General features: G+C 55.0%; 47 protein-coding genes, 1 tRNA gene and 2 pseudogenes (2 of these 50 cut by a window edge). 25 read left to right on the top strand and 25 right to left on the bottom strand.

Going from position 1 to position 57,671, the window contains the following annotated elements:
- Positions 1-571 carry the 3' end of a lipopolysaccharide biosynthesis protein gene (locus BC777_RS07505; protein WP_168769101.1) on the top strand. 950 nt of this gene lie to the left of the window's left edge, so the window shows 571 of its 1,521 coding nt (coding positions 951-1,521); its start codon lies off the left edge, out of view; the stop codon is at positions 569-571.
- A 2-nt stretch (positions 572-573) separates the two neighbouring features.
- Here BC777_RS07505 and BC777_RS07500 read toward each other — a convergent pair whose 3' ends face one another.
- Positions 574-1,449, bottom strand: coding sequence for a sulfotransferase family protein (locus BC777_RS07500; protein ID WP_100367466.1), 876 nt, complete (start codon positions 1,447-1,449; stop codon positions 574-576).
- A gap of 198 nt (positions 1,450-1,647) precedes the next feature.
- Between BC777_RS07500 and BC777_RS07495 the strand changes: the two genes are divergently transcribed.
- Entirely contained in the window at positions 1,648-2,268 is a 621-nt protein-coding gene (locus tag BC777_RS07495; protein WP_100367465.1) for a sulfotransferase family 2 domain-containing protein, read from the top strand.
- Positions 2,269-2,277: 9 nt separating this feature from the next.
- Here the strand turns inward: BC777_RS07495 and BC777_RS07490 are convergent, their stop codons facing one another.
- Both BC777_RS07490 and BC777_RS07485 read right to left on the bottom strand, forming a co-directional pair.
- The gene (locus BC777_RS07490) at positions 2,278-3,687 is read right to left on the bottom strand and encodes a right-handed parallel beta-helix repeat-containing protein (RefSeq protein ID WP_168769100.1); all 1,410 of its coding nucleotides are present in this window, start codon (positions 3,685-3,687) and stop codon (positions 2,278-2,280) included.
- Positions 3,668-4,780, bottom strand: coding sequence for a glycosyltransferase family 4 protein (locus BC777_RS07485; protein WP_100367463.1), 1,113 nt, complete (start codon positions 4,778-4,780; stop codon positions 3,668-3,670). Before BC777_RS07485 ends, BC777_RS07490 begins: the two co-directional genes overlap by 20 nt.
- A gap of 465 nt (positions 4,781-5,245) precedes the next feature.
- On the opposite strand from BC777_RS07485, the gene BC777_RS07480 reads away from it, so the two are divergent.
- The gene (locus BC777_RS07480) at positions 5,246-5,443 is read left to right on the top strand and encodes a hypothetical protein (RefSeq protein ID WP_100367462.1); all 198 of its coding nucleotides are present in this window, start codon (positions 5,246-5,248) and stop codon (positions 5,441-5,443) included.
- Positions 5,444-5,492: 49 nt separating this feature from the next.
- On the opposite strand, the gene BC777_RS07475 is transcribed toward BC777_RS07480, so the two are convergent.
- Complete coding sequence (locus BC777_RS07475) at positions 5,493-6,248, bottom strand: sugar transferase (RefSeq protein ID WP_100367461.1); 756 nt, start codon at positions 6,246-6,248, stop codon at positions 5,493-5,495.
- 403 nt (positions 6,249-6,651) lie between these two features.
- Here BC777_RS07475 and BC777_RS07470 point away from each other — a divergent pair, with 403 nt between their 5' ends.
- The 6 genes and pseudogenes from BC777_RS07470 to BC777_RS07445 all read left to right on the top strand — a co-directional run.
- Positions 6,652-7,233, top strand: coding sequence for a type VI secretion system-associated protein TagO (locus tag BC777_RS07470; RefSeq protein WP_168769099.1), 582 nt, complete (start codon positions 6,652-6,654; stop codon positions 7,231-7,233).
- 158 nt (positions 7,234-7,391) lie between these two features.
- Entirely contained in the window at positions 7,392-8,558 is a 1,167-nt protein-coding gene (locus tag BC777_RS07465) for a nucleotide sugar dehydrogenase (protein ID WP_100367459.1), read from the top strand.
- 12 nt (positions 8,559-8,570) lie between these two features.
- Complete coding sequence (locus tag BC777_RS07460) at positions 8,571-9,581, top strand: GDP-mannose 4,6-dehydratase (RefSeq protein WP_100367458.1); 1,011 nt, start codon at positions 8,571-8,573, stop codon at positions 9,579-9,581.
- Positions 9,582-9,983: 402 nt separating this feature from the next.
- Positions 9,984-11,045, top strand: a complete 1,062-nt coding sequence (locus tag BC777_RS07455) for a LacI family DNA-binding transcriptional regulator (RefSeq protein ID WP_100367457.1) — start codon at positions 9,984-9,986, stop codon at positions 11,043-11,045.
- Positions 11,042-12,337, top strand: a complete 1,296-nt coding sequence (gene xylA, locus BC777_RS07450; protein ID WP_100367456.1) for a xylose isomerase — start codon at positions 11,042-11,044, stop codon at positions 12,335-12,337. The genes BC777_RS07455 and xylA overlap by 4 nt, the downstream gene beginning before the upstream one ends.
- A 19-nt stretch (positions 12,338-12,356) precedes the next feature.
- Positions 12,357-12,602: pseudogene (locus BC777_RS07445) on the top strand (sugar phosphate isomerase/epimerase); the annotation flags it as partial.
- Between the two features lie 275 nt (positions 12,603-12,877).
- Here BC777_RS07445 and BC777_RS07440 read toward each other — a convergent pair.
- The 12 genes from BC777_RS07440 to BC777_RS07380 form a co-directional block, all read right to left on the bottom strand.
- On the bottom strand, positions 12,878-13,855 hold the full coding sequence (locus BC777_RS07440) for a hypothetical protein (protein WP_100367455.1): 978 nt from the start codon (positions 13,853-13,855) through the stop codon (positions 12,878-12,880).
- 597 nt (positions 13,856-14,452) lie between these two features.
- Entirely contained in the window at positions 14,453-15,307 is an 855-nt protein-coding gene (locus BC777_RS07430) for an ABC transporter permease (protein WP_100367453.1), read from the bottom strand.
- Entirely contained in the window at positions 15,304-16,170 is an 867-nt protein-coding gene (locus tag BC777_RS07425) for an ABC transporter permease (protein WP_100367452.1), read from the bottom strand. The genes BC777_RS07430 and BC777_RS07425 overlap by 4 nt, the downstream gene beginning before the upstream one ends.
- A gap of 3 nt (positions 16,171-16,173) precedes the next feature.
- Entirely contained in the window at positions 16,174-17,268 is a 1,095-nt protein-coding gene (locus tag BC777_RS07420; RefSeq protein WP_100368048.1) for an ABC transporter ATP-binding protein, read from the bottom strand.
- Between the two features lie 64 nt (positions 17,269-17,332).
- Positions 17,333-18,394 (bottom strand): extracellular solute-binding protein, encoded by a 1,062-nt coding sequence (locus tag BC777_RS07415; protein ID WP_100367451.1) that lies wholly within the window; start codon positions 18,392-18,394, stop codon positions 17,333-17,335.
- Between the two features lie 160 nt (positions 18,395-18,554).
- Positions 18,555-19,700: an iron-containing alcohol dehydrogenase gene (locus BC777_RS07410; RefSeq protein WP_100367450.1), complete on the bottom strand. Its 1,146-nt coding sequence runs from the start codon at positions 19,698-19,700 to the stop codon at positions 18,555-18,557.
- Between the two features lie 3 nt (positions 19,701-19,703).
- Complete coding sequence (locus BC777_RS07405) at positions 19,704-21,071, bottom strand: aldehyde dehydrogenase family protein (protein ID WP_211095335.1); 1,368 nt, start codon at positions 21,069-21,071, stop codon at positions 19,704-19,706.
- Between the two features lie 2 nt (positions 21,072-21,073).
- Positions 21,074-22,438: a glutamine synthetase family protein gene (locus tag BC777_RS07400; protein ID WP_100367448.1), complete on the bottom strand. Its 1,365-nt coding sequence runs from the start codon at positions 22,436-22,438 to the stop codon at positions 21,074-21,076.
- A 72-nt stretch (positions 22,439-22,510) separates the two neighbouring features.
- Positions 22,511-23,548, bottom strand: a complete 1,038-nt coding sequence (locus BC777_RS07395) for a TRAP transporter substrate-binding protein (RefSeq protein WP_100367447.1) — start codon at positions 23,546-23,548, stop codon at positions 22,511-22,513.
- A gap of 46 nt (positions 23,549-23,594) precedes the next feature.
- A complete protein-coding gene (locus BC777_RS07390; RefSeq protein ID WP_100367446.1) occupies positions 23,595-24,920 on the bottom strand; it encodes a TRAP transporter large permease in 1,326 nt (441 codons plus the stop codon).
- Positions 24,920-25,489, bottom strand: coding sequence for a TRAP transporter small permease subunit (locus BC777_RS07385; protein ID WP_100367445.1), 570 nt, complete (start codon positions 25,487-25,489; stop codon positions 24,920-24,922). Before BC777_RS07385 ends, BC777_RS07390 begins: the two co-directional genes overlap by 1 nt.
- Positions 25,477-26,232, bottom strand: a complete 756-nt coding sequence (locus BC777_RS07380; RefSeq protein ID WP_100367444.1) for an N-formylglutamate amidohydrolase — start codon at positions 26,230-26,232, stop codon at positions 25,477-25,479. The genes BC777_RS07385 and BC777_RS07380 overlap by 13 nt, the downstream gene beginning before the upstream one ends.
- 114 nt (positions 26,233-26,346) lie before the next feature.
- Here BC777_RS07380 and BC777_RS07375 point away from each other — a divergent pair, with 114 nt between their 5' ends.
- Positions 26,347-27,219 (top strand): MurR/RpiR family transcriptional regulator, encoded by an 873-nt coding sequence (locus BC777_RS07375; RefSeq protein WP_100367443.1) that lies wholly within the window; start codon positions 26,347-26,349, stop codon positions 27,217-27,219.
- Between the two features lie 878 nt (positions 27,220-28,097).
- Here BC777_RS07375 and BC777_RS07370 read toward each other — a convergent pair.
- A complete protein-coding gene (locus BC777_RS07370) occupies positions 28,098-28,985 on the bottom strand; it encodes a response regulator transcription factor (RefSeq protein ID WP_100367442.1) in 888 nt (295 codons plus the stop codon).
- Positions 28,978-32,316, bottom strand: a complete 3,339-nt coding sequence (locus tag BC777_RS07365; protein WP_100367441.1) for an ATP-binding protein — start codon at positions 32,314-32,316, stop codon at positions 28,978-28,980. The genes BC777_RS07370 and BC777_RS07365 overlap by 8 nt, the downstream gene beginning before the upstream one ends.
- 230 nt (positions 32,317-32,546) lie before the next feature.
- Here BC777_RS07365 and urtA point away from each other — a divergent pair, with 230 nt between their 5' ends.
- From urtA to BC777_RS07330, 7 genes are all read left to right on the top strand, one after another.
- Positions 32,547-33,815, top strand: coding sequence for an urea ABC transporter substrate-binding protein (urtA, locus tag BC777_RS07360; protein ID WP_100368047.1), 1,269 nt, complete (start codon positions 32,547-32,549; stop codon positions 33,813-33,815).
- An 80-nt stretch (positions 33,816-33,895) separates the two neighbouring features.
- Positions 33,896-34,822 (top strand): urea ABC transporter permease subunit UrtB, encoded by a 927-nt coding sequence (urtB, locus tag BC777_RS07355; RefSeq protein WP_100367440.1) that lies wholly within the window; start codon positions 33,896-33,898, stop codon positions 34,820-34,822.
- A gap of 11 nt (positions 34,823-34,833) precedes the next feature.
- The gene (gene urtC, locus BC777_RS07350) at positions 34,834-35,958 is read left to right on the top strand and encodes an urea ABC transporter permease subunit UrtC (protein ID WP_100367439.1); all 1,125 of its coding nucleotides are present in this window, start codon (positions 34,834-34,836) and stop codon (positions 35,956-35,958) included.
- Positions 35,955-36,701 carry an urea ABC transporter ATP-binding protein UrtD gene (gene urtD, locus BC777_RS07345; protein ID WP_100367438.1) on the top strand — a complete coding sequence of 249 codons (747 nt, stop codon included), beginning with the start codon at positions 35,955-35,957 and terminating at the stop codon, positions 36,699-36,701. The genes urtC and urtD overlap by 4 nt, the downstream gene beginning before the upstream one ends.
- Positions 36,702-36,713: 12 nt before the next feature.
- A complete protein-coding gene (gene urtE, locus BC777_RS07340; RefSeq protein WP_100367437.1) occupies positions 36,714-37,403 on the top strand; it encodes an urea ABC transporter ATP-binding subunit UrtE in 690 nt (229 codons plus the stop codon).
- Between the two features lie 18 nt (positions 37,404-37,421).
- Positions 37,422-38,651 (top strand): formamidase, encoded by a 1,230-nt coding sequence (gene fmdA / locus BC777_RS07335; RefSeq protein WP_100367436.1) that lies wholly within the window; start codon positions 37,422-37,424, stop codon positions 38,649-38,651.
- A 56-nt stretch (positions 38,652-38,707) separates the two neighbouring features.
- Positions 38,708-39,040 carry an FmdB family zinc ribbon protein gene (locus BC777_RS07330; RefSeq protein WP_100367435.1) on the top strand — a complete coding sequence of 111 codons (333 nt, stop codon included), beginning with the start codon at positions 38,708-38,710 and terminating at the stop codon, positions 39,038-39,040.
- 469 nt (positions 39,041-39,509) lie between these two features.
- Here the strand turns inward: BC777_RS07330 and BC777_RS07325 are convergent, their stop codons facing one another.
- Genes BC777_RS07325 through BC777_RS07315 form a run of 3 tightly spaced genes read right to left on the bottom strand, consistent with a single transcriptional unit; the run spans position 39,510 to position 41,396 of the window.
- Positions 39,510-40,226 (bottom strand): SDR family NAD(P)-dependent oxidoreductase, encoded by a 717-nt coding sequence (locus tag BC777_RS07325; protein WP_100367434.1) that lies wholly within the window; start codon positions 40,224-40,226, stop codon positions 39,510-39,512.
- Between the two features lie 10 nt (positions 40,227-40,236).
- Entirely contained in the window at positions 40,237-40,683 is a 447-nt protein-coding gene (locus BC777_RS07320; protein ID WP_100367433.1) for a DMT family transporter, read from the bottom strand.
- Positions 40,680-41,396, bottom strand: coding sequence for a type 1 glutamine amidotransferase domain-containing protein (locus BC777_RS07315; RefSeq protein WP_245834196.1), 717 nt, complete (start codon positions 41,394-41,396; stop codon positions 40,680-40,682). The genes BC777_RS07320 and BC777_RS07315 overlap by 4 nt, the downstream gene beginning before the upstream one ends.
- An 88-nt stretch (positions 41,397-41,484) precedes the next feature.
- Between BC777_RS07315 and BC777_RS07310 the strand changes: the two genes are divergently transcribed.
- Positions 41,485-42,405: a LysR family transcriptional regulator gene (locus tag BC777_RS07310; RefSeq protein WP_100367431.1), complete on the top strand. Its 921-nt coding sequence runs from the start codon at positions 41,485-41,487 to the stop codon at positions 42,403-42,405.
- A 252-nt stretch (positions 42,406-42,657) separates the two neighbouring features.
- Here BC777_RS07310 and BC777_RS07305 read toward each other — a convergent pair whose 3' ends face one another.
- On the bottom strand, positions 42,658-43,551 hold the full coding sequence (locus tag BC777_RS07305) for an AraC family transcriptional regulator (protein WP_100367430.1): 894 nt from the start codon (positions 43,549-43,551) through the stop codon (positions 42,658-42,660).
- Positions 43,552-43,720: 169 nt separating this feature from the next.
- On the opposite strand from BC777_RS07305, the gene BC777_RS07300 reads away from it, so the two are divergent.
- The 3 genes from BC777_RS07300 to BC777_RS07290 all read left to right on the top strand — a co-directional run bounded on the left by BC777_RS07300 (position 43,721) and on the right by BC777_RS07290 (position 50,348).
- Positions 43,721-44,668 carry an SDR family oxidoreductase gene (locus BC777_RS07300; protein WP_100367429.1) on the top strand — a complete coding sequence of 316 codons (948 nt, stop codon included), beginning with the start codon at positions 43,721-43,723 and terminating at the stop codon, positions 44,666-44,668.
- 644 nt (positions 44,669-45,312) lie between these two features.
- Positions 45,313-46,134: a HupA family protein gene (locus BC777_RS07295; RefSeq protein ID WP_100367428.1), complete on the top strand. Its 822-nt coding sequence runs from the start codon at positions 45,313-45,315 to the stop codon at positions 46,132-46,134.
- A 41-nt stretch (positions 46,135-46,175) separates the two neighbouring features.
- A complete protein-coding gene (locus BC777_RS07290; RefSeq protein ID WP_100367427.1) occupies positions 46,176-50,348 on the top strand; it encodes a beta strand repeat-containing protein in 4,173 nt (1,390 codons plus the stop codon).
- Positions 50,349-50,645: 297 nt separating this feature from the next.
- Here the strand turns inward: BC777_RS07290 and BC777_RS07285 are convergent, their stop codons facing one another.
- On the bottom strand, positions 50,646-52,688 hold the full coding sequence (locus BC777_RS07285) for a DUF3363 domain-containing protein (protein WP_100367426.1): 2,043 nt from the start codon (positions 52,686-52,688) through the stop codon (positions 50,646-50,648).
- 428 nt (positions 52,689-53,116) lie between these two features.
- Between BC777_RS07285 and BC777_RS19650 the strand changes: the two genes are divergently transcribed.
- Positions 53,117-53,524 (top strand): hypothetical protein, encoded by a 408-nt coding sequence (locus tag BC777_RS19650; protein ID WP_168769097.1) that lies wholly within the window; start codon positions 53,117-53,119, stop codon positions 53,522-53,524.
- Here the strand turns inward: BC777_RS19650 and BC777_RS19645 are convergent.
- Both BC777_RS19645 and BC777_RS07275 read right to left on the bottom strand, forming a co-directional pair.
- Positions 53,443-54,711, bottom strand: a pseudogene (locus BC777_RS19645) (tyrosine-type recombinase/integrase). The gene BC777_RS19650 and the pseudogene BC777_RS19645 sit on opposite strands and share 82 nt — an antisense overlap.
- Before the next feature lie 142 nt (positions 54,712-54,853).
- Positions 54,854-54,943 (bottom strand) — tRNA-Ser (locus BC777_RS07275).
- Positions 54,944-55,117: 174 nt separating this feature from the next.
- On the opposite strand from BC777_RS07275, the gene BC777_RS07270 reads away from it, so the two are divergent.
- The 3 genes from BC777_RS07270 to BC777_RS07260 form a co-directional block, all read left to right on the top strand.
- Positions 55,118-55,795 (top strand): ImuA family protein, encoded by a 678-nt coding sequence (locus tag BC777_RS07270; RefSeq protein WP_100367425.1) that lies wholly within the window; start codon positions 55,118-55,120, stop codon positions 55,793-55,795.
- Entirely contained in the window at positions 55,764-57,230 is a 1,467-nt protein-coding gene (locus BC777_RS07265) for a Y-family DNA polymerase (protein WP_211095361.1), read from the top strand. The genes BC777_RS07270 and BC777_RS07265 overlap by 32 nt, the downstream gene beginning before the upstream one ends.
- Positions 57,231-57,317: 87 nt before the next feature.
- Positions 57,318-57,671, top strand: partial view of an error-prone DNA polymerase gene (locus tag BC777_RS07260; protein WP_100368046.1) — the start only. It continues 2,952 nt past the right edge of the window; 354 of the gene's 3,306 nt are visible here — the first part of the coding sequence; its start codon is at positions 57,318-57,320; the stop codon falls past the right edge of the window.

Here is a 57,671-nt window from a genome sequence, read left to right as displayed (position 1 = left end):
TGCGGCACCAGAGATCATACTCGTGTTGATGGGCCCGCAATGGGGGCCTGCCATCCTGCCTTTCCAGATCCTTGTGGCAGTTCTGTTTTTCCGCACTGCATATCAATTCGTTGGCGCAATATTGCGTGCAGCAGGGCGGGTCTACATTGCCGCACTCTGGCAATGGAGCTATGCCGCCATGGTTGTCGTTGGGTCGTATCTGGGGCAGCCATTAGGCCTTTGGGGGGTCGCCGTCGGTGTGTCTGTTGCTACGGTCATATGTCATTTGATGGGTTTGCTTCTGGTCCGCCATTTCATCGGTCTGGGGACCGGAGCCAGCTTTAGCCGTATGCTGCACTATAGCGTCTTGGGTATGATGATCGGTGCCGCGCTCTTTGCTGCCAAAGCGTGGCTTTTGTCTGTTGGGGTGGGGGGTGCGCTGCTGCTGGTGACACTGGTCGCAGGCTTTGTGGCGACATATGCGGGGTTCTTCTTTGCAACGCCGCGTATTTTCGGGGAAGAGGGTACTGTCCTGTCAGAACAGGTGGTCAAGCGCCTGTTCAAAAGAAGCAGGCGCTCTGATAAATCATAGTCCTATGCCGTTGCTGCCTGTTGTGTTGCAACAGTGGTGTCTGGCTGCGTCCGCCACTCGCTTGTGTCGAACATGAAATCAGCATCCAGATGCGAGAAATCATCAAAGAATTCTTCGTAGAATTCCCTCGCTTCATGCCGCAGACGTTCCCGCTTGGTGTCATCAGGTGGCTTTCCATAGACCACGCGGCGGACCATTGGTTGGCGTACAGCGTTGACGAGCCAATGCATTCCGCTCATCCGAAGTGAGCGCGCACCGCGGCGGGCAGCGCGTGCCAAAAGACGGAACTTAGGATCGCCATCTTCATTGATACGGGCGAAGAGCACGTCATCTTCCGGTTTCTGATAGGGCAAGTCCAGCACGTCACAGATCTTGCGCACATAGCCATCGGGGCTTGTGTTCAGGTCATGATAATTCAGCAGCTTGACCTGATCACGGCCCAAAAGCTCCACCCACATGTTGAGGTTTTTGTAGTAAAGTCCATTGCTGACCATCGCCGGGTGATTTTCCGCCATCTTGCGAAAGCCCCAGTCAGGTTCGCCGCCTTTGAGGTAGTGAAAATAATGCGCGATAGCCCGGTCAATCGGGTTGCGCAGGGTGCCGATCACTGTGACGTTCGGCAGATCCTCGGCCACACGCTTGGCTGCCTCTGGTTTATCAAGCAGGGAAGGTGCGACCTCGACACAGATTTTATGCTGAGGTGCGCGCTCTCCATAGAGTGAGGAATACCAGTCCCATCCTTTGTGATATTGTTTATCAAAAAAGAATGTCTCTTTCATCGCCTGCGGCAGGTACACATCGCCTCTGTTGCGCAGGTAATTATCGATCCAAGTGGTGCCACTTTTATGCGGGCCTATAAAAATATATTCTGGTTTCACAACAAATCGTCCAGCTAGTTACAATGCGTGAAATATGCCATGTTGCACATGATGAGTCATCAAAGTTTTAAGAAAAGTTCATAAAAAGTTAATATGCATGTCACAATTCCTGCTTCTGCCTTGCGCCATAATTCGTTAACGATGTGTGAGGTCATGGTGAGCCAGACCGTGACCCGTTGTGTGCCACAGGAGTAACAGATGCCGGCCTTTCGCTTCCGCGATAAACTGATCCTCTTTATCCATATCCCAAAGGCAGGTGGCACCTCTATCAAGTCCTGGATGTCCGAACATGCGGCCGAAAGCCTCTATATGAAGCATCGCAGCGAGATGTTCCCGCTTGTGCCACAACATTTCCACGCAGAGCTGTTGGATGAACTGTTTGCACCCGCCTTCTTTGACTACAGTTTTTGTGTGACCCGAAACCCCTATTCGCGGGCGCTGAGCGAATATAACTATCGCATTACGCGTCCGCGGTTGAAGAACAAGCTGCTGCCCAAGCCAAGCTTTGAATCCTGGCTGCAAAAAAGCTTTGCCCGCTACAAAAAAGACCCATACATTTTTTCAAACCACCTTCGCCCACAGCATATGTTCCCCATAGCTGAGACCGAGGTTTTTCGTCTTGAAGATGGGCTTGAACCGCTACAGGAACGTCTTGCAATGATGACGGGTATCGGATTTGCGGCCGATCTGCCGCACAAGAACCCGTCGCAGAAAAGTGTGACTGCGATCAGTGATGAAGCAGCCGCCCAGATCCGCGCATTTTATGCCGATGATTTCAAGCGGTTCGATTATGATCCCGACAATTGGAGCGACATTTAAGCCCGCAAACTATAGGCTCCGCATCCACCATCCGTTCCAGTGATAGCGACCGCTGGTTTCAACCCCGTTTACCATCACATTTTCAAGTTCAATGGTGCCCGCGGAGCCAGTTGCCAGTCTGACATCTTCGGCATGGGTGATGGTGCCGCCTTGTATCTTGACGATGCCGTCGCGTGATTTGTCCTGGCCTTCGCCAAAGCGGATCGGTGACATCTCATCAACGGCTGCCATTTCGCAGTCGCGCAAGGTCACATTCCCCGCAACCCATAGGCAGGAGCCGTCGTTACGCGGGCGGCGTACCGGTTCAGTCATGCGGCAGTTTTCAATCAGGTTGTCGGGGTGATGGCTCCAGATCCTGATACCCAATTTACAGCGGGTTGTTGTGCAATTCCTCAAATAGACGTTCTCAGTCTTCAGATCGAAACCCCCATCACCCATGTCAGAGGCGTGACAATTTTCGATCCTGACATCGCGGGTGTCTTCTTCCAGAACCAGCCCATCGCCCTGAATATAGGTTGATCCGCGTTCTTCTGCCGCCAGCATATTCACCGCTTTGGCAAGGCGCAGATTGTTGAAGTAAAGATCGTGTCCTTTACTGACGCTAATGATCTGGCAGACCATGCCGCCACCCCCATCGACGAAATCGGCATCCAGATCAAGGTCACGAAATTCCGCCTCGGACAGGTCACGAAATCTGGCGAAGCCACGGATCATGCCAAGTGCTGTGCAATCGGTGACAGTAAGCCCCTGCACGACGGTGCCGTCTTCAGTTTCGATCACCCGACCGACGTTGCGCGCATGAATGCCGGAAAATGCGATGTCTTGCAGTGTCCCTCTGACATCAAGGTTGAAAAAACCGTTTCCGCCTGCCCTGTCAAAGACAGGCCCTGAAACGCGGATATGAGAGCTGCCACGGTCGAACACAACATGGGGGTCGCCACCTACATCAGGCCTTTCCTCCGGTCCTGTTTCGTTTCCCAACATCAAGAATTGTGCAGGCGCATCTGGCCCGCCGGGTTGTGCGAATTCCCCGGTGTCGTTGAACGTGCCAAAATTGAGCGTGACCGGTTCTTCGGGTGTACCGGCCAAGCCCCACTCAATTTGCGGGCCGGACCAGCCAACTGGCATGGTGTTGTCGTCAACAGCACATAAGAACGTCTGGCCGGGCTGCGCGTCGCTCACAAACTCTGTAATCTGGTCCAGCGCCGCCGCATTTTCCCAATCGCTACCGTCCCGCTGACCTTGGCCTGCGGGCAAAAAGTGGAAGGGTGCGTCGGGGGGCGTCGTTTGCGCGATGCCCCAGGCGGGCGGGAGTGCGACAGAAGCAAGAAAGCCTTGCAAGAGCTGCCGCCGTGACGGGCGGGTTGTCTGCCGCCCTGATCGGGTTGAAACAGATTTACTAAGATATGGGTTCGTCATGGAAAAGATCATATACTTCGGCTGTTTGGCTGGCAATTAACGACCAGTTGAACGCAGGTGCCAACGGAATTGCCGTGATGGTTTCGGCATCGCTGTGCAACCTTTCTGCCAATTGTTCGATTGCGCCGACAGGAAAGTAATGGTCCTGCGGCAAGCCAAGGTCGCGGTTGGGTTGAATGTTGCTTAACAGCAAAGGAGCGCCCATGGCCCATGCTTCAAGTGCAGCAATCGGAAGACCTTCATGATGTGATGCAAGAATGAACAGATGTGCATGTGCCAAAAGCTGCGCCACCTGAGCCTGTGGCAGGCCGCCAGTCATAATAACCCCGTCATGGGCAAGTTCGGTCAAGACGCGATCATGATCTGAGTTGCTGTGACCGCCCACGATGACCAATGGGAGCGCTGCATCAGCTTTCTTGTGCGCGCGTATTAGATCGGCAAACCCTTTTTCTGGCACAAGGCGGCCGACAGTGACGAAGTAGGCGCCAGCCGTGAGGTCAAATTCCTTCAACACCGTGTCCGCTTCTGCGGCCATGCTGCGCGCCACGATGTGGTCAGCGCCGTTGGGAATATAATGGATGCGCTCTGCCTGGTCAGGGTAGTCGGCGCGCAACCGGTCTGCCAAAGTGGGGGAGACGGCAATGGTCTGGTTCGCATTCTTGATGCCGAGCCTTTCACCAAACCGCAGCACCGCGCTGGCAAATTTGTTCCATTTGGCGCGGCGAAAATCATCACCATGATGGGTGAGCACAACGGGCACCCCAAGCAGCCGGGCGAGGGGGGCCAGTAACCCCGGCCCGATGGCATGGATATGAATACAATCCGCCTTGCTGCGGAACCGCGCATGCAGGATCGCCACAAAGGTGTTGGTGATCGTTTCAAGGTATTTATTGCGCATCGCGAAAACGGGTGTGACTGTGATACCCGTTGATGTCACATAGGGCTTGTTGCCGACATAAGGCTTGCGACCGTAAACCACGATGTCAATATCGTCGCGATCACGCGCCAGATTGTCGAACAGGTTCTCGCAATGTGTTTCGATCCCGCCGGCCACATCTGGCAACCCGCGTAGTCCGATGACGCAAACCTTCATTCAACTTCCTTTCTCATGTCTGTGCCATTTTATGGGACGTCCGCGGGCTATCTTTTCAAATCTGTTCCAAACCGCAATCACTGATGGTTCAGAGCGGTGTGATGGTACTGGTATGCTGCGCAGATTCTAATCCGCTATAGTGGTGGAGAATTGTGTCTTTTAGGCCCATCGCCTGACCCTTGTTGCGACTAATCAGATAGTAAATGCTGCTGATCGGCGGGCAATTGCTTAGTCCAATACGTATAAATTATTGATATCATTCGATATAATTTTGACCGCTACTTTCATCGCGCTTGTCTAATGGTTGTCACATTGTCGGCATAAATCGCATCTAGTATCTTCAAATTAACTTTTTGTTAGCTGAACAAGGTTATACGAGTACAAACATAAGTTGAGTAAGTCTGTTAAGTGTTAGTGAAAGTGTTACCGCACCGATTACAAAAGGGGGCCGCTTGGACCGCATACATGTATGAAGATCGTAACCTACCACATGCTGAGAGCACAGCAGGCAACATTGCGTTGTCAGGCGTCAGCCAAAGCGCGGAACGCGATAAGGACTGGCATGACAACGTGAATACGTTGGTTATGCGCAATGTCATGCTTTGGGGTTCCGTCTTTGTCAGTTGCGGGTTGATCTATTTGTTAGTCAAACTTGTAGCCTGAGCAGACCAAGGCGGAGCTACCATATCAAAAGGTAGCTAGCCCAAACTATCTAATAGCCTGATGAACCGCGAAAGAATTCTTTCCAAAAAGTCTGCACAGTGATCAGGATATCAAGTGGCATGGATTGCCGCCTTACATAAGCCAGATCATATTCCAACCGCATCCGCGCTGCGCCTGCATCGGTTGTTTCACCGCGATACCCGTTTACCTGAGCCAAACCGGTCAAGCCAGGTTTGACGACATGACGTCCCATGTAGCGTGGATCGAAGTCCTCGTAGAGTTGGCCACTAGCCAACATGCCGGGGACGTGGGGACGCGGCCCAACGACAGACATTTCACCCTTCAAGATGTTAAATATCTGCGGCACCTCGTCAAAATTCGTTCGACGCAGTAGGCGACCAATAGATGTTACCCTAGGATCGTTTTTGACCGTCTGTTGCACGCCACTTGCGTCGCAATGATCCACGGACATGGTGCGAAATTTGTAGATAGAGAACAGCTTACCATTCAACCCATAGCGTTGCTGACGAAAGAAAACAGGCCCTTTACTACTTGCCTTGATGGCAATCGCCAGAATGACCAGCAAAGGCAGCAAAAGCGTGATCACGACAACCGCAAACGCGATATCATAAGCTCGGCTCAGCACCGCATAGCCACTATCCTGCCGCGGCAAGGGCGAATCGGCGCAATACCCGAATTCGAGCGTCTCAACATCGAAAGGATGCGGGCGCTGGACGGTCTGAAAGTTTGATGACATGCCCGCTGAAATACCAGGCAAACCTAATAAATGCTTTGAGATCTTCATGTTAACCTCTTAACTAAAAAAATATAAAACAAAGTGAAACATCTTTGACTTACCTAATGTCGAACACAACAATCACTAGCCGATTGTCGCCAATCCGCGTCACATAATGCGTGCAATCTAACATAGCTTCGCCGCATCTGCACTACTTCTTAACATTTTTTGCCACATTTCGAACATTTTGCTGCCAAAATAGGCACAATTTGAATGGTCGCTAGACGAATCGAGCGTACACCACAGTGGTGGGAGGTTTTCCACAGTTTCATAAATCCCAGGTCGGAAAGACAGCGAAGGGGCTTGATTTCTGTAGGTTTCTGGGCAAGTTCAAACCAGTTGTTTAATATTATTGATGTCGCGGATGCTGTTTTGCCCGTGGACTCCGTTTTACTGTTGGGGGCCGATTTTCATGAAAACCATGCTCATGTTGAGTGCTTGTATCGCGGGCTTTGGCCTTGCAGCCGTTCCTGCAGCGGCCAGCGATGAGCTGCCCAATTGTAGTCCCGAAACGGTTGGTGTGCGCTGCATTGAGCGCACCGAAGAGATTGGACCTTGGCAAATTCAGGAACTGGTGCCGCCTGTGGGCAGTCAGAATTCGCTTTCGATGTCATCGCAGTCGTTTCAGCCGCTGCCGGGCATGTTCGGGTCTGAAGAACCAGCTGAATTGGTTTTGTCCTGCATCGAAAATACAACGCAGTTCGAAGTGCGGTTCGGGCAAAACTTTATGTCCGATGTCGGCGACTTTGGTACATTGATTTACAAGTTGGATGACCAACCGCCAGTTTTGTTGCAGGCTGTGGTGTCGGAGGACAATGATGCGTTGGGGCTCTTTACAGGCGCGCAAGCCATCCCTGTCATCATTGGCCTGTTCGGGGCAGAGCGGTTGCTTGTCAGTGCAACATCATTCACGGGACGTACCTTGGACGCCAGCTTTTCCATTCAAGACATTGAACCCGCAGCCAGTTCATTGCGCGAATTGTGTAGATGGTGATCAGGGTGCAGAGTTAACGAGCTGTGACACTGGATAGAGGTCCGTAACATTGCAGCTGGGTATGACGCTCACCGTGCGAACTGCGCGACCCCCGCTTGATCTTGCGGGCATAGCTTTGCTAACCGCAGTTTATACAAGTTTTTAGAGTAGGAATTAGCGTGAAAATCATAGTTATCGGTCTTGGGTATGTCGGCCTGTCGAATGCCGTACTATTGGCTCAGAACAACACTGTCGTTGCTGTCGATCTGTCGACCGAACGTGTGGATATGGTGAACAGACGCGAAAGCCCGATTGAAGATGCCGAGCTTGAAGACTACCTCGCGACCAAAGATCTTGATCTGGTCGCGACAACAGATTTGAACGCTGCGGTGGCAGATGCGGACTATGCCATCGTTGCCACCCCAACCGACTATGACCCGGTGGAGCATTACTTTGATACCTCCTCGGTCGAGGCTGTGGCCAAGGCGGTACTCGCCGCGAACCCATCTATCTTTGTCGTTGTGAAATCGACTATTCCGGTCGGCTTTGTCTCGCGATTACGAGCTGAACTTGACACTGATCGGATCATGTTCTCGCCTGAATTTCTGCGCGAGGGGCGGGCACTTTATGACAACCTGCATCCTTCGCGTATCATCGTCGGAGACCGCGGCGCGGCTGCCGAGCGCTTTGCTGATCTTCTTGTCGAAGGCGCCGTTTCCGACGCCGCGCCGATCCTGTTCACTGACCCGGATGAGGCCGAGGCGATCAAGCTTTTCGCCAATACCTATCTTGCGATGCGCGTGGCCTTCTTTAACGAATTGGACAGTTACGCCATGGCGGGCAACATGAATTCGCGGCAAATCATCGAAGGTATCGGGCTCGATCCGCGGATTGGGACCCACTATAACAACCCGTCCTTTGGCTACGGCGGATATTGCTTGCCCAAGGACACCAAGCAGCTGCTTGCGAATTATTCAGAAGTGCCCCAAAACCTGATCCGCGCCGTTGTGGATGCGAACCGGACGCGGAAGGATTTCCTGTCTGACCGGATTATCGCAGCCCAGCCCAAGGTTGTTGGCATCTACCGGCTGGTGATGAAGGCAGGCAGCGATAATTTCCGACAATCATCGATTCAGGGGATCATGAAGCGGGTCAAGGCCAAAGGGCTGGAAGTCATTGTTTTTGAACCCGTTATGGAAGAAGATAGCTTTTTCGGCTCGCGGGTTGTCCGCGATCTGGATGCGTTCAAAAAAGAGGCGGATTTGATCGTTACCAACCGCGCGACTGATGAGTTGGACGACGTCCAGCACAAGATTTTCACACGCGACTTGTTTGGCGCAGATTAAGGAGATCCGCTGATGCGTACCGCTCTTGTTACTGGTGCTGCCGGATTTATCGGCTCTTTTGTCTGCAGCACATTGCTGGAAGAGGGCTGGCGTGTAATCGGACTGGACTGCATGTCCGATTATTATGACGTCAGCCTGAAAGAACGTCGCGAAGCAGGGCTGATGGCCCATAACAATTACCGCTCTGTGCATGGCATGGTCGAAGGTCCCGGTCTTCTGATGTCCCTGTTCAAGGAAGAAGAACCGGATGTCGTGGTTCACCTCGCTGCACAGGCCGGTGTGCGCTATTCCATTGAAAACCCACGTGCTTATCTTGAAAGCAACATCATCGGCACGTTCGAGCTTTTGGAAGCGGCCCGCGCCTTCCCGCCAAAACACATGCTCATTGCATCCACGTCGTCTGCTTATGGTGCCAACGAAGACATGCCTTACACCGAAACGGACCGGGCCGATCACCAGATGTCGTTTTATGCTGCGACAAAGAAGTCAACAGAAAGCATGGCGCACAGCTATGCTCACTTGTTCGATTTGCCAGTGACGATGTTTCGCTTCTTTACGGTTTACGGGCCTTGGGGACGCCCTGATATGGCGTTGTTTAAGTTCACAAAAGCGACGCTCGCCGATGAACCTATCGATGTTTATAACAACGGCGACATGAAGCGCGACTTTACCTATGTCGAAGACCTCGTTCATGCGATCAGGCTGTTGATCGATGCCGTGCCAGAACGGCCCGTTGATGGTCAAGTTGAAAAAGGCGACAGCCTGTCCCCAGTTGCGCCGTTTCGTGTGGTGAACATTGGCAACAATGACATGGTGCAACTGACCGATTTCATTGCAGCGATAGAAGCCGCGACCGGAAAAACTGCCACGCGAAACTATATGCCCATGCAAGCGGGTGACGTGCCAGCAACATGGGCGAACGCCGACCTGCTTAGTCGTTTGACGGGGTACGCACCAAAGACGTCGGTGCAAGATGGTGTGGCCAAATTCGTGCGCTGGTACCGGCAGTACTATGAGACTTGAAAACCTACCATTCTGACGACGCGTAATGCATTTGTAGGCGGAATAACAGATAGGTTGCGCCGGCTGATGGCACCTCTGTAGTTACACGGGCGTCTCGTGCCTTCCGAATCACGAAGGCTTTTGCTGGCTAGACCGTCCTTTCGACGGATTTGGAACTTGCGTTTCTGGCTCAAGGAAGTCCCCATATGCATCCGGTGAGAAAGATATCTCGATTGGCGTTGAGCAAATCAGTTGGGGTTTTGATGGACTAAAACGCGTTGTTACTATCGTCATCGGAGACAAAGCCACCACACGTCAGTAGTAGAAAATGATTGGCGTATATCAAAAAATGATTGACGTCTTTCAGTTCAAGTTGTTAGCCCTTAAAGCGCGCGATAAAATGAAGCGCGACTGGGAGGGTGCATGTCAGGTCCGACGTTAAGTGATGTCGCAGATGCCGCTGGTGTGAGCTATGCAACTGCAGATCGCGTCATCAATAAACGCGGGAATGTTGCCCAAAAGTCGATCGACAAAGTGCGCGATGCTGTGACCAGATTAGGCTACGTTCGCAATGTTGCTGCGGCCAATTTGTCCCGCAGGCGCGTCTACCGCTTGGCGTTCCTGATCCCAACCGGTTCGAATGCGTTTTTTAATCGCGTCCGCGACCATATCGTGCAATCGGCCAATCACCTGAGCGCGGATAGCATCAGCGTCGAGATCGTAGATGTGTCGGCTTTTTCGGTTGAGGCGCTGCAAAATAGCATTGGTGATTTGGCTGACTTGGACTTTGATGGTGTCGCAATTGTCGGTTTGCAAAGTCGATTGCTGGAACATCCCCTTGCTGAACTGCGCGCGCGCGGCGTTGCCATCATCGGCCTTGTCTCTGATTTGCCAACTAATTTTCGGTCTGCCTATATTGGCATTGATAACAGGGTCGCAGGGCGCACCGCTGCGCGCATGACAGGGATCGCCCACGCAGGGCGCGTGGGGGCGATCCAGACTTTTGCTGGTTCGATGGATGCGCGTGATCATGCAGAACGTCTGCAAGGTTTTCGTGATGTGATTACAGCAGATTTTCCTGCTCTGACTGTGCTGGATCCAATCCTGACGAAAGACGACCCGGCCGTTTTGTACGAAGCAGCCTGTGGCGCCTTGCAAGCTGGATCGTCCGTCACAGCCGTCTATAACGTCGGTGCGGGCAATGTTGGGCTGATAAAGGCCATCAGCAAAACCTCGGGCACGCGACCGTTTTGCGTGGTCCATGAATTGGTGGCGCATTCAAAGCAGGCGCTTATCGACAATCACATTAATTTGGTGATCGACCAGCGCCCAGATGTCGAAGTCAACCGTGCCTTTGCCCTTTTACGCGCACTTATCGACGACAGAGCGATGCCGCCGATGCCAGACCTGATGCCAACGATTTATGTGCGGGACAATTTGCCCGCTGACACTCTCAACACTGTGATGAAAGCCCAAACAACATGACCGATTTTTTTAAAGATATCAGCCCACTGTCCTATGATCCTGACGGCGCTGGATTGGCCTTTCGTCACTACAACCCGGACGAGGTCGTAGCGGGCAAACGCATGGAAGATCATCTGCGGTTCGCAGTCGCCTATTGGCATTCGTTTGCCTGGCCCGGCGGTGATCCCTTTGGGGGCCAGACGTTCGATCGTCCCTGGTTTGGCGATACGATGGATCTTGCGCGGCTGAAAGCGGATGTGGCCTTTGAGATGTTCGATCTGCTGAATGTGCCGTTCTTTTGCTGGCACGACGCAGATATCCGCCCCGAAGGCGACAGCTTTGCCGAAAGCCTGCGGAACTTCGAAGAGATCGTCGATTATCTGATGGACAAGATGGAAAGCAGTAAGACCAAGCTGCTATGGGGCACAGCCAATCTATTCAGCCACCGCCGCTTTATGTCGGGTGCGGCCACAAACCCTGATCCCGAGATTTTCGCTTGGTCCGCGGCCACGGTAAAGAACTGCATTGATGCCACCCACAAGATGGGCGGACAGAACTATGTTCTTTGGGGTGGCCGCGAAGGGTATGAAACCCTGCTGAACACCAATCTGAAGCGCGAGCGCCAGCAGGCTGGACGGTTCCTGCAGATGGCCGTCGAGTATAAGCACAAGATCGGCTTCAAGGGCGCAATTCTGGTCGAGCCGAAGCCGCAAGAACCTTCAAAGCATCAGTATGATTTTGATGTGGCAACCGTCTACGGTTTCCTCAAGGAATTCGGTCTTGAGGGTGAGGTTCAGATGAACATCGAACAAGGCCACGCGATTTTGGCGGGCCATTCGTTTGAACATGAGTTGGCACTTGCATCATCGCTTGGAATTTTCGGGTCCATCGACATGAACCGCAACGACTACCAATCAGGTTGGGACACCGACCAGTTTCCCAATAACGTACCTGAGGTGGCGCTGGCCTATTACGAAGTTCTCAAGGCCGGGGGGTTCACCACCGGCGGCACCAATTTCGACGCCAAGTTGCGCCGCCAATCGCTCGATCCGGTCGATCTGATCGCGGGCCACGCGGGTGCCATGGACGTCTGCGCGCGCGGCTTCAAGGCAGCGGCCGCGATGCTGGAAGACGGCACCTTGGAAGAGATGCGGGCCGAACGTTACGCAGGTTGGGATAGCTCAGACAGCACGGCCATGCTGAACAGTGATTTTGCCTCCATCGCCGCGCAGGTCGAAGCTAACGGCATCAACCCGCAACCACGCTCAGGTCGGCAGGAAATTCTGGAAAATATCGTCAACCGTTTCGTCTAAGCGAACAGAGAGAACCACTATGAAAACCATTCAAGGGCCCGCATTGTTTCTGCCACAGTTTGCCGGTGACGAAGCCCCGTTCAATTCGCGGGACAGCATCACCAAGTAGGCCGCCGATTGCGGCTACAAGGGCGTTCAGGTGCCCAGCTGGGACGGTCGCCTGATTGATTTGGCCAAGGCGGCAGAGAGCAAGGACTATTGCGATGAGTTTCAGGGCAAAGCGCGCAAAAACGGCGTCGAAGTGACCGAGCTTTCGACCCATCTATAGGGTCAGCTTGCGTAAGCGTTGCAAAAGGCCCCCAATTTGGGTTCTTCCCTCGTCTACAGCCAAGGCTTATATTGGCAGTAAGCCAATACGGAAGCAGCTAACTATGCACTTCCGACAAAAGCCAGATCTTGGCTGGATCATCTGCAGCTGCGGCGTAACTTCTCCAAGGTACATGTTTACCAGTCCTGCCCAGATTCTCAGACGTCCAATAACGACCACTCATGAAGGTTCTACCATGATCTCTGATATGATGATCGAAAGCTGAACAAGCTCTACTCTTGATACCTCATGGTACTAGCGCCCTTAGGTGGATTTCCAAACGCTAGACGTCGTGAGGTAATACGACCAGTTGGTGCAACAATCTCAACTATCGCGTTGTTCAATGCATCCACAAAGAGCTTGTTGAAGATGGTTGGAAATTTGGGATGACTGAACATCACATTGGGTAACCGAAGGTCAGCAAGAGTACCGGCCAAATAGTCAGGCAACCTTACGAACTCGTCGTGCTTCGTAGTGCCATCCATAAGCGGGCAAGCAAATATGAGTTGCGGCCTAAGAACGTCAATAGGACCCCCTGAGCGCCTCCTCATAATTTGAAAAAGCAACCAAGCGAGATCGAATGCAAGCCCATCATGCCTATCAAACATAGCGTCGCGATCATTTATCCAACGGATACTTAGTGGCGATTTTTCCTCGTGAATTAGGTGGATTACAACCGCTGCAAATGAAGCAACCAGAAAAACTCTCCGAAGCAACGCCGTTGACGGATTCTTACTGGAAAGTTCGCGTTCCAACAGTTGAAATTTCTCGTCTAAATCGGTGTAATACTGTTCGTTTCCCGGTTCTGCGGATTTCCAATCCGCAACCACTTCTCGAAGACCCTTCGCGATGGAGCTCATCGCGTCTGTTGTAATAGCAGTCCTTAGGTAGTTGCTGTCTTTCTCAACCAAAAAATTATAACTAAAGGTCACCGGTGAACAATAATAATCTAGGAACTCTTCAGAGGGAGTACGAGTTCCCTTGATGTCCTTCGGTGCGAATGCAGCGATCCACGATGCTATATTCTGATCGGTGTCATGTTTCGGCATGATAACAAAGGAAAATGCATCACTTTTCTTATTCTTGTTTCCCACGCTGTAGTCTGAAGCAACTGTCCAGTTTGCGGCAACGGGGATTTCTTCAAACCAACGTTGAAAATCAGAACGAACAGTTTGACCTGAGGTCTCTAGCAGGCTGATGAGCTCTAGCATCTCTGAAAAGTTTCCTCGTTCACCAGATTCCTAGGACGACATGACAAAACTGAGAAAGCCACGATCCAAAACCGTCGTTTGTGCACCATGCAGCATTTTGCTAACAGTCGACTGGTTCTGAGACCTGTCCACGCTTCAACATATAATGAGCACCGACCGCATAGGTAACGACTAATTTCAATCTTTCTTGAATGATCGTACCAGCTTTCTGCATATTCATTACCTCGGGAAGAAGTGGAAGCAGGATATCCGCGCCGTTCAGGGCGGAGCCAATCGTGCCGCCGCTACGGGAGTTTTGCCTGGGATTAAGGCCAGGATGGATGGCATGCGCTTTATCAGCGCCTGTGTTGTGTCATCCGCCGGCAATGCTGCGTGGACGAAACTATGACAACGCGCCGTTCTTGCCCTCAAGGGCGTCAGTGTCTGACATCAGCGCAAATGGGCAGTATGACTTGCAGCACCTTAGGTTGATCGAGCTTAGGCAGCGATACCAGCCCGCTATGTAGAGCAGTGCGCATGAGGTGCAGAAGCCGGGCGCGTCTCGCGGCATTGTTCACGCCTTTGTCCTGACATCCCAATCGCGCGTCACTTTATGCGCTAGCGCTTCCTGCTCTGGAACAATAGCGACATCATCCCAAGTACGGCTGATACCATGATCAACAACAATGACACAGCGTTCAACACTGGCGTCGAGCCTTGCTTAAGCTTGTCGAACATGGTGATCGTGAGTGGCGAGTCGGAGCCCACCAGCATGAGTGTGGTGTTGAAATTCTCGAAACTCATGAGCACCGAAACAACCGCCGAGGCCACGATGGCTGGCAGCAGGAACGGCAGAGTGATTTGCCGTATCGCGCCCCATTTGCTGGCGCCAAGGTTCAGGGCGGCTTCTTCCAGACTTGGGTCAAACTTTTGCAACCGCGCCGAGATGACCAGCGTGGCAAAAGTCGTGATAAACGAAAACTGACCAAGGATGACAAGGATCAGGCCGGGGCGCAGGCCGTCGAACCACATGCCGGTCGCGTCCTCCAGCGTGTTGGCGACCGAACTGGAAAACACCAAAATCGAAATGCCAAGGATCACCCCTGGAATGATCAGCGGCAGCAGCATCAGCACATAAAGCAACCCTTTGCCGCGGAAGTCGTGCCGGACAAACAGAAACGCGTTACAGGTGCCGACCGCCACGGCGAGGCCAGACACCCACATCGCCACGAAAGCTGATGTGCCGATGGACCGAATGATCGCACGTTCATGGAACACCCCGATAAAGGGCGCTTCTGTGCCAAAGAACCAAGCGAGTGTGAAACCTTCCCACGGCAGTGACGGAAAGACGCTGTTGTTAAAGGCGAAGACACAAACAACCGTTAGTGGCAGGGCCAAGTAGATAAAGAACGCCGTGACATAGGCACGGTAACACCACTTGGTGAAGGCCGGCTGAGGAACCGTGGGGATCATGTGCGCCCCATCGTTTCAGTCAGTGATTGGCGCGACAGCTTTAGGCCTACAAAGACCACAAGGGACGACAGCGCCAGCAGCAAGAACCCAAATGCAGACCCTAACTCCCAATTAAAACGCGTGATGAATTGGGTATAGATCATGCCTGTAAACCACAGGCTGTCTTTCCCGCCTAACAGGATCGGCGTCAGGTAATTTCCAAGTGACAGCATGAAGACCACGATGCATCCAGACACGATACCGGGCATTGCGTGGGGGATCACAATCTCGCGCATGATCGACGTGCTGGACCCACCCAGATCATAGCCTGCTTCGATCAGGCTATCGTCAAGGCTATCCAGCGTGGTGACCAGTGGTACGACCATGAACAGGATCGAGGTGTACACCAGACCCACCATGATCGCCGCATCATTGTACAACATCTCGACCGGGCCATCGACGACGCCCAGATATTGCAAGGCGTTCGAAATCACCCCGGTTTCGCGCAGCAGGATCATCCAGCCGAACGTGCGCACCAGTTCAGATACCCAAAACGGGATCATGCACATCAGGAAAAGCGTGGTTTTGGTGCGGCCACGCGTCAGTTTGGCAATGTAGTAGGCAATGGGAAACCCAAGGATCAGGGTCAATGCAGTAGCAACGATCGACATGATCGCGGTGCGGGCAAAGGTCCGCCAATACAGCGGTTCGGTAAAGAAGGCCGCATAGTTGCCGAAGCCGGTCTCGTATTCTCGCGGCCCGATCTTTTCGCTTATCGACACGACGAACAGCCCGATATGCGGAAGGATGATCAGAACGACGAGCCACAACAGGATCGGCGCAAGCAAAAGGTAAAAACCTAGGCGAGAGGTGTCAGAGGTCATCGTTCAATTCCCTGACGCAGGATAGCAACGGGCCTGCTTGGGATCCCAGCGCGTGAATACGCTGTCGCCCTGACGCAGGTTCGCGAAGTTACCGGTTTGGGGCAAGGCGACTTTCAACAGGTTGCCGGATTGGTCTTTTATTGTGACGCTGGAATTCGCGCCGTTGAACAGCACAGACTCCACCACGCCGCCAGACACATTTACGCCGTCGCCCCCAGTCGCAAGTTCGATGGCCTCCGGCCTCAAGAACACCTGCGCGCGTTGCCCGACGCTCAGACCACCGGACGGTGCGTCGATTTTCATCTCTGACCCGCCTTCGGAAGCGAGTGTCAGCACCGCACCATTTACCGCGATGACTTTTGCATCAATTTTATTTGCGTCGCCGACGAAGCCCGCGACAAACGCAGTGCTTGGCGCGTGATAGACATCATGCGGGGTGCCGATCTGCTCGAACTGGCCACGGTTCATCACGGCAATGTTGTCGCTCATCACGAGGGCCTCTGATTGGTCGTGGGTAATGTACACAAAAGTTGTGTTGAAAGCGGCCTGCAGCGACTTCAACTCAACCTTCATATGCTCTCGCAGCTTTAGATCAAGCGCGCCCAGTGGTTCGTCCAGCAATAGCACATCCGGTTCCAGCACCATGCAGCGCGCGATTGCGACGCGCTGCTTTTGCCCACCAGATATCTGGTCGATCCGCCGTTGCGACACACCTGGCAGGCCGACACGCTCCAGAACTTCCTCCACGCGTTTTTTGATTTCTGACTTGGCCACACCGCGTTGGCGCAGACCAAAGCCCACGTTGTCGCCGATGTTCATCGTCGGAAACAGGGCCAGATGCTGAAACACCATTGATACGGGCCGCTTGTTCGGCGGGACCCCGATCATCGATTTGCCCTTAATCCGCAGATCACCACTTGTGGGTGACTGGAACCCGGCAATCATACGCAACAAGGTGGTCTTCCCGCAGCCAGACGGGCCGAGGATGGAAAAGAACGATCCTTGCGGAACCTCAAAGCTAACGTGATCTACGGCGCGAAACGCGTCGAAGTCTTTCGTCAGATCACTGCAAACAAGGTCGGGATGGGGGACGGACAAATATGCACCCTCGCACGGTAAAAAGGGCACCATAGGGTGCCCTCTATGTTGGTTTCAAATGAGCTTAGTTCGCCGCGTTGATCCGGTCGAGTGTCGCGCCTTCCAGTGCTTCCAAACCAGCAGGCACCGGCGGATACCACTTGATGTTGTCAATCGCGGCCTGATCAAAGCTGCCCTGATAGCGCGCTTTGAGGTCTGCGCTGACACCGGCATCGCCATCTACAGCCGCTGTAAAGTTACCGGCCGTATTGGTGATCATCGCCGCGATCTCTGGCTGCATCACAAAGTTGATCCAGTCGTAGGCGGCATCATCTGCGCGACCACGGGCAGGCAGAACGAAAGTGTCGATCCAGCCCAAGGCACCGGCCTCAGGTGCCACGAAGGTGATGTCCGGGTTATCAGCGTTCAGCTGCCAACCACCTGTATCCCATGCCATGGACGCCACAACCTCACCAGAGCGCAGCAGGTTTTGGATCTCATCGCCGCCGTCCCAGTAGGTTTTGACGTTGGGCTTACATTCGGTCAGCGTGGCTTCGACCTCATCCAGAATGCTTTGATAGGCGTCGGTATCGTCATAAGCTGCGAACGGGTCGAGGCCCATGGAATAGGCAAATCCAATCAGCGTTGGGCGCTTCAGGCGATACGACACCTGACCGGCGACAGATGCATCGCACAGATCTGTGTAGTCTGTCACGTTGCCTGCTACCGCGGTGTTCACAACAAGACCGCTGGTGCCCCAAACATGTGGGAGGCCGTAAACCTCACCTTCGTAAGTGGTGTTGCCAGCCGTCGCCGAAAGCATTGAAGGAATGAACAGCTCGGCGTTCACTTTCGACATATCAATCGGTTTGTAGATCCCGAACTCTTCCTGTGCGCTGGCGATCCGGTCTTGACTTGGCTGGGCCAGATCAAAGCCGCCGCCATTGGTGGCACGCAGCTTGGCGATCATTTCTTCGTTGTTGGATGTCGTGACTTCGACGGTGTGGCCCGTCTCGGCCTCGAACATCGCGATGACCTCGTCAGGTGCATAGCCGCCCCAAGTCAGCAGCCGCAGCGTTTCCGCCTGTGTCATTTGTGCTGTTAATGCCGCAATAACGGCGATGGATGAAATCAGTGAAAACTTCATGAAACTCTTCCCCCTATGGATGGTTAATGTCGTGCTGTAGATTAGGTTTTTGTAACGGTATTAAGTCAGACCTCCGCTCTTGTGTCTATGTAGGATAAGCTAAACGCGCTTCATGGTTGACTGGATTGCGCAACGCCAGGATCGTCATGTTTTTTCGGCTTCATAAGCACGCCAGCAACAGTTTTCGGGCGTTTTCCTTGTTCATCTCCACAGGATTTCCGCCAGTACTGGGGTCGCTCAGCGCTCCTGCAACGATGCGGTCGATATCGGGATCAGTGACGCCAAGTGCGGTGAGCGTTTTGGGGATGCCCAGTGATGCATTCAGGTCGTCCACGTAGGCGCAGAACCCGTCAAAGCCGCCCGCAATCCCAAGGTAATTGGCCGCCTGTGTCATGACGTCTTCAATTGCAGGTTTGTTGAACTGTAAGACCGCTGGCATACACACCGCGTTCGTTGTCCCGTGATGCGTGTGGTACATCGCGCCAATCGGATGCGACAGCGCATGGATCGCACCCAGTCCTTTCTGAAATGCTGTCGCCCCCATTGCCGCAGCTGACATCATGTGCGCCCGCGCCTCCAGATCGGTCCCGTCTGCAAAGGCGCGTGGCAGATACTCTTTCACCAGACGCATTCCCTCCAGTGCCATGCCCTGCGACATCGGGTGGTAATGGGGCGAACAGAACGCTTCGACACAATGGGCGAAGGCGTCAAGGCCGGTGCCCGCAGTGATAAATTTCGGCATGCCGACGGTCAATTCTGGGTCGCAGATTACGATTGTCGGCAGAAATTTCGGGTGGAAGATGATCTTCTTTTCTTCTGTCTCAGAATTGGTGATGACGGACGCCCGCCCTACTTCAGAACCCGTCCCAGCGGTCGTCGGGACAGCCACAATCGGGGCGATGGCATCCGCATCCGCACGCGTCCACCAATCGCCAATGTCTTCAAAATCCCACAAAGGCCGTGTCTGCCCCGCGAGGAATGCCACCAGTTTCCCCAAATCAAGACCAGATCCGCCACCAAATGCGATGACCCCGTCGTGACCACCATCCTTGTAGGCTTGAACGCCAGCAGCTGCATTCTTCTCGTTCGGGTTGGGGTCCACATCGGCAAAGATCGCGCGGCCAAGGCCAGCAGCCTCCAACAAGTCCAGAGTCTTTGTCGTGATATCCATATTTGCCAATCCGCGATCGGTAATCAGCAGTGGCTTTGTGATACCAGCAGCGTGGCAAGCATCTGCGATCTCGGAAATGCGGCCAGCGCCGAAACGAATAGCGGTTGGGTAGGACCAATTGGCGGTCAATGACATGTCTTAGGCTTTCTTCAAGTGATACGATTTTGGACGGGTCAGGTTATGATATCCAATCAGCGAAAGACCTCCGCCCCGCCCAGTGTCTTTGCAGCCGGTCCAGCAGAGGCCCGGATCAAGATAGTCAGCACGGTTCATAAACACCGTGCCGGTTTCGATCTGATCAGCAATTGCCTCGGCACGGGCCACATCGCCCGTCCAGACTGATGCGGTCAGGCCAAAGTGGCTGTCGTTCATCAGACCGACCGCCTCTGCGTCATCCTTCACAGGCATGATCCCCACAACCGGACCAAAGCTTTCATCACGCATCACCCGCATATCATGGGTCACATTGGTGAGTATCTGAGGGGTCAGGTAAGCGCCGCCATCGTCCTGCGCAAACGTTGTGATATGGGCTTTGGCCCCGTCCGCAATCGCCTCTGCCGTTTGCGCTCGCACCTCATCGGCAAAACGCTTATGCGCCATTGGTCCCAGCGTCGTTTGGGGGTCCAGGGGGTTGCCAAGCTTGTACTCGCTGACAATCGCCACCGCCTTGTCGACAAAAGCGTCAAAGTGCTGTTCGGCCACGTAAATCCGTTCAATCCCACAGCAACACTGGCCTGCATTGAACATCGCGCCGTCAATCAATGTATCCACAGCCGCGTCCAGATCAGCGTCATCGCAAACATAGCCGGGGTCCTTGCCGCCCAACTCCAGCCCTACGCCTGTAAATGTACCTGCCGCAGCCCGCTCTATCGCTTGGCCCCCGCCGACAGAGCCTGTGAAATTCACAAAGCCAAAGGACTTTGCCGCAATCAGATCTGAGGTTGTCTGGTGATCCAGAAACACGTTCTGAAACACGTCTTCCGGCACACCCGCAGCATGAAAAGCTTGCGCCATCCGCTCGCCCACCAAAGGTGTCTGGCTTGCGTGTTTCAGCATCACGGTATTGCCGGCAATCAGGGCCGGGGCGACCGTGTTGATGGCTGTCATATAGGGATAGTTCCACGGCGCCACGACCAGCACGACGCCGTGCGGGACGCGTTTGATGACGCGGCGAAAAGCGTCGCTATCCTCGATCGCGATATCGGCCAAAGCATCTTTGGCAATCTTCGCCATATAGCTGGCGCGCTCATTGAAACCACCAAACTCACCACCGTATCGAATGGGCCGTCCCATCTGATGGGCTAGTTCCGGCACGATCTCATCATTCATCGCGCCAACGTTGGCGACACCGGCCTGTACCAAGGCAATCCGATCCTGTAGCGGCAGTGCCGCCCAGCCCGCTTGGGCGGCCTTGGTGCGTGCCACGGCAGTTTTGGCATCCTCGGCAGACAACGTGGGGCGTTCTGCGTAGACAGTCCCATCAATCGGAGAAATGCAACGGATCATCTTCATGCCCTTTCAAAACCCCGTGCGATTTCCCAATCTGTCACCACGCGGTCGAATTCTTCTTGTTCCCATTCGGCACAGCGGGTGTAGTGGTCAATCACATCGCCGCCAATCGCCTCGCGTAACATGGCCGAGTTGCGCAGTGTTTCTGTCGCCGCGCGCAGTGTTTGGGGAATGTCCTGTGCTTTGGCATCCTCATAAACATCGCCCTTGGTCGGCGGGGCCAATTCCATCTTGTCCTCGATCCCCTTTATCCCGGCGGCCAGCATCGCAGCCTGTGCAAGATATGGGTTCAGATCCGAGCCGCCGATCCGGCATTCAGCGCGGACGCCTTTGGTGCCGTCGCCACACAAGCGGAAACCAGCGGTACGGTTGTCGACGGACCAGACGGTCTTTGTCGGGGCAAAGGTGCCTTTTGCAAAACGCTTATAGCTGTTGATGTAGGGAGCCAAAAAGAACGTGTAGTCCGGGGCGTAAGCGATCAACCCGGCCATGTAGTGCCGCATCAGATCAGACATGCCAAGGTCAGCATTGGCGTCATAGAACGCTGGCGCGCCATCTTTCCAAAGCGACTGATGCACGTGCGATGAACTGCCCACCTTTGTATGATCCCACTTCGGCAAGAAAGTCGCGGCATGGCCCTGTTGCCACGCGATTTCCTTGATCGCGTTCTTTGCAATCGTGTGGTGATCTGCACAATCAAGGGCGTCGGCATAGCGGATATTCAGCTCTTCCTGACCGGTTTCAGCTTCCCCTTTGGAATTCTCAATGGGCAGACCAGCGCCAAACAAATGATTGCGGATCGGGCGCATCACGCCTTCTTCCTTGGTGGTCTGCAGGATGTGGTAATCTTCATTATACCCGCTGATCGGGGTCAGATCGCGAAAGCCGTTCTTGCGGATATCGTCAAAAGACGTCTCGAAAAGAAAGAACTCCAGCTCAGTCGCCATCATTGCGTCAAAGCCAAGTTCCTTCAGGCGGGCAATCTGCTTTTTCAGTATCTGACGCGGGGCATGGGGCACCGGTGCGTGTGTGTGGTGATCAAGGATGTCGCACAGGACCATCGCTGTCCCTTCAAGCCACGGCAAGATGCGGATCGTGGTCAGGTCGGGTGCCATGATGTAATCGCCATAGCCGTTTTCCCAGCTACTCGCAGCGTAGCCATCGGGTGTGGCCATCTCCAAGTCGGTGGCCAGCAAGTAGTTGCAGCAATGCGTCTCCTTGAAAGATGTCTCGACAAAATTCACAGCGTGAAAGCGCTTGCCCATCAAGCGGCCCTGCATGTCTGGAAAGCAGGTCAGGACCGTATCAATAGAGCCGTCTTTGACAGCCGCTTGAAGTGCCTCAAACGTGAGATTGCCAGCCATGATCTGTGTCCTTATGTGCGTTGAAACCACCCCGCGCGTATTGCGGGATGGTTTGATCTTTTCTGTGGTGTCTTACTCGAAATTGTAAGGTGCGCCGGCCTGATTGATAACGGCGTTATACTCTTTGAAGATGTTGACGATCTTCTGATGCACTTCACCTTCTTGCGCCACTTCTTCCCAGAACGCCTTGGCTGCGTTCTCGACCTCGGCCCATTCGTTCGCCGGAACCGACCGCAGTTGCAGTTTGTCGCCATTGGCGCGCAGTGCCGCTTCACCACCCCAGTACCACTGGTTGCGATACGTGTGGCCAGCTTCAGTTGCGGCCATCACAATGGCTTTGAGATGCTCTGGCAGATCGGCCCAGCGTTCCTCGTTCACGAACCAAGATCCGATCCACGCACCCGAGATGTTGTTCGTCAGGAAGTAGTCGGTCACGTCCGCCCACCCAACAGTGTAGTCTTCGGTGATACCGGACCACGCCATGCCGTCCAGCTCGCCTGTTTGCACAGCAACTTCGGCGTCCTCGTATGGGATGTTTACCGGAACAACACCGAACTGCGTCAGGAACCGGCCTGCTGTCGGGAAGGTATAAAGCCGCAAACCATCAAGGTCCGCCACACTGGTGATCTCTTTTGTGGTGTTGAAGTTGCAGGGGTCTTGCCCTGCAGCCGACAACCATTTGACACCAACCTTGGCGTATTCTTCTTCCCAAATCTCCTTGAGGCCGTATTGGTTAAATAGCACAGGCACATCAAGGATGTGCTTGGTGGCAAATGGGAAGTAACCACCAAACTGCTGCAAGGGCGTGGGTGACGCCATTGAATCGTCGTCAGAATGCACGCCATCAATGGTGCCGCGCTGCAAGGCCTGGAACAGTTCGCCAGTGGGAACAATCTGGTCGGCATAGAACAGTTCAACCTCCAACTCACCATTGGCGGCTGTGTTGATATAGTCGATGACCGGCTTGGTCACATGTTCGCCAAGGGCCGATCCTGCATAGGTCTGAAAGCGCCATTTGATCGCTTCCTGCGCACGGGCAATCGAAGGTGCCGCTAACGTCGCGGCCCCTACAAGGCCCGCCTTCCGAATAAAATTACGTCTTGTGGTCATGATACTCTCCTTGTTTGATTGGGCTCCGTTGGCGGAGTTCTTTACTTTAATTTCCGTAAACATAATTGGGCAGCCAAAGTGCCAGCTGCGGGAACACCATCACAAGGATGAGCGCCCCAACCATCACCAGCACAAATGGCCCGATGGATCGGTAGATGTCCTGAATGCTGATCTCAGGCGGGGCCATCGCCCGCATCAGAAACAGGTTATATCCGAAGGGCGGCGTCATATAGGCGATCTGGCAGGTGATGGTATAAAGGATACCGTACCAGATCAGATCGAACCCCAACGCGCCTACCAACGGCACATAGAGCGGCGCCACGATGACGAGCATCGCCGTGTCATCCAGAAAGGTGCCCATTAGGATAAATGATAGCTGCATCAGGATCAGAATCACCCAAGGGTTCAGGCCAAGGCGTTCCGTAAACAAGCTTTCGATGGCTTTGACAGCGCCGAGCCCGTCGAAAACCGCGCCAAAAGCAAGTGCTGCAAGGATGATCCACATGAACATACATGTGATGCCCAGCGTATTGCGGACCGAATTTTCAAACACTTCGCGGGTCATGCGTCCTTTGAACACCGCCGCCATGAACGCCGTAATCGCGCCGATGGCCGAGCTTTCGACCAGCGATGTCCACCCGTTCACAAAAGGGACCATCATCACCGCAAAGATCATTAGCGGCAGCAGGCCCGCGCGCAGGAGGCGCAGCTTTTCAGCCATGGGCAGGTCACGCTCTTGCGGGTTCAGGGCAGGCCCCAATTCGGGGTTCTTCCAGCAGCGGATCGTAATGTAGAGGATAAATAGAGCTGCCATCATCAGCCCCGGGATGACACCTGCCAGCCAAAGCTGTCCCACCGGTTGCCGCGCGATCATCGCGTAAAGCACGAGCACCACAGAAGGCGGCACAAGAATACCCAGCGACGATCCGGCCTGAATAACCCCGGTGACCATGCGCTTGTCGTAACCGCGTTTCAGCAGCTCTGGCAGTGCAATGGTGGCACCAATCGCCATGCCCGCCACGCTTAGTCCGTTCATCGCGGAGATCAGCACCATCAGTCCGATGGTCCCGATGGCAAGCCCGCCGCGCAAGCCGCCCATCCAGACGTGGAACATCTTGTAAAGGTCATCGGCGATCTTGGACTCGCTTAGCACGTAACCCATGAAAATGAACATCGGCAGCGTCAGAAGCGGATACCATTTCATCAGCTTCATCGCGGCAGCAAAACCTATGTCATAGCCGCCCTTGTCGCCCCATAGCAGCAACGCCGCGACAACAGCGACAAACCCAATCGCCCCAAACACCCGCTGCCCGGTCAGCAGCATCAGCATCATGGTCGAAAACATGAGGGTCGCGATCATCTCATAAGGCATCAGATTTCAGCACCTTTGAGACGCAGGATATCCTTGAAAAGTTCCGAGATGCATTGCAGCAGCATCAAAACAAAGCCAACGATCATCACCACTTTGATAGGCCAAAGGTACGGACGCCACGATGAGGACGACCTTTCCAGCGTACCAACCTCCTCGGTGCCAGTGACAACGCCAGCAAGGAACGAAAATGGCGCGTCTTTCCAGTATCCTAGCGAATAGGCGGTCGAACTGACGGCGCCATAAATCAGCACGCAAAGATAGAAGATCAGGAACAGCACAGTGATCGCGTCAAACCACGCTTTGCGCCGGACAGACCAGCTGCCGTAGAGCAGGTCCATCCGCACATTCGATCCCAGTTGCAGGGAATATGGGCCACCCAGAATGTAGTATCCAACCATCACGAACTGCGCCATTTCCAACGTCCAGAGCGTCGGTAGAAAAAACGTCTTACTGATCGACGACCAAAGCAGGATCCCCATCAACACAAAGATCCCGTACATCATCACCCGACCCAACCGGTAGTTCACGGCGTCCACGCTGCGGATGTATCCACGCATTACGCTTTGCATGCGTCGGCCCCCAAGGTTTCCAGTGCCTGTGTGATCCAACCTGTCAGCGTTTTTGCCATCGCAGTCTGGGTTGTTTCATCTGCAATCAAATCGTTCCGCACCTCAATCATCACGTTCAGATGGCCGTGTTTGAGTGCATGTTCTTTTAAAGTGTGGGTTACGCCATCCTTGGGGCCGTATGGATCATTACGGCGCACAACATGACCGCTGGCAACCTGCATGACCGCGTCCGCCAACGCACTGTCACGATCATGCAATATCCCGATCTCGACCTCACGCGTCTCGCCGTTGTAATTCGGCGTAAAGCTGTGAACCGTTACGATGACCGGATTGGTGCGGCGAGCGATCTCTGATGCAAGTTTCTCACGAAACGGGGCGTAGTAGCGTGCAACCCGTGCGCGCTTTTCGTTATCAGTCAGGCCGACGTTGCCCGGCACATCATAGATCTCACTGCGGGTAGGTATCGCGTCAGTGGCCTCTGGCGGACGATTGCAATCATAGACAAGGCGGGAGACGGTTGAAGCGACAAGCACCGCATCAAGGTCTTTCGACATGCGCTGGGCAACCGCTATCGCACCTGGGTCCCACGCCACATGGCTGCGCTTGGCAGCAATACTGATGCCCAAGTTGTTCAAATCCTCTGGAATATGAAAACTGGCATGCTCACAAACCAAGACAATTGCGGAACGTGCCCTGCTGCGCGAAACCTCAACAACCCTTGAATCATCTTGATGTAAGTCCATAGGCACCCCTGTTGATAAAGTGCTTGCCATATGAGGGCCGTGTCAACACAATTGTGAAATATTTATCACAGATCAGTTTGTACTGTTATTTTTTTGAACAAAATGGAGGCAACGATGGCAGAGGCCGCACAAACGATATCAGATCACATCCACAAGATGCTGGATGATCTGACACGGGCAGAGCGGCAGCTGGCGCTGTCTGTACTGGAAAACTACCCGGCCTCCGGCCTTGGGCCCCTGACCGCCCTTGCAAAAGATGCGGATGTGTCGGTGCCGACCGTTGCCCGCATGGTTCAAAAACTTGGCTACAAGGGTTACCCGGAATTTCAAGCCGCCCTGCGCGAGGAACTGAAGGCAAAGGTGAAAACGCCCATTGCAAAACATGACACATGGGCAGAAGCAGCACCCTCGGGCCATATCCTCAATCGCTTTACTGAGGCCGTGATCGAAAACATCCGCCTCACGCTTGGTCAGATTGACCCCACTGCCTTTGACCAGGCTTGTGATCTGATTGCAGACGCGGATCGACATCTTTTTATCGTTGGCGGTCGGATTACACACACGCTGGCCGAATACCTGTTCCTGCACATGCAGGTCATCCGACCCCATGTGACGCACGTGCAGTCCACCTCAAATACGTGGCCGCACTACCTGCTGAACGCCAAGGAAGGAGACGTTTTCGTTATTTTTGATGTGCGCAGGTACGAGAACAACACGTTGAAACTGGCGGAACTCGCGCACGAACGCGGAGCCAAAATCGTTCTGATGACGGACCAATGGCGTTCGCCGGTACACCAAGTGGCGACTGTCTGCCTGAGCAATCGGATCGTTGTCCCATCAGCTTGGGACAGTGCGACGACGATGATGCTGCTATTGGAAACAATGATTTCATCTGTCCAAACGTTGAACTGGACACAGACGAAGGCCCGTATTGAAGGGCTGGAAGATATGTTTGATCAAACCAAGCTGTTTCGGAAGTTCACATAGCGTGGTGTCGCCTTGATGTGGATGGTGAGCCCTTGATGCGAGGGTTAGTCTACTCCGTGCCCCGCTTGTGATCGGTATGTCCGATCTTGGCTGCAATCCGGCTCTCATCGAAGAATTGGACATATCAGATGAAATCTTTGATCCGTGAGGCAGGGCACTCAACGAGTGCTGGGGGACAAAATCGGGCATACATACGACTTTGAAATGGGTAAATTATTGTTTTCAAAAGGTATATCGCCGTTTGATGGCGGAGACGAAGTCCGAAAGTTATTTTATATCAGTAACTTAAGTCTATGTTTTTGTTGGGGTCAGGATTTCCGAGGGTTGCTATTTGTGCAGCAAAGTGTGCAGCAGAATTGGGCGACTTTTTCTGCTCATAGCCTTCGACCAGGGTAACCTGATGCTGCGAACCGGTCATTTGCGAGACCGCGGAATTTCGCTCTCATGTCCGCGAACCTCCGAAGTGTCGCACCTCAGAGCAGGGCTCTGCAAAGCGACGTTCTCGTCCCAGAGCCGACCTTGGCCGCTGGTTCTGGATTCTGCAGTGCAGCCCGTCGAACCAGCCATTCGCTGCGCCTGCAAAATCTCAGCACAAGCGAACTCACGGTCTGCGGGACAAAACCGCCGTTGGTGATTCCGAATCGTCTGGCCGCTTACTGCAGTTCGTGCGCGCAACGAATAGTAGCAACAGCAGATTCCGGACGTTTGTTGCAGGCGCAAATGGGGGGATGCCAGCCGCCGAGAGCGGACCTCGGCTTTGGGCTTCGCAGGCGGAGCCATGGCTATCGCTCCGTCTGCCGATGTGGCACCCGTCATGCCAAATAAACCGGTCTTTAGCGCAAGGCGTAGTAACAAAGAAAAGGCTGACAGGCACATGGTTACATATGGAGAATACGGTCGGCGACAACTGCGGCTGAGGTTCGGTTGTCGACGCCCATCTTCTGGAAAATCTGTTCTAGGTGTTTGTTCACTGTCCGAGGGCTCAGGCCCAGAATGGCGCTGATGTCGCGGTTGGTTTTGCCGAGTGTTAGCCAATACAGCACTTCCGCCTCGCGGCTCGTCAGCTCAAGTAATCGGGCGAGCGTCTGTTCATTGCTTTCGCCAGTAGATTTCTTAAGTTTGACCAGAATTTCCTGTGTGCTTGATATGCCGACATAGTGAAACTCAAAGCCATCTACTCGGAGAGGAGCAATTTGCGAAACCGGCTTTTGTCCGCAACTTTTCAACCAGTTTTGCAATGCGCTGTTATCACTCGGCGCAATATCAAATGCCACCATGGCCATTTGCGACCCCCAGAGCAATGCGCCGCTGGTATCAAATGCAAGCAGATAACGTCCTGCCAGATCGTGCGCATCCCGGGCGGTCTGGATCAGTTTGGAATTGACGATATGAATGCCGATGCGTGCAACCAATTCGTCGACCACGACGGGTTTGGTGATGTAATCGACACCGCCAGCGGACAGGCCGCGCAGGACGTCATCGGGTTCAGTCAGGCCCGTCATGAAGATGATCGGTGCGTTCGTTGCTTGCGCGCCTTGTTTAAGAATACGGCAGGTTTCGAACCCGTCCATCCGCGGCATGATCGCATCCAGCAGTATGACATCTGGGTTAATGCGCCCGACCAATTCAATGGCGGTTTGGCCGTCTCGGGCGACAATGGCTGACATACCACTTTCCTCAAGCGCAGTTGAGATCATGCTGAGCGAATTTGGGTCATCATCGACGACCAATGCGATATTTTGTTCGGTGATATGATGTTTACCCATCGGCTTCAGCCTCGAGTTTCTGTGCCATTCCCTTCAGATCGAATGAGGCAAGTTGCCCTTTGAGCGTGACCAGCAGCGGCTTTGGGCAGGCTTGCGTATCCTCTAATTCTTGCAGGTGCTTGCGGATGGCACTTGCCTGACCGGACAGGGCGAGCTTGATCAATTCAGAGATATCGCGCGGCGACAATGCCGCAGCATGTTCATGTACCTTGGTGATATCGTCCTTGAATTTGAACTCTAGCTTCAACAATTCCGCTGCGCGCATCACCAGATCATCCAGATTGTATGGCTTGGCGATAAAGGCGTCGTAAAGTGCCAGTTGCGCAATTGGTGTTTCGGCGTCCTTCGCGTGCCCCGAGATCATGATAATTGGCACCCCAACAAGGGTTCCGTTTCGCAGATGCTGTGCAAGTGACCAACCATTTTGGCCGGGCATATCGATGTCGAGGATGAAAAGGTGAGGTCTGAAGTCGCTGAGCATGTCCAATGCGACCTCCGCGCTTGCGGCGGTGATGACGACAAATCCAAGCGGTTCGAAGATGTGACTGACCAGTTCCAGATGGTGTAAATCATCATCCACCACCATGATTGAGCGTCGTGGACCATGATACCCGACGACCGATAGCGGGCGGGCCTCTTTTGCAATACCGCTTTCGCTTGCCCCTTCATGAGCGATGGATGGCAACATCAGTTTGACGCGGAAGGTGCTGCCCTTACCGGGTTGGCTTTCAACATCGATATTGCCGCCCAGTATTTCGACCAGTAATTTTGTGATTGTCAGGCCAAGCCCAGAGCCGCGCGTGCCGTTATGATTGGCCCGCTCAAACGGGCGCCAGATGCGCAACAAGAACTGCGGATCAATGCCTATTCCGGTGTCGCACACCTCGATCACCGCGATTTCGTTGCGGTATGTCACCTTTAATTGCACCGTTCCCTGATCTGTATAACGCAAGGCATTCGACAAGAGATTGATAAGGATCTGCCGCAATCGTTTTTCGTCAAACCCGACCCAGGTCGGGAAATTGCCGCGTGTTTCGACAGTGAAGGTGACGCCCTTTTCACGCGCCTCTTCTTCAAAAATCGAGGTCACCTGTTTAAGGAACATCCGCAGATTGATGCGGTCGCGCATGATTTCCAGCCGCCCGGCTTCGATGCGCGAGATATCAAGCAATCCTTCGATCAGACCGGCCAAATGTTCGCTACTGCGCCGGATCGTTGTCACAGAGTCTCTGCGGTGCTTGGGCATCGTTGGGTCTTTTTCCAGAATTTGGGCAAAGCCGTAGATCGCGTTGAGCGGCGTGCGTAATTCATGGCTAAGCCCGGTCATATAGCGTGTCTTGGCCAGATTAGCGGCCTCGGCCTTTTCTTTGGCTGCTTGCAGGGCGACATCAGTGCGCTCATGCGCCCTGACTTCGCGCAACAGGCGGTCGGTTTGGCGGTTCGTTTCGGCCCGTGCCTTGCGGTGGCTTTCATTGACCAGAAGGAACATCCACACCGATATCCCGATAATGATAAGAAAGATCCCAAAGATAACGGTGAGAACGGCAGCAAAGTTTGGGCTGCCTTCCATGGACCTAATCAACAACAATACTCCGGCAAAGCAGCCACCGATCAGGGTGGTGAACACCAGAAACCGTGATAGGCGTGACACCAGCAACGTCACAATGTCCGGTGGAAAGACGTAATCCAGCATGTCTCGAAAGGTCGTTTCCAACCGCGCATGCGGCTTGCAGGCGTCCTGACAATTGCTGTCCAGTGTACAGCAGAGTGAACAGATCGCACCCGCATGAAACGGGCAATGTGTCATGTCTTCGGCGTCAAACCGATAGTCGCAGACCGAACAGCTTTGTAACCCTTCTGGCGCCTCTCCATCGTCAGAGCGCGCTAGGTAGTATTTGCCCTTTGTTGCATAGGCGATCAGCGGTGCAAAAATAAAGGCCGAACCCAAAGCGATGATCGTGGAAAAAGCCTGCGCAAGGGGGCCTACCGCACCCGTCACTGCCACCAGAGATAAGATACAGGCCAGTCCCATCGCCCCGATCCCGACGGGATTGATATCGTAGAGGTGGGCACGGCGGAATTCGATCCCCTTGGGGCTCAGGCCCAGCGGCTTATTAATCACCAGATCCGCCACAAGTGCACCAATCCATGCGACCGCGACGTGGGAATAAAGCCTCAGCACCTGTTCGAGGCCTTCGAAAACGCCCAGTTCCATCAACATCACCGCAATGGCCACATTGAAGACGAGCCAAACAACTCGCCCGGGGTGACTGTGTGTCAAACGAGAGAAGAAATTCGACCACGCGATGGACCCTGCATAGGCGTTGGTCACGTTGATCTTCAATTGCGACAGAACCACAAACAATCCGGTCAAGACCAAGACAAGCGCCGGGGATCCGAATACCTGATCAAAGGCGGTGAAGTACATATGCGTGGGGTCAGCCGCATCCTCCAACGGAACCGCTTCGCGTATCGCCAGGGTGACCAGGTAGGATCCTGCGATCATCTTGAGAACACCAATGACCGACCAGCCGGGGCCCGCCACAATAAGGGCTGTCCACCAATGTTGCTTGTCTTTGCTTGTCTTGGGTTCTGGCAGGAAACGTAGGAAATCGACTTGTTCGCCGATCTGTGCCACCAACGAAAAGATCACCCCAGAAGCCGCACCAAACATCAGCAGCGTGGACATCCCCTTGCCCGCTTCGGTACCTTCGAACCCGATCCAGGTGTCGATGTCATATCCCACAAACGCCAGAAGCAGGAACGGCATGATGTGAAGCACCACCCAAAAGGGCTGTGTCCACGTCTGGAAGGTTGATATCTTGGAAAACCCGTTCACCACCAGCGGGATTACAATCAGGGCGCTAACAATATAGCCAAGAAAAATCGGTAGTCCGAACAGAAAGTCCAGTGCCAGTGCAAGGATCGCCGCCTCCAAAGCGAAGAAGATGAATGTGAAGGATGCGTAGATCAGCGATGTGATGGTGGAGCCGATATAGCCAAAGCCCGCGCCGCGTGTCAGCAGGTCGATGTCCACCCCATATCGGGCGGCATAGTAACAAATTGGCAGGCCGGTCAGAAACAGCAGCGCGCCGACAAACATGATGGCGGCGATGGCGATATCGAAGCCATAGGTGATCGTGATCGCAGCCCCGATCGCCTCTAGTGCCAGAAACGAGATCGACCCGATGGCCGTGTTTGCAACCCGTGCATAGCTCCACTTGCGCGCCCGGCGGGCGGTGAAACGCAGCGCAAAGTCTTCCATCGTTTCGTTGGCGACCCACCGGTTGTAGGTCCGTTTCTCACTGGTCGCCTTAAGTGCCGTCACCATCACCACATGTCCAATCAAAAACCAAACGGACAGGCACAAGCCACAGCACTTGCCGTAGAATTATTGCGCCTCCCGTTGTCGGATTCCCCTTGTGACAGGAGCATAAGGGACAAAACGCGCAGGCCTATACGTCATTCGACGTATATCGGCCCACAGCCTTTCTGCTGATCCTGAAACAGCGGGCGCACCCTGTTTTCGCCCAATGTTTTAGCATCCGAAAAGGAATGGATATGTCCGACACACCCAAGTCGAAAGACCCGATGGCCGTCAGCCGCCGCGCCATGATGGCAGGAAGCGCTGCATTTGGTGCCGCCCTGTTCGCACCATCAACTCTTCTTGCACAAGATTACCCCACAGCGGAAGTGAACGTGACGGGCCTTGCCGTCACGGATACGACTGTCACCGTAGGTATCCTGCATTCCGTTACCGGTACCATGGCGATCTCGGAAACCGGGTCGGTCCAAGCTGAAAAACTGGCCATCGCACAGATCAACGAAATGGGCGGGGTTCTGGGTCGTCAGATCGAGGTCATTCAGGAGGATGGTGCCTCTGATTGGCCAACCTTCGCAGAAAAAGCGCGCAAACTGCTGGTCAGCGATAAGGTCCCGGCGGTCATGGGGTGCTGGACCTCAGCCAGCCGCAAGGCTGTATTGCCCGTTTTTGAGCAGAACAACGGCTTCCTGTACTATCCCACATTCTACGAAGGCCTCGAGCAGAGCCCGAACGTGATCTACACTGGCCAAGAGGCGACACAACAGATCATTGCGGGCCTTGATTGGGTCAAAGAAACGAAGGGGGCAAATTCCTTCTATCTGCTAGGGTCCGACTATATCTGGCCGCGCACATCCAACAAGATTGCCCGCACGCACATCGAGCAGTTCCTTGGTGGCGAAGTGGTTGGCGAGGATTATTACCCGCTGGGCCATACTCAATTCAACTCAGTCATCAACAAGATCCGTTTGCGCAGACCTGACGTCATCTATGCCATCGTTGTTGGTGGCTCGAACGTTGCATTCTACAAGCAGCTGAAGGCCGCTGGCATCAATATGACCGAGGAAGATCCGATCTTGCTGACTATTTCGGTGACAGAGGATGAAATCCTTGGGATCGGCGGCGAAAACATGGAAGGCGCTTATGCCTGCATGAAATACTTCCAATCGCTGGATAACCCGAACAACATCGCCTTTGTTGAAGCATTCAAAGAAATGTGGGGCGAGGACATCGTGATCGGCGATGTGACCCAAGCCGCCTATCTGGGCCCTTGGTTGTGGAAAGCGGCCGTGGAAAAAGCCGGGTCGTTTGACGTCGACAAGGTGCGCGAAGCGCAGGTCGGGATCGAATTGGATACCGCGCCCGAGGGCTACGTCAAAGTCCATGAAAACCACCACCTCTGGTCCAAAACACGCGTTGGTTTGGCCAAGGCCGATGGCCAATATGAGGTCGTGTTTGAGACCGCCGAACTGGTTGAGCCGAACCCCTTCCCCGAAGGCTACCAGTAGGCGTTCGTCCGTTGGGGTGACCCATTCTGCAAGGGTGGGCCGCCCCTTCCTAATTCCAACCATCTGTCAAAGGGAAAGCCATGTTTTCCGACTATTCCATGTCCGAGTTGGGCGCGATCTTTGCGATGCAAGGGTTCGCCGGTCTTATCCTGTTTTCCGTCTTCGTGCTGATGGCCCTCGGGCTCGCAATCATTTTCGGACAGATGGGCGTGATCAACATGGCCCATGGCGAATTCATGATCCTTGGCGCCTACGTCACTTATTTCACATCGATTTTCTTTGCCGATTACATGCCAGCACTGTTTGGCACCTACTTTTTTGTGGCCATGATCCTTGCGTTCATCGCTTCAGGGACGCTGGGGCTTTTGGTCGAATGGTCGATCATCAGGCATCTCTATAAGCGTCCACTTGATACGCTTCTGGCGACTTGGGGTCTTAGCCTGATATTGCAGCAGCTTTACCGCACCGCCTTTGGCGCGCGCGAGGTCGGCGTGACTATTCCCAGTTGGATGATGGGATCCATGCCCGTCACTGACATGATCGAAGTACCGATCAACGGCATTTTCGTCATGGTGTTGGCTGTGGGCATTTCCATGGCCGTCTACATCATGATGTTCCGGTCGAACTGGGGCAAGCAGGTGCGTGCAATTAACCAGAACCGGGTGATGGCAGGCGCTGTTGGCATCAATACCGAATGGACCGACCGGCTGACATTTGGCATCGGTTGCGGCGTCGCTGGCGTCGCGGGATCGGCGTTTACGATGATCGGCTCCACCGGACCGACCGCAGGCCAGCTTTATATCGTGGACACCTTCCTAGTGGTCGTCTTTGGCGGCGCGGGCAGCATTCTGGGCACCATCGCCTCTGCATTCTCGATCAGCCAGGCGCAATCGATCATGGAGTTCTTCTTGTCCGGTTCCATGGCCAAGGTCCTGACCCTGCTGGTAGTCGTGGGCATCCTGATGGTGCGTCCGCAAGGGCTCTTTTCTCTCAAGCTGCGCAAGTAAGGACACCGGATATGACGCTTTCGAAAAACCCATTGTTCACGCGCCACGAAGCGGCTGCCTTTGCTGTGCTGGCCTTTGTGATCTTCCTGCTGTTGCCCGCTGCGCTTGATAACTTTCGGCTAAACCTGTTCGGGAAATACCTGACCTATGCCTTTGTCGCTGTCGGTCTCGCACTGTGCTGGGGAGCGGGCGGCATCCTCAGCCTGGGCCAAGGCGTGTTCTTTGGCCTTGGCGGATACTGCATGGCGATGTTTTTGAAGCTAGAGGCATCCACACCGGAAAACACATCCATCCAGTCCACACCGGGTATTCCCGATTTCATGGACTGGAACCAGCTGACGGAGTTGCCCCTGTGGTGGACCCCATTCTACAGCCTGACCTTTGCCTTGATCGCCGTTGTCATTGTGCCTGTGATCTTTGCGTTCATCATCGGGGTCGCCATGTTTCGTCGACGCGTTGGCGGGGTGTATTTTGCGATCATTACCCAAGCGTTCGCCGCAATCCTGACGATCCTGATTATCGGGCAACAAGGGTTCACGGGTGGCGTCAATGGGATCACCGACCTACGCACGCTAAAAGGCTGGGACATTCGCACAGATGAAGCGAAAGAGGTGCTGTATTACGTCAATGGTGCACTGTTGTTCGTGGTGCTGTTCATCGCCCACTTCGTGCGCAAATCAAAATTGGGGCGCATCCTGATTGCAATGCGCGACCAGGAAGATAGGGTGCGCTTTTCCGGCTATGACGTGGCCAGCTTCAAGATCTTCATCTTCTGCCTTGGTGCGGCCTTTGCCGGGATCGGCGGGGCGATGTTCACCCTGCAGGTTGGGTTCATGTCACCCACGCTGGTCGGTATCGTGCCATCCATCGAAATGGTCATTTTCTGCGCGGTCGGGGGACGGCTGTCGATCATCGGGGCTGTTTATGGCGCATTGTTGGTCAATTGGGCCAAGACCAGCTTCTCCGAAAGCTTTCCGGAACTGTGGTTGTTCGGGCTGGGGGGACTGTTCATCGCCGTCGTGATGCTGTTCCCCAACGGGTTGGCAGGTGTCTGGACCGAAAAAGTCCTTCCACAACTCACGGGCCTTTGGAAAAGCCGCAAATCTCAACCCCAAAAAGAAGAGGCACTTCAATGAGCTTGCAAGAACGCTATATGCTCAAGGTCGAAGGGCTGACCGTATCATTTGACGGGTTCAAAGCGGTTGACGACCTCAGCTTTTATGTGGAACCTAACGAATGCCGGGTGATCATCGGGCCGAATGGGGCCGGTAAGACCACTGTGCTGGATCTGATCTGCGGGCGGACCCGTGCCACAGATGGATCGGTCAAATTCAAGGACCACGAACTGCTAAAAATGCGCGAAGACCAGATCGTGCACGCCGGTGTCGGGCGCAAATTTCAGACGCCGTCCGTTTACGAAGACCTGACCGTCTTTGAAAATCTCGAGATCAGCTATCCGTCGGGCTACAGCGTCTTCGGTGCCTTGGCTTTCGTGCGCAGTCCCAACGTCCAGCACCGGATCGCAGAAATCGCCGAGACCATCTTTCTTGAAGACCTCCTGGACGAAAAAGCAGCTTTTCTCAGCCACGGCCAGAAGCAATGGTTGGAGATTGGGATGCTGCTGATCCAGGACCCAGAGCTGTTGATGCTGGACGAACCCGTCGCGGGCATGTCCGTCGCCGAACGCAAGAAAACCGCCGAACTGCTGAACCGCATCATTCAGGACCGCTCCGTCATCGTGATAGAACACGACATGGGCTTCGTCGCCGACATCGCCACCCGCGTAAACGTGCTGCACCAAGGCAAAATGCTGTCCGAGGGGTCCATGGCGCATGTCCAGGCCGATCCCAAAGTCATTGAAGTCTATCTGGGTCACTGAGGGAGCCACGTCATGCTGAACGTTCAAAGTCTAAGCGCTGCATACGGGGCCTCTGAAGTTCTTCATGGTGTGGATATCAACGTGCCCGCTGGCGAAATCGTGGCCATCATGGGCCGCAACGGGATGGGTAAAACCACCCTGATGAAAACTCTGATGGGTATTATTCCTGAAAAATCTGGGGCGGTTGACGTGGATGGGACCCCCATAACCGGCCTGAAGTCGCATCAACGTGTGGCCAAGGGCGTGGCCTATGTCCCGCAAGGGCGGATGATCTTTTCCGCCATGACCGTGCAGGAAAACGTGGAAACCGGGCTGACCGTCACGGGACAAAGCAAAGTCCCCGATGACATCTATGAACTGTTCCCTGTCCTGCTCGACATGAAGGGACGCCGGGGCGGAAACCTGTCTGGCGGACAACAACAGCAATTGGCCATCGCGCGCGCGCTTGCGTCCAATCCCAAGGTGCTGTTGCTGGATGAACCGACGGAGGGGATCCAGCCCTCAATCATCCGCGAAATGGCCCGAACCTTGCGCAAAATCCGCGACCAGAAGGGATTGACCATCGTCGTGTCCGAACAGGTGCTTAGCTTCGCGCTGGACGTGGCCGACCGTGTGATGGTCATCGAAAACGGCAGCTTTGTGCATGACAGCCCACGCGACGGCATCGACGAGGCGAAAGTCTCAAAATTCCTATCCGTATAACTCAAGGAGGATACACCCATGGCGGACACATTGATCTCGGTCGATCTGAGCGAAAGCCCCCATACCAACGAAAACATCCATAACCGTTGGCACCCAGACATCCCAATCAACGTATGGGTCGAGCCCGGAGACGACTTCAAAATCGAAACCTATGACTGGACCGGTGGGCAGATCAAAAACGACGATGATGCCTCGGACGTACGCGATGTTGAGCTTGAACAGGTGCACTATCTGTCGGGGCCCATCGGTGTCAAAGGGGCCGAGCCCGGCGATCTTCTGGTTGTCGAAATCCTTGATATCGACGCCAAGGAAGACATGCTTTGGGGCTTTAATGGCTTCTTTTCCAAACAGAACGGCGGTGGCTTCCTGACGGAGCATTTCCCGGAAGCACAAAAGTCGATCTGGGACATCGACGGCATGTTCACCAAATCGCGCCACGTGCCCGGCGTGAAATACGCGGGGCTGATCCACCCCGGGCTGATCGGCTGTTTGCCGGACCGCAAGATGCTCGATATGTGGAACACGCGCGAGACAGCGCTTTTCAATACCGAACCTGATCGGACGCCGCCACTGGCCGCACTGCCGAATACGCAAAGCGCGCATATGGGCGCGATGAAAGGCGAGGCGCGCGATGCTGCCGCGGCCGAGGCCGCACGCACTGTGCCGCCGCGTGAACATGGGGGCAATTGCGATATCAAGGACTTGAGTCGTGGATCGCAGATTTACTTCCCCGTTTACGTGGATGGCGCGGGTCTTTCGATGGGCGATCTGCACTTCAGCCAGGGTGATGGCGAAATCACCTTTTGCGGCGCGATTGAGATGGCCGGCTGGTTGCATCTGAAAGTGTCGCTGATCAAGGATGGGATGGCGAAATACGGGGTCAAAAACCCGATCTTCAAGCCGTCACCCATCACGCCGCACTATAATGACTACCTGATTTTCGAAGGGATCAGCGTCGATGAACAGGGTGAGCAGCATTATCTGGACGTGCATATCGCCTATCGCCAGGCCTGTTTGAACGCGATCGAATACCTCAAGAAGTTTGGATATTCCGGCGCACAGGCCTATGCCATCCTGGGAACGGCCCCGGTTCAGGGGCACATATCGGGCGTGGTCGATATTCCAAATGCATGTGCAACCCTGTGGCTGCCCAATGACATCTTTGAATGGGATATGATGCCCAATGCCGACGGGCCAACGAAATGGCTGGACGGCAGTGTTGACGTGCCTTTGGCACCTGACCTTTAGGTGCCAACCGGCCTCAAAAATGGGGCCGGTTTTGCAAATTTTCTAAGGAATATCGTATGCCCGTTTATGAATACTGCTGCATTGAATGCGGCCCCTTTGAAGCGATTAAGAGCATGAGCCTTTGCAATGATCCCTGCAACTGCCCACATTGCGGCGCATCGGCGCCAAGGGTGATGCTGACAGCACCAAACGTGTCCTTCGTCAGCTCCAGCCTGCGGAAGGGGCACACAATCAACGAGCGCAGCGCTGACAGTCCCAAGAAGACCAGCACCCATGGCCCCGGCTGCGGTTGCTGCAGCGGTGGCAACAGGCGGAACAGCAAGACATTGCACCGTCCCGACGGATCAAAAAGCTTTCCATCAAAACGACCATGGATGATTTCGCACTGAAGGACGCGGCAAAAGCAGCCATCGGGACCGCAACTAACGGTCGAAGCTCCCACAAAACAATGGTCTATCTGACTCCTGATTTTGACGGTGCAGCGAATGTCGTCGTCGAGGGGTTACGCCGCGAGAAAAACAGAGGGTCGTGCTACAGCAGTTTTGGGCCGCTACTGACAAGCCCAAAGTCAGCTTTATGCGGATCGCGGATACTTGTGCAAGCTGCAGCATCGGTCGGTTTGGGCTCAAAGCGGTCACCGGGTGCGGCGCAGCATCCGCTCAATTTTGACCTTGGCTGGCGACACGAGCGGCCCATACCGGTCACTCAACCATCGACTGGGATGCTGCGTTTGCAGCCCGTATAGCAGACCTTCAACGGCTGACTTCGTAGCCCACTTACTGGAGAAGAGGGCCATCGATCAAAGTCGAATTCCTCAGATGTATGCGAAACTTCTTCGAGCTCCTGAAAACATCCAACTCACCAGGCGTGTTCGGACCCGTCAGCATTGATAAAACGCCCGTTCGCGCGGCCAAGATCCCCGGATTGGTACAGAGCCAGAATATCTCTCGCCGTGTCTTCGGGCGTGCGTTTCGCATTGTCGCCGCCCATATCGGTCCGCATCCAACCCGGGTTCAAGGCAACGGCAGCGCGCGGTGACCCCTGCCATTCCAACGCAAGGGCACGCGTCATCATGTTCAGCAGTGCCTTTGACCCGGCGTATCCGTAGTGGCCGCCCATGTCCTTCTCACCAATCGAGCCTAGCCAGGATGATACATTTAGGACCACCGCATCATCTGTCAGGTTGGGCAGCAGTTTTGACACGAGCTCGGTGGGCATAAGCGCATTGATTAACATACTCTCTGACACATTGGTGGCCGAAAAGTGCTCGATCGCAAACGTGGACTGAAAGTAGTCCGGGTCGCCCTTTTTGTCCTTGGGATTAAAGCCGGCATTATTGATAAAGAGGCCAATACTTATCCCGCTTTTGTTGATCACTGTTGTCAGTGCGCCAAGGCTCGCCGCTTCCGACAGATCGAGGGCGTAGGGTGTATCGATTGTGTCTCGGGATAACGTCCCGGAGTCTCGTGCAGTCCCGATCACGTGCCAGCCTGCAGCGTGGAACACCGACGCAATTGCCGCACCAAGACCCCTGTTCGCGCCGGTCACAAGGATAGTTTTTACATTCGTAGACATGCAGTTTCTCCTAATATGCCTTGATGTTCACAATACCTGCCACCATTAGGGTAAGCCCAACGGCGCGGCCGATCCCAAGGTTATGTTGCGCGTTGCCAAAGGCTCCAAAGTGATCCAGCGCCAGCGCCATGCAAAGCTGCCCGACGAGGATCAAGCTGGTCGTCAATCCGACACCAAGCTTTGGGGTGATAACGACGATGGCGATGATGTAGCCTGTAGCGATCAGTCCGCCGAGCCATACCGTAGGTGGCGCCTGAACAAGCTCTGTCACGCTTGGCAGACTTGGCCGAGTTACAGCAACCAATACCGCGAGGACGAGGGCACCTGTCAGAAACACAATCAGCGACGCCGTGAAAGCATTGCGTGTCACCCCGCCCAACTGGCCATTGAAGACCAGTTGGAGAGGTACAAACGCGCCAGTGACAAAGGCCGCCAGAACGAGATACCACTGAGTCATGACAGCGCCGCGATCACTTCACGAGCTGCTGCAGTAGCCGACACCTGTTGTTGGCCTGTGATCAGATTGCCGTCGCGAATGGCATGTTCTTCTAACGCACCGGCCACCTCGAATTGTGTGTCGGGCAATTTGCGCGCCTCAGTCTCGATCCAGAAAGGTTGGATCTTCTGGCCGATGGCTTGTTCCGCATACTCCTCTTCAGAGTTCGCGAAGCCAGTCCAGCGCTTGCCTTTGACGAGTAGGTCACCGTTGGACAGTTGTGTCTTCAGCAAAATACAGGTGCCGTGACAAACGGCGGCGGTGACCTTGCCGCTTTCATAGAAGGTCGCAACAAAGTCGTGAACACCCTTGTCATCGATCATGGTCACCATCGGCCCTTGTCCGCCAACGACAAAGAGTGCGTCGTAGTGGGATGGGTTGATGTCTGACAGCGCAGGCGTGTCTTCGATCAGCTTCATCTTCGCGGGATCATTTTTGAAGACGAGCGAGATAGTATCCTGGACCGAATAGCCACTTTCATCTTCGGGGTCCGAATACCCGTCGGCCTCCAATTTACCGCCATTAGGTGAGGCAATTTGGATATCATAACCCTCGTTAGCGAAGACCTCATAGGCATGCGAAAGCTCAGCCCACCAAAAGCCGATAGGCCAGCTGGTTACGGGAGATACAGTCGGGTTTGAGACGATCATCAGTATTTTCTTCGAAGTACTCATTTTCATTCTCCTTGAGCCGCGACTTTGAATTTGTGTCGCATCAACAGACATGGACGGCCTTCGATATGATTGCTAATGCAATCGGATCATGTCTGACTTCAATAACACTCAAGTCCGCCGGCTGGATTTTATGCTGCTCTTGGTACTGCGCGAGGGGGTGCGACAGCGCAAACTGTCTGACGTTGCCGCGACACTGGGGGTCACTCAGACTGCGATCAGCCACTCCGTCGCGCGGTTGCGTGATCTCTTTGATGATGAGTTGTTTATCCGGCGGCCCCACGGTGTTGAGCCGACGGCACGTGCCGTTGAATTGGCAAAGGTGGCCGAGGCGGTCATAGAATCTGCCGGATCTATGCTGAACGATCCGACGCCGTTTGATCCGTTCACTGAAAACCGCACCATTCGAGTGTGTGCCCTGGACTACGAGGTCACACTCATGTCGGCTGCAATTGAGACATTGCGCCGCGACGCGCCAGGCATCCGGCTCGAGTTTCGGGGTATGGGCAAAAACGCAGCCATTGAAGCGCTAGAACGCAATGACGCTGATCTGTGGCTTGGCTTTGCGCGACAACTTCCAAGGACGTTGGAGAGCTTCTTGCTGTTCGAGGAAACCTACAAGGTCATCTCACGCCGGGGCCATCCACACATTGCAGCCGATTCCGCAATTGACCTTGATTGCTATTGCTCGCAGGAGCATGTCCTAGCGGCGCCGGGTGGAACTGCGGGTGGGATCGTGGATAGAACGCTTCGCACGGCGGGCCGCTCGCGCACGGTGGCGGTCATGACCACAAGCTTTCTATCGGCCCTTGATGTCGTGTCCCGCACCGATCTGATCGCCACGGTGCCATCAAGACTGGCAAAAGCACAGGCGAATAGCTTCCAGTTGATGATCTACGACCCGCCGGTCGCGCCTCGGCCTTTTCAGGTCTCAGCTACGTGGCACAAACGCGCGGGCAGTGATGCAGCGATCAGTTGGCTGATCAAGAGGCTTGCAGACGCGTTAGGCTGATCAAGAGCCGCGTGTTGCTGTTGCGAAAACCTTATAATTGACGTTCTTCAATTCGTACCTTGGACTCTTCCCACACTTAGAATGCAGAGCGGCATCTCACCTTTGGGATTGTGCCTCCGGGCTATACGGCCCATTGCTGCTGTTGACCGTGTCATCTCGATGCTGTGGTCACAGCCCGAATAGCAGACGTTCAACGTTGTCGGAAAATCTGTTGTGGGGCAAACTCACAAAATGTGCAGACATCGCCACCGTTCAAGCACTACCAATTGCAACATGATGGCTGTTGCTCCACTGCCGTGGCGACTGTCCATACATGCGTTTAAACTCTCGGCTGAACTGCGACGGGCTGACGTACCCCACTCCGATTGCCGCCTCGTTCACGGTCATGCCTGCCGCAATCTTCATGGCAGCGTTGTTGAGGCGCATTGATTTCACGAACTGGATCGGGGCCATTGTTGTGACCTGTTTGAACCTACGATGAAAAGCGGCGCGGCTCATGCCTGCACGGGCTGCCATATCATCAATCGAGATTGGCGCATCCAAATGGGACGACACATGCGCAATGGGCCGTGCAATGGCGTTACCAGCACCAAAGGCTTGTCGTGCAAACAAGCCGGCCTCGCCTTGAAGGATCGCATAGTAGAGTTCACGCAGCCGGGCATCGCCAAGAACAGCCGCGTCGGTTGGATTTGCGCCAAGCTGCAAAAGGCGCTGCAGCGCATCGGTGAAACCTTCATCCCACTCTGCCAGTCTGATCCCATGCGCGCGCAAACCGCCCTTGATCATGGGGAGCGCGCGCCCGAAATTTTCCATTTCTAGCGCCAGTTCCGTCATGACCCTCTGGTTCAGCGAAATGAAAACACCATAGAGAGGATTATCAACGGATGCTTTGGGTGTACCGGCCTTTACTGGCATCGACATGGGGCAACATAAGTAACGGCTGTCGTCGTAGAGATATTTGTGACCATCCAAAACGGCTTCCTTGGAACCGCTGACGATGGCAACGACGCTGGGTTCATACACCGCCGGAACGCACGGGATCGCTTGTGTTGCGCGAAACAGGCGCACGCCCAGGATGCCGGTTTCGGTCAGACCGTCTTGGTCAATGCAGGCTTCGATAAGTTGTTTGATACGTTGTTTGCTCATGCAGCCAATTTAGTGTCGCAAAATTTGCGCTGGCAACCCAACTGATACAATCAGGCAAGTATTCGCGACGATCCCGCCTACCTCAAGGAACCAGCGAGAGTTATCTACACCTTCAAGACGTGAACAGGCACCGCGCGGCTGATGTGCCGACATCATAAGGAGCTACACAATGGCAGATACGACTTTCGGACCGAAAGGCTGGACTCCCGAACGCCTCGGATCACTCGCAGGCAAGACCTACGTCATCACCGGTGCCAACGCGGGTGCTGGTTTCCAAGCCTCGCGCACCTTTCTGTCAAAAGGCGCAAAGGTTGTGATGCTGAACCGCAGCGCAGAGAAATCAACCGCCGCGGTAAAGGACCTGAAAGACGAATTCGGCGTGGAGGCCGATGTCAGCTTTGTACGAATGGACCTGTCTGATTTGGCAAGTGTACGCACCGCCGCAGAAGAGGTGATGAAGACTGTTCCACAAATTGACGCGCTGATCTGCAACGCAGCTATCGCACAAGTGCCAACCCAGAAGTTCACAGTTGATGGGTTTGAAAGTCAGCTTGGCACAAATCACTACGGACATTTCGTGCTGTGCGGAATGTTGTTTGACCGGATCGAAGCCAGTAAAGGCCGTATCGTCGTTGTTGCAAGCCTTGGCTATAACTTGGGGATCAAAACCATCCAGTTCGATGATATGAATTGGGACAAGAACTACAGCGCCAATCCTGTTTACAGCCAGAGCAAGCTGGCCCAGATGATGTTTGCCTATGAGTTGCAGGATCGCCTGAAGGGAACAGGCTCGAACGTTCAGGTCTACGTCTGCCACCCCGGTGCCTCCGCGACATCACTTATCAGCACCAGTGGAGGTCTCATGACGCGGTTGACGTGGTGGCTGATGAGCAAGACGCCGATGGTCCAAACGGCCGAAAAAGGGGCTTACCCCGAGATCATGTGCGCGACCGAGGACGGGTTGGAACAGCGCGCGCTTTATGGCCCGACCGGGTTGATGCAAACGGGCGGGCCGGTTGGGAAATGTACGTTAAATCCCCACGCTTATGACAAAGCGGTCATGGAACAGCTGTGGGAAGTGTCGGAAGAGGCGACGGAATTCAGCTGGAACTTCTGACACCTTACCGATGTGTTATGCTTAACACTGCTCGTAGCAGAAGACATTTATTGATCTCGTAGCGTCCGGATCAGCCCCGAAGTACCGCCCTCCATGTACGGCCCATTACGGACCTTCACTTAACAATCGGCATGCTGCGGTGCGGCCCTTCATGCCAGCCATTCGCTGCGGTTGCAGCATCATGTGCTGTTCGAACTCATAGTCTGCGGGACAAATTTGCCTTTGACCTTCAACGATCAAGTGCCCGCTATCGCACATACAGATGGCCCATTGCAGCGGTTGGCCTCATCACATCTATTCTGCGGTCGCGGCCCGCATCGCCGTCATTCGCTGCGTCTGCGACATCGTAATTTGCCCAAATTAACGTAGTGTAAGAGGAAACGGGTTTTTGGACAATTGTATTCGAACGACAGTTTTGGAAACCGACCCGTCCAGAGCGCAAATGCCGGTGACAAGCACGTTAATTGCAGGCAGCAGTATTGATCACTTCGTCGCTTTTGGCATGTGGCAAGTAACAGAGCGTTAGCAATTGGTTGTGCCACGACAACAGCATAACCTAGGGTCGCGGGGTATTTCGCTTGATGCCGGATTGGTTGTGCCATATCGCTTAGACACATGGGGCGTATTTTGGATGTTGCAAAGTTATGAATACCAAATTTATCTGCTTGATAACCACTGTCAGCATGATCACGTTTTTATCTGGATGCGGCGGATCAGGCGGTTCAAGCGGCTCAGGCAATGATGAAGCGGCTGCTGTTGCATTCGCTGATCCCACCTCAACACAGACTGATCAGCTGCGTAGCATTTCGTTCGATGCAACTAACAAGACCGTTCAGACGCTCATTGGCGAGATAAACCGTACTGCGGATACAGCTAGTATTGCGGGCAAAAGTGGCGGCATTAATGATTTGAGGACGGAGGTGGCTATTGCATCGGGCGGAATTATCACGCTCTCGCCAGAGGATGGCCGGTTCGCCGTTAGGTTTACTGCCGATCCATCAACTGGAAATCGTCTGATCGGTATTGTCGGCGCGCCGACACCGGTTCCGGCTTTGCCGATAGGCACGGTCAGCTACAGTGGTGATGCCCAGCTTTCAGTGCAAAGCGGTACCGATCTGTATACGCTTTCTGGTGACGTTACTATCTTGGGTAATTTTGGCGGTGGGACAATCAATACCACCATCGATAGTCTATCGGGTACTGTAACAAACGGCACATCCAATCCGATTGAGGTTGCAGACGTGGCCAATATCCAGATCACCGGATCAACGCTAAGCGGCACTGCTTTTTCTGGTGGAGCAGCGACGATAAGCTCGTCCGAATTCTCGATCGGCGCTTCAGCGTCAGTCGCATTTGAGGGGTCCGTCTTTGGCCCATCTGCGACCGAGGCAGGCGCAGTCATCATTATTGACGACACGATTGACGGCGACGTTGTAATATTTGGCGATGTACTGGCTCAGCAATAGCGTGAGACTGATCGGTGAACCTAAAAAATGGCGAGTTTAACATGCTTCAAAGCGACGAGTTTCTTTTGGCCGGTGGTACTTTCGATCTTAGTGCAAATAGTGATGCATCAGTAACCCTTTTTGACGACGGTGATGAACGCTATGTCGCGATTTTTGCACTGTTTTCTAAATTCATGAATGCGGCGGATGCATATGATAATCCAAATGCCGAGCCCAATGAAACAACTGTGGTGGGGACTTCAAGCCAAGATTTGATCCACGAGGATACGCACTCAGATGACGGACAATCTGGACCGGAGCGAACAGCCGTCAGTTTGACAGACAACAGCTACGAGATCGCCCAAGAGGAGCAAGCTTCGGTGCAAGAGGACCGCAATGTCGCGGATTATGATGCTGGCGGTGCGGCGGCCAAACCACCGGCGTCGGCGCTGCCGGAACTCTCTGCCGCCAAATATGATTTCGCCGTCGCCAGCGAAGAGCAACAAGAAACTGCAAAGATAATGCCAGCCGAAACCGTGCTGCGCGCGACAGCTGCTGCGGACGTACCGAGGCAATTGATTGAAGGCGACGACACATCGGAATTTCTCGTTGGTACATTTGCTGATGAGGATATTCGAGGCAACGGAGATAATGACACGATCCTCAATGCTGGCGGGAACGATATTCTTTCAGGTGGCGATGGAAGTGATCTCATTGTTTCGATATCGGGAAGCAATGTTATCTCTGGGGGGGATGATTTCGATTTCCTGATCGGTGGCTACCAAGACGACATCATCCATGGGAATGGTGGTGATGACCTTCTGCGCGGTGACATATCAACCTACCTTGCTGGCCGGGATATTCTGATCGGTGGTGACGGTGATGACATCCTAGAAGGTGGCGGCGGTGCCGATTTGTTCGTTTTCTCAACGGGCGATGGAAACGACTTTATCGCTCGTTTCAATTTCGATTTCGATAACTCAGCAAATTTAGGATTCACCGGACCCGACTTTGTTGTGGGTGTTGATAAAATCTTACTGACAGATTTCGGCTATGCTTCGAGCGTAGAGGCATTGGGTAACTTTACCGAAGTCGATGGTTTCGCAACATTCAATGATCAAGGAACGCAATTCACAATTGCGGGCGTCTCAGTCACCGACTTGAGTGCGGATGACATCGTTTTGGTAACATCCGTGGTCAGCGATAGCGGCGACGAGGATATCCCCATTTCCGGCATCTTGGCGGACCCTGATACAGCGCCATCCGACCACTTTTGCCTGACCGTGAATGCTGAGAACGGTCTCGTTACCATCAATGCCGATGGCAGCTACACCTACACCGGGTTCGCTGACTTCAACGGGATTGACCGGTTCACCTATTCGGTTACCGATGCCAACGGGGCAGTTACATACGAAACGGTCGAACTGCTTATCAACCCGATAAATGACGCACCGCGCGACCTGACCGATGCCGCAAAAACGGGAAGTGACACCCCTTTGTCTGGCGCATTGACGGCTTTTGATGCTGAAGGCGACGCTTTGACATTTTCACTCATCGATGCGGCTGAAACCGGTACGGTGGTAATCGATACAGATGGAAGTTTTGTGTATACGCCTGCCTCCGGTTTTCTGGGGCAGGACAGCTTTACTTACAGTGTCAGCGATGGAAATGGGGGCGTCACAACCGAAACTGTGACGATTGACGTGACTGTCGCCTTGGACGAAGACGACACGACATCGGGTGATCTGTCGGCAAGTTATCCAGATGCAACCACACTTGATTTCATGCTCACGGCCGGCCCAGCAAATGGGAGCTTAGATCTGAATGCGAATGGTGCATTTACTTATGCGCCACCTGACGACTTTAACGGGTCTGACAGCTTTACCTACACCGTTAGTATAGATGGCGGCACGCCCGAGATTGTGACAATCGTTATTGATGTCACGCCGCTGAATGACGCGCCCGAGATCCAACCGATTGACGCAATAAGCATAACTGAGACCACTGATACCGGGGATATGACCGGCGAAGTCACCGTCGAATTCACGGATGTGGATCAGGGCGATGTCGGGCACACAGCCTCTGTTACTGCCGTGGGTGCGACAGGTGATCTGGCCGGGCTGACACTTGATAGCGCAGGGCTGGAAGCGTTGCTGACGCTGGATGATGTCACCAAAACCGCCAGCTCACCTACAGGTTCGGTGGACGTATCTTTCAATGCGGCCTCAACCGTCTTTGATTATCTGGGTGAAGGTGACCAGGTCACAATTACCTATGAACTGACGATTGATGATGGCGATGGTGGCATGAGTGTGCAGGCATTCGATGTCGTTATCACCGGGACCTTTGATCCGGTTGCGCCATTCGATCTGGCCGAAGTCGCACAGGCGGGTAATGATACTGGCTTTGTGATTAATGGTGCCTCCCCAAACTCTGAAGCCGGACGTTCGGTCAGTTCTGCGGGTGATGTCAACGGCGATGGCTTTGATGATGTGTTCGTTGGCGCGACAAACGGCCAGATCGCCGGTGGCGGATTTGTTGTGTTTGGGCAAGCTGACGGTACCTCTGTTGAACTGTCCGATATCGTTGGCGGCACCGGTGGGTTCGTCATTACAGGCGACCAATTCACGGGCACCAGCTTTCCTGTTGTCAGCAATGCAGGCGACGTCAACGATGACGGTCTGGATGATCTGATCATCGGTTTGCGAGACCCCAGCCCTAATGGCGTCCAATCGGGGGCCAGTTATGTTGTCTTTGGCAAGGGCGATGGCAACGCAGTTGACCTTGATGATATTGAAGTCGGCACAGGCGGATTCGTCATCAACGGATCGGCGAGCTTCGAGAAGGCGGGCATGTCCGTGAGCAACGCTGGCGACGTGAACGGTGATGGGTTTGATGATCTTTTTGTAGGGACTGAGAACGCTACGGAGACTGGCGCAAGTGCTGTCGGTGGCGATGGTGCCGGCTATGTTGTGTTCGGCAAGGCCGATGGCGCGGCGGTAGAAATCTCTGACATCAAGGATGGTATTGGCGGGTTCTCCATCACTGGAGCAGATGCAAACGACCGTGCTGGTATATCTGTCAGCAATGCCGGGGATGTGAATGGCGACGGATTTGATGATCTCATCATTGGTGCAAAATTCGCGGACCCCAATGGGTCGGCGTCCGGTACCAGCTATGTGGTTTTCGGCAAAGTCGACGGAATAACGATTGACCTGGCTGATGTTGAACTTGGGACTGGTGGTTTTGCTATCCACGGCATATCGGCCGCTGACAATGCAGGTCTATCCGTCAGTAATGCAGGCGATGTAAATGGTGATGGGCTCGACGATCTTATTGTCGGTGCGCCGTTTGCCGATCTGGATGATACGTTGTCGGGATCACTCAGCGGCTCCAGCTACGTTGTCTTTGGCAAGGCGGATGGATCAGCGGTCGAACTTAGCGATGTTGTTGATGGTATTGGCGGTTTTGCGTTCGAGGGAACGCAAGGCCGCGAGCAAGTGGGCAGATCCGTCAGCGCAGCGGGCGACATCAATGGCGACGGCCTTGCAGATCTGATTGTTGGATCCGGTGATAACGGACTGGGTCTCAACAAGACCTTTGTTATTTTTGGTAAGGCGGATGGCGAGGCAGTTCTGCAAGCCGACATCGAGGCTGGTATTGGTGGGTTCGTGATTACTGCCGCTGAAAGCGGTGACAACATGGGCGTGTCGGTAAGCAGCGCTGGTGATGTGAACGGCGATGGCTTTGACGACTTGATCATTGGCGCCCCGGAAGGCGATCCAAACGGGAGTGACATTTTTGATCAATCTGGAACAAGTTTTGTAATATTTGGCGGTGACTTCACAGGTGCCGCAACGCAGATTGGCACTGCTGGAGATGACACTATTGTTGGTCAAGACGTGGCCGAGGCGCTGTTCGGTGCTGCGGGTAACGACATAATTGCCGGCAATGGCGGCGGCGATCGCCTTTCTGGTGGCGCTGGTAGCGACACGTTTGTTTTTATTGATACTGATGGCATAGAAACGATTGCCGATTTTGAAGACGGCCTTGCGGGACAGGATATCATTGATGTTTCAGCATTTGGCTTCGCGACGGCGGCTGACGTGTTGAACTTGGCCGAAGCGAGCGGCCCTGGTGGGCATGATGTCGTAATTCAGCTTGATACCGATAGCGCGATACTGCTCCAAAACTACGATCTTAGTCAGTTAGATGCCGCCGATTTTCTAGTTTAGTTTTCAGCTGACGATCCTTTCTTTGGCGTCGAGAAATCAATAAGAATCTACCGCTGGAAAGTCATATGGCGAAAGATGTTCGATATAGTGCTAGATATCCAATGTGTGTTTTGGATGCCTGCGCATCGGACGTTTACGTCGGCATACAAAAAAGGAAAAAGGGGCTCTGAGCAGACTTCTCAGGTTCGTGATCAAACTGAACGGCGGTTCTTGCACAAGCTCTGTACACATCACGCACCTGCAGCGAACGGCAGCTCTCCGCACTCTCTGCATGATACCCTCCGCCGCATGCTCCCTCTAAAGCCCCAGCCCGCGCTGCCTGCCAAATGCCCAATCGATACCGCCGCCGGACATGCCGACACCAGAGACCTGCAGCCCGATGCGCCGCTCGAGCGCTTGGTTCCACGGCACAAGGCTGAACCCCAACCCGTCATCGATCATGGCGAAGCGCCCGCTACCAAGTTGCGTACTGCCGGTCAGTTGGCCTGCGAACTGGTTGCCGGGTGTCACGGACTTCCAGGTTAGTCCTTGTTCCGCAGCCATCGCGCGCCCGACACGTTCCACTTCCCGGCCCTCCAGACGCTGGATGAGGTCGCGCGGGGCGCGAATGCGACCGTCCCCGAGATCAATAGCATCGCCTCGTTCCACCAGCACGCGTTTGCGTTGGTCCATCGCCCGGCCTGCTTCTGCACCGAAGCCGGTCTCCCTCACTGAACCCCGCCGCTGCGCCACTAGTTCCCGATCGAGCCAGGTCGCGCCGTCGTGGGCCACCTGTTGGTCTAGGCCGATGGGCGACAACACCTCCACGCGCGGGCCGGGGCCGTGGCGTTTGCGATCATGGGCCAGCCCCTGTTTTGGCAGGTCCGTCGGCACTTTCCAGTGATCCTCACTATATCGCTCGACGATCCCGGCGCGCCGCAGGGCCTCAAGGCGGCGCACATGGGCGGCGACGAAGCGGTCCAGACCGGGTCCGATCCCCTGTTCCTTTGCGATTTCGATGTGCCGGGACGGGCGATAGGTGCCGTCATTATCAGTGGCGGCAAGGATGTTGCTGTCCGCCACCCTTGCTTCTGTCGGCGGCGGTGTCGCCGACACGATCATACCGCGTCCGATGTCGTCGCAGTGGTCGGCACGAACCTCGATCTGGTGCACCCGACCGTCGGTGCCGTCGATGACCAGCTGCATCCGGTCGCCAGACCCGTCCCCCGCGAGTTCCTTGGCAAGAACCCGACCAGCGATCTGCTGCTGCAGTCCGTCTCTGTGCATGGTGAGCTGAGAGGTTCCGCGCTGCGCCTCGAGATTGTTTGCTTCCAGCGCGCGATATATCGATTTGATGATATCGCCCCGCTCCCCCATCGCGCGCAATGTTCGCTCCGTGCTGTCGTCCAGACGCCAGACACCCGGCGCGATCTGCTCAGCCAGACTGAGCTTTTCCAGATACTGCGCCCGGCCAATCAACAGCGCGCGATTACGCTTCATCGTCTCCAGCATGTCCTTGTCCGGTCGCAGATCGGCGAACTCGTTGTTGGCCCGCTGCTCTGCCATCAGCATCCGGTCGAGCCGGGTGAAGCGTTCCGCGTGCATTTCGCGGCGTAGTTGGTCGGTCACTTTGAGATCGGTCTGGCGGCCAAGTTCCAGCGTCACGATGTCGGTCGCCCTTTCGCGGACGCCATGCGCGATGTAATCCCCGGCGATGTTCAGAATCTTGCGGTCGTCGGTGATCCCTCGAACAAGGATATGGGTATGCGGGTGCCCGGTATTGTAATGATCGACCGCGATCCAATCGAGCCGCGTCTGTAAATCGGCCTCCATTTGCGCCATCAAATCACGGGTCGTCTGGCGCATATCGGCTAGCTCCACGCCGTCTTCTGCGGAGAAGATGAACCGGAACTGGTGGCGGTCCTCACGACCCCGGTCGAGGAAATCCTGGCCATCGGCTATGTCTTGATCCGCCGAATAGACCTGACCCTTTTCGCCGTCCAGCGTGACACCGTCACGCTCCAGATACCACAGATGCGCATCGACCGCCTTGCCGCTCACAAACGACCGCCCGCGCGATGCGCCGCGTTGCGGGTTCAGCTTCACGATCCGCGCTTTCACGGCCACCCGGCGGGCACGGGTTCGGGTCCCGTCGGGACGGCGGGACCACGGGTTCCGACCTTTCAACTCCGCCGCCACCTTGGCCCCCTGACCGCGGGCGTTGAACCGTCCGCTTACCTTCCTCTTCCCGGCAAGCCTGTTGGGATCACCGCCCGCCTGGCGCCGCACGCGCGGGGCGCTCTGGACGCGGTCCCGAACCTTGCCGGGGCGGATGCGGAGGTCGTTCTCATCGCGTGTCATGAGACCACAATCGACGTCTATTCTGGGCCAATCAAGCGGTGTTTGAAGAGCATTGAAGCACAGCGTGCAAAGAGAGGCCGTAGCGAATTCCTGCGCGAACGCACCTCGCTGTGTGCCACGTCAATACATTGAAATTATTTCTAAAACCGGAAAATCTTGCCGCAAGACACAGTGCGACCCATCGGATATCTCGCCAAAAAACAATGTGCAGACAAGAACTTAGGGGCGAAGGCCCGGCCAGCGAGGAACTCGCTTTATCTTGCCATCCCCTTCCGTTGCTCCCTGGCGGCTCTCCCAAGAGGCGTTTCAGGTGATCTTTTGCATGATTCCAGCGAGCCAATGTTGCCGACCGAACCGGCTTGATTCGAAATACGGCAACAGCGCTCTGAGGTGCGCCGGTCGCCAGTCGAATTCATCATGAGACGCCGATGCGCTGGACAATCCAACTGTCCGATTTGTACGCTGTGACAAGCCGTTTTGCGAGCAGCGGGCTGATGCTCTGCACAATCCAAACGCGCCGACCCATGCTATTTCGCATGACACTATCAGCACGCCCTTCAACGTCTTGTACGCGTCCGGCACAGCCGTTCGATCCCGCGCGGATCGAGGCGGCGCTGGTGAAGGTCGCCGTGCTGGTCGCGGAGGATGCAGCGTTCGCACCAATCTTCGAGCGATTGGAGGCGGAACTGGCTGCAGCCGTTAGGGAGGAAACACGGCTCACCGAAGCGCAGCGCCGGGCGCGGACGCTGCTGGATCAGAAGGCGATCCCGCGCACAAGCTCTGCGACGTGGTCCAAAGACGCGCCCTTGCCATATCGTTCCCGGTCCAATCGGTGACCGAACAGGTCACGCCGGATACGGTCGTCGATCCCGGCGGCGAGCATGCGGTCTTCGAAGGAGTGGCGCAACGAGTAGAAGGAATGGCGTGGCGTCTCGAGCAGACCATTCGCCCTCAAGAACTTGTTCACGACTGCGCTCAGGGTGGCGCGGTTGCGGTAGCGTGGGAAGCCCTCGGGATATTGCCTGAAGGCTTCCAACGAGACGCCCGTCAGCGGGATCACGCGGCGGGCGTAGTGGCTCTTTAATTGGCGCCCCTCTGCTTCGATGGAGATATGTGGCACGTCGCAATCGAGCCGGATCGTGTCCGCCGTGAGCGCTGCCCCTTCGGACGGGCGGTAGCCGGTGTTGATCATCCCCATCAGCAAAGCGCGCGCTTGGCCATTCAAGCCGTCCAGCGCGCCGGCGGCGAGCAGGCGTGTCTTGATCCACTCCTAGCTGAACGGTGGGCGGGTCCGCGCCTCGCCCTCCTTGAAGGACAACTCGCCCAAGGGCAGCGAGAGCCCAAGTCGTTTCATCGTGTTCACGGTCTTCAACACGTCGCCGAGATGGATCAGGTCCTTGTTCGCGGAATTGGCGGTGACCTCGCCCGCCTCAATCCGGTCGAGCCAGTGCTGGCGGAAATCCAGCACGTCATCGCGGGTGATGTTGGCAATCTCCTTATCGCCGACGATGGCGACGAAGTTGTTCACCGCCTTCTTGCGTGGCGCTTTCCAGCGGCGCAGCTGATCCTCGCTTTTGCCGAAGGTCTTCTCTCTCGCGAGCGTCCAATAGAGTTGCAGCGCCTTGGTGACCGTGATGCGGGGTTCGGGAACAGTGCCGAGAAGGGCGGCGGCCTCGACTGCATCGGGCTGGTTTGCCGGGGCCGGGATAGCGTCAACTCGTTCGACGACATCCTCAACCGGCAGTTTGGCCACATTGCCCGCGTCCAGATACCGAAAGCCGCGAACCCGGGCGAGGTCGCGGGCCGCCTCATACCGGGCCTCCGCGTCGTCGCTATTCCCGGCCAACCGCGCTTCCTAGGCCTCGATCATCTGGGACCACGCGCGATCCGCCTTGCTGTGGGCGACCGTCTCCGAGTCAGTATGCAGGCTGATCCAGACCGTTTCGCGCGGCTCAACCCCCCGATACCGGCGCGGAACGCGGCGGCGGAGGTGGAAGAGACGGCCTCTTTTTGCGATGCTCATGGCGCACACCTTCCGCATTTGTGCAGCAAATTGTGTAGCAAAATGTGCAGTAAATCAAGCGGACCAAGAGCCGCCATAAGCGCGAAAACGCCGAATTCCGCCCTACTATCAGATGGTTAAGTGAAGATAGATTTGAGGAAAATGGCGGAGACGAAGGGATTCGAACCCTCGAACGAGTTTCCCCGTTACTCCCTTAGCAGGGGAGCGCCTTCGACCACTCGGCCACGTCTCCGTTGATGCGTCTATCAGGAATTTTCTTATGATCACAAGTGGAAACTGTCCTCTATGGCGCTTTGCGGGCCGGGTTTGCGTTTGGTCTTGCACTGCCGTGTCCCGAACATTGCGAAAATTGCAGATATGATATAGAACAAATAGTGAACATTAAAATGGATTCGGTGTGTCGTGTATGAGTTCGCTTCGTATGCACAAAACTTTGGCCGGGCAGGGCGTGCGCCCTGCTACAATGCCCCATACCCTGTCAGAGGTCTTTCCAGCCCATCCCACAGACGCCAGCGCTGTGGGTTTTGTCCTGTCTCGTTTGCCTCGTACCAATGCGCCGATCCTTTGGGTGCAAGACCGCCTGTCGCGCAAGGAGGCCGGGCGCCCTGCGTTGGTGGGGATTGGTGTGGATCGGCCTGTGATCATAGTCGATCTGTCGCGTGCCGCCGATGTGCTTTGGGCGATGGAGGATGGTTTGCGATGTCGTGCTTTGGGTGCAGTGATTGGCGAGGTTTGGGGCGATCCTCCCAGTTTGGATTTTACGGCCACCAAGCGCTTGGCCTTGCGCGCGGAAGCCGCGAATGTCGCCTGCTGGCTGATCCGTCGTGCCGCCAGCCCCGATTTGAGCGCCGCGCGCGATCGCTGGCGGATTGCCAGCCTGCTGTCTGCGCCGCATCCGCACGACGCGCAGGCGCCTGGGTCGCCACGCTGGGCGCTCGATCTGTTTCGCTCGCGTCGGTCCAAGCCGGGGCAATGGGTGGCGACCTATGACAGGGCGGCGGATCGTGTCCATCTCGCTCCCTCAGCTCGCGATCGAGCGGTGGAGCCGCGTGATGGCGCGCTGCGGGAACGCGCCGCCGGATGATGTGCCTGTGGTGCTGGCCCGCGAGGGGCAGCATGGGCCGGTTATTCATGCCGCTAATCGCACCGCCCGGATTGAAGGTATTCTGCCGGGGTCGCGCGTGGTGGATATGCGTGCGATTTGCCCCGAGTTGCAGGTGGAATATGCCGATGAGGCGGGCGATCATGCGGCGCTTGATCGTTTGGTGCTTTGGGCGCGTCGCTGGTGCCCTTGGACCGCGCGCGATGGTGATGATGGTCTGATTTTGGATACGACCGGGGCCGATCACCTTTGGGGTGGTGAGGCTGCGATGCTGGTGGAGATGGAAACCCAACTGTCTTTGCTGGGGCTGACCGCGCGTTTGGCAGTGGCGCCCACTTGGGGGGCGGCTTGGGCCTTGGCACGGTTTGGGCCGGTGCGCTCGGTTTGTGGTCCGGATGAAGCGTATTTCAAGCTGGGTTCTTTGCCCGTGGCCGGGCTACGGTTGGATGATCCGACACTACTTTTGTTACGCCGCTTGGGGCTAAAGACCATTGGTGCGGTCATGGATGTGCCCCGCCTGTCGCTGACCCGCCGCTTTGTGAAAGCCGAGTTGCAAGCTAATCCGTTGATGCGGCTGGATCAGGCGATGGGCAAGCTGGCAGAGCCTGTTTCAAGCGTGGATGCCAAGCCGGTGATCCGTGCGCAGGCGCGGCTGGCCGAGCCGATCTTTGATCCGACCCCTTATTTGCCGGAGCTGTGTGAGGATCTTTGTGACCAGCTCAAGCAGGCGGGCTTGGGCTGCCGCCGCCTGCATTTGACGGTTTACAAGACGGATGGCGATGTCAGTTATGTGGATGTTGCTACTTCGGCCAGCACCCGTGATGCGGGCCATTTGCATAGTTTGTTCCGGGATAAGGTAGAGCGGATTGACCCTGGCTTTGGCTTCGATCTGATCACCCTTGCTGCCGGAGCGATTGAAGAGATGCAGGATGAACAGACCCGTCTGGATGGCGGATCGGATGATGATCTGCATCTGACCCTGCTGATTGACCGGCTGAATGCAAAGTTCGGCCCGCGCTCTGTCACTCGCCCGGTGCTGCGTCAGAGCCATGTGCCGGAGCGGGCAGAGATGCAGATTGCAGCTTTGGCGGGGCGCCCCGATGAAGGTGCGGTCTTGGCCAAGGAGCGTCCTTTGCGTTTGCTTGATCATCCTGAGGAAGTGCGCGTGCTTTATGCTGTCCCAGAAGGCCCGCCTGCGCAATTCATCTGGCGTAGACAAACGCACCGGGTTGCCCGCTATGCCGGGCCAGAGCGGATTGCACCTGAGTGGTGGAAAGACCGTCCGGGTACCCGGTTGCGTGATTATTTTAAAGTAGAGGATCAGACAGGGCTGCGACTGTGGCTGTACCGTGAAGGTCTGCATGAAGATGGGCGCGGCGGCGATCCGCGCTGGTTTGTGCATGGGATGTTCGCGTGATGATCTGGGGTTGGCGCATGTGGCGACATCAGGATGCCTCCGGCGGGAGTTTTTGGGCCAAGATGAAGGGGCAAGATGGCGGTGCCCATGCCTGAGATGGACAATCAACGCCCCCGCCGCACGATTGAGGATGATGGGTTCACGCGCAATCTGCCTGCGGATTTTGTAGAGCTTGGGGTGACGACCTGTTTTTCATTCCTGCGCGGCGCGTCGGATGCGGTTGATCTGGCGACCACCGCGAATGCCTTAGGATACGACAAACTGGGTTGCGCAGATTTGAACACTATGGCCGGCGTGGTGCGCCTTCATGCCGAAGCGCTGAAGGCACAGATCACGCCCGTCATTGGTTGCCGTTTGCAGTTGGTCACGGGTGAAGAGTTCCTCGCCTATCCGCGTGATCGTGCGGCTTACGGGCGGCTGACTGCTTTGCTATCCAAAGGG

Source organism: Yoonia maricola, assembly GCF_002797915.1.
GTDB lineage: Bacteria > Pseudomonadota > Alphaproteobacteria > Rhodobacterales > Rhodobacteraceae > Yoonia > Yoonia maricola.
The sequence above is the reverse complement of the archived record's forward strand: the minus strand, read 5'-3'. Positions and strand labels throughout refer to the sequence as shown.

What these genes read in the sequence shown, in the direction of transcription:
- BC777_RS07495 (WP_100367465.1), top strand. Translation starts at nt 1,648, where the DNA reads ATGCCGGCCTTTCGCTTCCGCGATAAACTGATCCTCTTTATCCATATC.
- BC777_RS07490 (WP_168769100.1), bottom strand. Translation starts at nt 3,687, where the DNA reads ATGACGAACCCATATCTTAGTAAATCTGTTTCAACCCGATCAGGGCGG.
- BC777_RS07485 (WP_100367463.1), bottom strand. Translation starts at nt 4,780, where the DNA reads ATGAAGGTTTGCGTCATCGGACTACGCGGGTTGCCAGATGTGGCCGGC.
- BC777_RS07480 (WP_100367462.1), top strand. Translation starts at nt 5,246, where the DNA reads ATGTATGAAGATCGTAACCTACCACATGCTGAGAGCACAGCAGGCAAC.
- BC777_RS07475 (WP_100367461.1), bottom strand. Translation starts at nt 6,248, where the DNA reads ATGAAGATCTCAAAGCATTTATTAGGTTTGCCTGGTATTTCAGCGGGC.
- BC777_RS07470 (WP_168769099.1), top strand. Translation starts at nt 6,652, where the DNA reads ATGAAAACCATGCTCATGTTGAGTGCTTGTATCGCGGGCTTTGGCCTT.
- BC777_RS07460 (WP_100367458.1), top strand. Translation starts at nt 8,571, where the DNA reads ATGCGTACCGCTCTTGTTACTGGTGCTGCCGGATTTATCGGCTCTTTT.
- BC777_RS07455 (WP_100367457.1), top strand. Translation starts at nt 9,984, where the DNA reads ATGTCAGGTCCGACGTTAAGTGATGTCGCAGATGCCGCTGGTGTGAGC.
- xylA (WP_100367456.1), top strand. Translation starts at nt 11,042, where the DNA reads ATGACCGATTTTTTTAAAGATATCAGCCCACTGTCCTATGATCCTGAC.
- BC777_RS07440 (WP_100367455.1), bottom strand. Translation starts at nt 13,855, where the DNA reads ATGCTAGAGCTCATCAGCCTGCTAGAGACCTCAGGTCAAACTGTTCGT.
- BC777_RS07430 (WP_100367453.1), bottom strand. Translation starts at nt 15,307, where the DNA reads ATGATCCCCACGGTTCCTCAGCCGGCCTTCACCAAGTGGTGTTACCGT.
- BC777_RS07425 (WP_100367452.1), bottom strand. Translation starts at nt 16,170, where the DNA reads ATGACCTCTGACACCTCTCGCCTAGGTTTTTACCTTTTGCTTGCGCCG.
- BC777_RS07415 (WP_100367451.1), bottom strand. Translation starts at nt 18,394, where the DNA reads ATGAAGTTTTCACTGATTTCATCCATCGCCGTTATTGCGGCATTAACA.
- BC777_RS07410 (WP_100367450.1), bottom strand. Translation starts at nt 19,700, where the DNA reads ATGTCATTGACCGCCAATTGGTCCTACCCAACCGCTATTCGTTTCGGC.
- BC777_RS07405 (WP_211095335.1), bottom strand. Translation starts at nt 21,071, where the DNA reads ATGATCCGTTGCATTTCTCCGATTGATGGGACTGTCTACGCAGAACGC.
- BC777_RS07400 (WP_100367448.1), bottom strand. Translation starts at nt 22,438, where the DNA reads ATGGCTGGCAATCTCACGTTTGAGGCACTTCAAGCGGCTGTCAAAGAC.
- BC777_RS07395 (WP_100367447.1), bottom strand. Translation starts at nt 23,548, where the DNA reads ATGACCACAAGACGTAATTTTATTCGGAAGGCGGGCCTTGTAGGGGCC.
- BC777_RS07390 (WP_100367446.1), bottom strand. Translation starts at nt 24,920, where the DNA reads ATGCCTTATGAGATGATCGCGACCCTCATGTTTTCGACCATGATGCTG.
- BC777_RS07385 (WP_100367445.1), bottom strand. Translation starts at nt 25,489, where the DNA reads ATGCAAAGCGTAATGCGTGGATACATCCGCAGCGTGGACGCCGTGAAC.
- BC777_RS07380 (WP_100367444.1), bottom strand. Translation starts at nt 26,232, where the DNA reads ATGGACTTACATCAAGATGATTCAAGGGTTGTTGAGGTTTCGCGCAGC.
- BC777_RS07375 (WP_100367443.1), top strand. Translation starts at nt 26,347, where the DNA reads ATGGCAGAGGCCGCACAAACGATATCAGATCACATCCACAAGATGCTG.
- BC777_RS07370 (WP_100367442.1), bottom strand. Translation starts at nt 28,985, where the DNA reads ATGGGTAAACATCATATCACCGAACAAAATATCGCATTGGTCGTCGAT.
- BC777_RS07365 (WP_100367441.1), bottom strand. Translation starts at nt 32,316, where the DNA reads ATGGTGACGGCACTTAAGGCGACCAGTGAGAAACGGACCTACAACCGG.
- urtA (WP_100368047.1), top strand. Translation starts at nt 32,547, where the DNA reads ATGTCCGACACACCCAAGTCGAAAGACCCGATGGCCGTCAGCCGCCGC.
- urtB (WP_100367440.1), top strand. Translation starts at nt 33,896, where the DNA reads ATGTTTTCCGACTATTCCATGTCCGAGTTGGGCGCGATCTTTGCGATG.
- urtC (WP_100367439.1), top strand. Translation starts at nt 34,834, where the DNA reads ATGACGCTTTCGAAAAACCCATTGTTCACGCGCCACGAAGCGGCTGCC.
- urtD (WP_100367438.1), top strand. Translation starts at nt 35,955, where the DNA reads ATGAGCTTGCAAGAACGCTATATGCTCAAGGTCGAAGGGCTGACCGTA.
- urtE (WP_100367437.1), top strand. Translation starts at nt 36,714, where the DNA reads ATGCTGAACGTTCAAAGTCTAAGCGCTGCATACGGGGCCTCTGAAGTT.
- fmdA (WP_100367436.1), top strand. Translation starts at nt 37,422, where the DNA reads ATGGCGGACACATTGATCTCGGTCGATCTGAGCGAAAGCCCCCATACC.
- BC777_RS07330 (WP_100367435.1), top strand. Translation starts at nt 38,708, where the DNA reads ATGCCCGTTTATGAATACTGCTGCATTGAATGCGGCCCCTTTGAAGCG.
- BC777_RS07325 (WP_100367434.1), bottom strand. Translation starts at nt 40,226, where the DNA reads ATGTCTACGAATGTAAAAACTATCCTTGTGACCGGCGCGAACAGGGGT.
- BC777_RS07320 (WP_100367433.1), bottom strand. Translation starts at nt 40,683, where the DNA reads ATGACTCAGTGGTATCTCGTTCTGGCGGCCTTTGTCACTGGCGCGTTT.
- BC777_RS07315 (WP_245834196.1), bottom strand. Translation starts at nt 41,396, where the DNA reads ATGAGTACTTCGAAGAAAATACTGATGATCGTCTCAAACCCGACTGTA.
- BC777_RS07310 (WP_100367431.1), top strand. Translation starts at nt 41,485, where the DNA reads ATGTCTGACTTCAATAACACTCAAGTCCGCCGGCTGGATTTTATGCTG.
- BC777_RS07305 (WP_100367430.1), bottom strand. Translation starts at nt 43,551, where the DNA reads ATGAGCAAACAACGTATCAAACAACTTATCGAAGCCTGCATTGACCAA.
- BC777_RS07300 (WP_100367429.1), top strand. Translation starts at nt 43,721, where the DNA reads ATGGCAGATACGACTTTCGGACCGAAAGGCTGGACTCCCGAACGCCTC.
- BC777_RS07295 (WP_100367428.1), top strand. Translation starts at nt 45,313, where the DNA reads ATGAATACCAAATTTATCTGCTTGATAACCACTGTCAGCATGATCACG.
- BC777_RS07290 (WP_100367427.1), top strand. Translation starts at nt 46,176, where the DNA reads ATGCTTCAAAGCGACGAGTTTCTTTTGGCCGGTGGTACTTTCGATCTT.
- BC777_RS07285 (WP_100367426.1), bottom strand. Translation starts at nt 52,688, where the DNA reads ATGACACGCGATGAGAACGACCTCCGCATCCGCCCCGGCAAGGTTCGG.
- BC777_RS19650 (WP_168769097.1), top strand. Translation starts at nt 53,117, where the DNA reads ATGCGCTGGACAATCCAACTGTCCGATTTGTACGCTGTGACAAGCCGT.
- BC777_RS07270 (WP_100367425.1), top strand. Translation starts at nt 55,118, where the DNA reads ATGAGTTCGCTTCGTATGCACAAAACTTTGGCCGGGCAGGGCGTGCGC.
- BC777_RS07265 (WP_211095361.1), top strand. Translation starts at nt 55,764, where the DNA reads ATGGCGCGCTGCGGGAACGCGCCGCCGGATGATGTGCCTGTGGTGCTG.